This is a genomic window from Halalkalibacterium halodurans (assembly GCF_004376175.1).
Taxonomy (GTDB): Bacteria; Bacillota; Bacilli; order Bacillales; family Bacillaceae_D; genus Halalkalibacterium; species Halalkalibacterium halodurans.
On sequence record NZ_SNUY01000011.1, the window covers coordinates 20,341 to 75,525 of the forward strand.

At 42.7% G+C, this 55,185-nt stretch carries 75 protein-coding genes (1 of these 75 only partly in view); 69 read left to right on the plus strand and 6 right to left on the minus strand.

Features of this window, described 5'->3' with window-relative positions; genetic code table 11:
- Window positions 1-348: 348 nt before the first annotated feature.
- Window positions 349-957 carry a DUF3298 and DUF4163 domain-containing protein gene (locus tag E2L07_RS05470; RefSeq protein ID WP_134229041.1) on the plus strand — a complete coding sequence of 203 codons (609 nt, stop codon included), beginning with the start codon at window positions 349-351 and terminating at the stop codon, window positions 955-957.
- Window positions 958-1,020: 63 nt separating this feature from the next.
- Here the strand turns inward: E2L07_RS05470 and E2L07_RS05475 are convergent, their stop codons facing one another.
- Both E2L07_RS05475 and E2L07_RS05480 read right to left on the minus strand, forming a co-directional pair.
- On the minus strand, window positions 1,021-1,461 hold the full coding sequence (locus E2L07_RS05475) for a Dps family protein (RefSeq protein WP_010897188.1): 441 nt from the start codon (window positions 1,459-1,461) through the stop codon (window positions 1,021-1,023).
- Between the two features lie 65 nt (window positions 1,462-1,526).
- Complete coding sequence (locus E2L07_RS05480; RefSeq protein ID WP_134229042.1) at window positions 1,527-2,201, minus strand: B3/B4 domain-containing protein; 675 nt, start codon at window positions 2,199-2,201, stop codon at window positions 1,527-1,529.
- Window positions 2,202-2,297: 96 nt separating this feature from the next.
- On the opposite strand from E2L07_RS05480, the gene queG reads away from it, so the two are divergent.
- From queG to E2L07_RS05550, 15 genes are all read left to right on the plus strand, one after another.
- A complete protein-coding gene (gene queG / locus E2L07_RS05485; RefSeq protein WP_134229043.1) occupies window positions 2,298-3,473 on the plus strand; it encodes a tRNA epoxyqueuosine(34) reductase QueG in 1,176 nt (391 codons plus the stop codon).
- A gap of 33 nt (window positions 3,474-3,506) precedes the next feature.
- On the plus strand, window positions 3,507-4,034 hold the full coding sequence (locus E2L07_RS05490; RefSeq protein WP_134229044.1) for a methylated-DNA--[protein]-cysteine S-methyltransferase: 528 nt from the start codon (window positions 3,507-3,509) through the stop codon (window positions 4,032-4,034).
- A gap of 319 nt (window positions 4,035-4,353) precedes the next feature.
- On the plus strand, window positions 4,354-5,250 hold the full coding sequence (locus E2L07_RS05495; protein ID WP_010897192.1) for an amidase domain-containing protein: 897 nt from the start codon (window positions 4,354-4,356) through the stop codon (window positions 5,248-5,250).
- Between the two features lie 65 nt (window positions 5,251-5,315).
- Window positions 5,316-5,789 (plus strand): tRNA (uridine(34)/cytosine(34)/5-carboxymethylaminomethyluridine(34)-2'-O)-methyltransferase TrmL, encoded by a 474-nt coding sequence (gene trmL / locus E2L07_RS05500; RefSeq protein ID WP_134229045.1) that lies wholly within the window; start codon window positions 5,316-5,318, stop codon window positions 5,787-5,789.
- Window positions 5,790-6,222: 433 nt separating this feature from the next.
- Entirely contained in the window at window positions 6,223-7,176 is a 954-nt protein-coding gene (locus E2L07_RS05505; protein ID WP_134229046.1) for an ABC transporter permease, read from the plus strand.
- Window positions 7,166-8,113 carry an iron chelate uptake ABC transporter family permease subunit gene (locus E2L07_RS05510; protein WP_134229047.1) on the plus strand — a complete coding sequence of 316 codons (948 nt, stop codon included), beginning with the start codon at window positions 7,166-7,168 and terminating at the stop codon, window positions 8,111-8,113. The genes E2L07_RS05505 and E2L07_RS05510 overlap by 11 nt, the downstream gene beginning before the upstream one ends.
- The gene (locus E2L07_RS05515; RefSeq protein ID WP_134229048.1) at window positions 8,107-8,865 is read left to right on the plus strand and encodes an iron ABC transporter ATP-binding protein; all 759 of its coding nucleotides are present in this window, start codon (window positions 8,107-8,109) and stop codon (window positions 8,863-8,865) included. Before E2L07_RS05510 ends, E2L07_RS05515 begins: the two co-directional genes overlap by 7 nt.
- A gap of 31 nt (window positions 8,866-8,896) precedes the next feature.
- Complete coding sequence (locus E2L07_RS05520; protein ID WP_134229049.1) at window positions 8,897-9,886, plus strand: siderophore ABC transporter substrate-binding protein; 990 nt, start codon at window positions 8,897-8,899, stop codon at window positions 9,884-9,886.
- A gap of 158 nt (window positions 9,887-10,044) precedes the next feature.
- Entirely contained in the window at window positions 10,045-11,940 is a 1,896-nt protein-coding gene (locus E2L07_RS05525) for a PrkA family serine protein kinase (protein WP_010897199.1), read from the plus strand.
- A gap of 198 nt (window positions 11,941-12,138) precedes the next feature.
- The gene (gene lepB / locus E2L07_RS05530; protein ID WP_041820349.1) at window positions 12,139-12,672 is read left to right on the plus strand and encodes a signal peptidase I; all 534 of its coding nucleotides are present in this window, start codon (window positions 12,139-12,141) and stop codon (window positions 12,670-12,672) included.
- 88 nt (window positions 12,673-12,760) lie between these two features.
- Window positions 12,761-12,916 (plus strand): hypothetical protein, encoded by a 156-nt coding sequence (locus E2L07_RS20735; RefSeq protein WP_166740023.1) that lies wholly within the window; start codon window positions 12,761-12,763, stop codon window positions 12,914-12,916.
- Window positions 12,917-13,453: 537 nt separating this feature from the next.
- Window positions 13,454-14,626 (plus strand): sporulation protein YhbH, encoded by a 1,173-nt coding sequence (gene yhbH, locus E2L07_RS05535; RefSeq protein WP_134229050.1) that lies wholly within the window; start codon window positions 13,454-13,456, stop codon window positions 14,624-14,626.
- 121 nt (window positions 14,627-14,747) lie between these two features.
- Entirely contained in the window at window positions 14,748-15,044 is a 297-nt protein-coding gene (locus E2L07_RS05540; protein WP_134229051.1) for a hypothetical protein, read from the plus strand.
- Complete coding sequence (locus tag E2L07_RS05545) at window positions 15,034-15,564, plus strand: type II toxin-antitoxin system PemK/MazF family toxin (RefSeq protein WP_134229052.1); 531 nt, start codon at window positions 15,034-15,036, stop codon at window positions 15,562-15,564. The genes E2L07_RS05540 and E2L07_RS05545 overlap by 11 nt, the downstream gene beginning before the upstream one ends.
- Window positions 15,561-16,073: a hypothetical protein gene (locus E2L07_RS05550; protein ID WP_134229053.1), complete on the plus strand. Its 513-nt coding sequence runs from the start codon at window positions 15,561-15,563 to the stop codon at window positions 16,071-16,073. Before E2L07_RS05545 ends, E2L07_RS05550 begins: the two co-directional genes overlap by 4 nt.
- Window positions 16,074-16,148: 75 nt before the next feature.
- On the opposite strand, the gene E2L07_RS05555 is transcribed toward E2L07_RS05550, so the two are convergent.
- From E2L07_RS05555 to E2L07_RS05570, 4 genes are all read right to left on the minus strand, one after another.
- The gene (locus E2L07_RS05555) at window positions 16,149-17,681 is read right to left on the minus strand and encodes a recombinase family protein (protein ID WP_134229054.1); all 1,533 of its coding nucleotides are present in this window, start codon (window positions 17,679-17,681) and stop codon (window positions 16,149-16,151) included.
- 36 nt (window positions 17,682-17,717) lie between these two features.
- The gene (locus E2L07_RS05560; protein WP_134229055.1) at window positions 17,718-18,335 is read right to left on the minus strand and encodes an ImmA/IrrE family metallo-endopeptidase; all 618 of its coding nucleotides are present in this window, start codon (window positions 18,333-18,335) and stop codon (window positions 17,718-17,720) included.
- Between the two features lie 122 nt (window positions 18,336-18,457).
- On the minus strand, window positions 18,458-18,829 hold the full coding sequence (locus E2L07_RS05565; protein WP_134229056.1) for a hypothetical protein: 372 nt from the start codon (window positions 18,827-18,829) through the stop codon (window positions 18,458-18,460).
- 89 nt (window positions 18,830-18,918) lie between these two features.
- Window positions 18,919-19,281: a helix-turn-helix domain-containing protein gene (locus tag E2L07_RS05570; RefSeq protein ID WP_134229057.1), complete on the minus strand. Its 363-nt coding sequence runs from the start codon at window positions 19,279-19,281 to the stop codon at window positions 18,919-18,921.
- A gap of 162 nt (window positions 19,282-19,443) precedes the next feature.
- On the opposite strand from E2L07_RS05570, the gene E2L07_RS05575 reads away from it, so the two are divergent.
- The 53 genes from E2L07_RS05575 to E2L07_RS05825 all read left to right on the plus strand — a co-directional run.
- Window positions 19,444-19,677 carry a helix-turn-helix transcriptional regulator gene (locus E2L07_RS05575; RefSeq protein WP_134229058.1) on the plus strand — a complete coding sequence of 78 codons (234 nt, stop codon included), beginning with the start codon at window positions 19,444-19,446 and terminating at the stop codon, window positions 19,675-19,677.
- Between the two features lie 23 nt (window positions 19,678-19,700).
- A complete protein-coding gene (locus tag E2L07_RS05580; protein WP_243854915.1) occupies window positions 19,701-19,949 on the plus strand; it encodes a hypothetical protein in 249 nt (82 codons plus the stop codon).
- 103 nt (window positions 19,950-20,052) lie between these two features.
- Window positions 20,053-20,577: a helix-turn-helix domain-containing protein gene (locus tag E2L07_RS05585; RefSeq protein ID WP_134229059.1), complete on the plus strand. Its 525-nt coding sequence runs from the start codon at window positions 20,053-20,055 to the stop codon at window positions 20,575-20,577.
- Complete coding sequence (locus tag E2L07_RS05590; protein ID WP_134229060.1) at window positions 20,577-20,948, plus strand: hypothetical protein; 372 nt, start codon at window positions 20,577-20,579, stop codon at window positions 20,946-20,948. Before E2L07_RS05585 ends, E2L07_RS05590 begins: the two co-directional genes overlap by 1 nt.
- A gap of 165 nt (window positions 20,949-21,113) precedes the next feature.
- Window positions 21,114-21,395, plus strand: coding sequence for a hypothetical protein (locus E2L07_RS05595; protein ID WP_134229061.1), 282 nt, complete (start codon window positions 21,114-21,116; stop codon window positions 21,393-21,395).
- 4 nt (window positions 21,396-21,399) lie between these two features.
- Window positions 21,400-21,642 carry a hypothetical protein gene (locus E2L07_RS05600; RefSeq protein ID WP_134229062.1) on the plus strand — a complete coding sequence of 81 codons (243 nt, stop codon included), beginning with the start codon at window positions 21,400-21,402 and terminating at the stop codon, window positions 21,640-21,642.
- The gene (locus E2L07_RS05605; protein WP_134229063.1) at window positions 21,629-21,853 is read left to right on the plus strand and encodes a hypothetical protein; all 225 of its coding nucleotides are present in this window, start codon (window positions 21,629-21,631) and stop codon (window positions 21,851-21,853) included. Before E2L07_RS05600 ends, E2L07_RS05605 begins: the two co-directional genes overlap by 14 nt.
- 10 nt (window positions 21,854-21,863) lie before the next feature.
- Entirely contained in the window at window positions 21,864-22,058 is a 195-nt protein-coding gene (locus tag E2L07_RS05610) for a hypothetical protein (protein WP_134229064.1), read from the plus strand.
- A gap of 81 nt (window positions 22,059-22,139) precedes the next feature.
- Entirely contained in the window at window positions 22,140-23,081 is a 942-nt protein-coding gene (locus tag E2L07_RS05615; protein WP_134229065.1) for an AAA family ATPase, read from the plus strand.
- Window positions 23,082-23,289: 208 nt separating this feature from the next.
- Complete coding sequence (locus E2L07_RS05625; protein WP_134229067.1) at window positions 23,290-24,252, plus strand: helix-turn-helix domain-containing protein; 963 nt, start codon at window positions 23,290-23,292, stop codon at window positions 24,250-24,252.
- Window positions 24,155-24,964, plus strand: coding sequence for an ATP-binding protein (locus E2L07_RS05630; RefSeq protein ID WP_134229068.1), 810 nt, complete (start codon window positions 24,155-24,157; stop codon window positions 24,962-24,964). Before E2L07_RS05625 ends, E2L07_RS05630 begins: the two co-directional genes overlap by 98 nt.
- Window positions 24,961-25,128, plus strand: a complete 168-nt coding sequence (locus E2L07_RS20740) for a hypothetical protein (protein ID WP_166740024.1) — start codon at window positions 24,961-24,963, stop codon at window positions 25,126-25,128. Before E2L07_RS05630 ends, E2L07_RS20740 begins: the two co-directional genes overlap by 4 nt.
- Window positions 25,115-25,318, plus strand: coding sequence for a DUF6011 domain-containing protein (locus tag E2L07_RS05635; RefSeq protein WP_134229069.1), 204 nt, complete (start codon window positions 25,115-25,117; stop codon window positions 25,316-25,318). Before E2L07_RS20740 ends, E2L07_RS05635 begins: the two co-directional genes overlap by 14 nt.
- Before the next feature lie 9 nt (window positions 25,319-25,327).
- On the plus strand, window positions 25,328-25,849 hold the full coding sequence (locus E2L07_RS05640) for a Holliday junction resolvase RecU (RefSeq protein ID WP_134229070.1): 522 nt from the start codon (window positions 25,328-25,330) through the stop codon (window positions 25,847-25,849).
- A gap of 50 nt (window positions 25,850-25,899) precedes the next feature.
- Window positions 25,900-26,115, plus strand: a complete 216-nt coding sequence (locus E2L07_RS05645) for a hypothetical protein (RefSeq protein WP_134229071.1) — start codon at window positions 25,900-25,902, stop codon at window positions 26,113-26,115.
- Entirely contained in the window at window positions 26,105-26,794 is a 690-nt protein-coding gene (locus E2L07_RS05650; protein ID WP_134229072.1) for a dUTP diphosphatase, read from the plus strand. Before E2L07_RS05645 ends, E2L07_RS05650 begins: the two co-directional genes overlap by 11 nt.
- An 11-nt stretch (window positions 26,795-26,805) precedes the next feature.
- Window positions 26,806-26,946, plus strand: coding sequence for a hypothetical protein (locus E2L07_RS20745; protein ID WP_166740025.1), 141 nt, complete (start codon window positions 26,806-26,808; stop codon window positions 26,944-26,946).
- Entirely contained in the window at window positions 26,943-27,254 is a 312-nt protein-coding gene (locus E2L07_RS05655) for a hypothetical protein (protein WP_134229073.1), read from the plus strand. The genes E2L07_RS20745 and E2L07_RS05655 overlap by 4 nt, the downstream gene beginning before the upstream one ends.
- Before the next feature lie 234 nt (window positions 27,255-27,488).
- Window positions 27,489-28,256: a phage antirepressor KilAC domain-containing protein gene (locus E2L07_RS05660; RefSeq protein ID WP_134229074.1), complete on the plus strand. Its 768-nt coding sequence runs from the start codon at window positions 27,489-27,491 to the stop codon at window positions 28,254-28,256.
- A gap of 22 nt (window positions 28,257-28,278) precedes the next feature.
- On the plus strand, window positions 28,279-29,058 hold the full coding sequence (locus E2L07_RS05665; RefSeq protein WP_053431755.1) for an MmcB family DNA repair protein: 780 nt from the start codon (window positions 28,279-28,281) through the stop codon (window positions 29,056-29,058).
- Between the two features lie 608 nt (window positions 29,059-29,666).
- The gene (locus E2L07_RS20750) at window positions 29,667-29,810 is read left to right on the plus strand and encodes an XtrA/YqaO family protein (RefSeq protein ID WP_166740026.1); all 144 of its coding nucleotides are present in this window, start codon (window positions 29,667-29,669) and stop codon (window positions 29,808-29,810) included.
- Window positions 29,811-29,911: 101 nt separating this feature from the next.
- The gene (locus tag E2L07_RS05670) at window positions 29,912-30,415 is read left to right on the plus strand and encodes a sigma-70 family RNA polymerase sigma factor (protein ID WP_134229075.1); all 504 of its coding nucleotides are present in this window, start codon (window positions 29,912-29,914) and stop codon (window positions 30,413-30,415) included.
- 208 nt (window positions 30,416-30,623) lie between these two features.
- Complete coding sequence (gene terS / locus E2L07_RS05675; protein WP_134229076.1) at window positions 30,624-31,514, plus strand: phage terminase small subunit; 891 nt, start codon at window positions 30,624-30,626, stop codon at window positions 31,512-31,514.
- Window positions 31,501-33,090 (plus strand): phage terminase large subunit, encoded by a 1,590-nt coding sequence (terL, locus tag E2L07_RS05680; protein ID WP_243854916.1) that lies wholly within the window; start codon window positions 31,501-31,503, stop codon window positions 33,088-33,090. Before terS ends, terL begins: the two co-directional genes overlap by 14 nt.
- A gap of 3 nt (window positions 33,091-33,093) precedes the next feature.
- Window positions 33,094-34,662 carry a phage portal protein gene (locus tag E2L07_RS05685; protein ID WP_134229077.1) on the plus strand — a complete coding sequence of 523 codons (1,569 nt, stop codon included), beginning with the start codon at window positions 33,094-33,096 and terminating at the stop codon, window positions 34,660-34,662.
- Window positions 34,659-35,588 carry a phage minor head protein gene (locus E2L07_RS05690; protein WP_134229078.1) on the plus strand — a complete coding sequence of 310 codons (930 nt, stop codon included), beginning with the start codon at window positions 34,659-34,661 and terminating at the stop codon, window positions 35,586-35,588. Before E2L07_RS05685 ends, E2L07_RS05690 begins: the two co-directional genes overlap by 4 nt.
- 21 nt (window positions 35,589-35,609) lie before the next feature.
- Window positions 35,610-36,725 (plus strand): XkdF-like putative serine protease domain-containing protein, encoded by a 1,116-nt coding sequence (locus E2L07_RS05695; RefSeq protein ID WP_134229079.1) that lies wholly within the window; start codon window positions 35,610-35,612, stop codon window positions 36,723-36,725.
- A gap of 67 nt (window positions 36,726-36,792) precedes the next feature.
- Complete coding sequence (locus tag E2L07_RS05700) at window positions 36,793-37,716, plus strand: phage major capsid protein (protein WP_134229080.1); 924 nt, start codon at window positions 36,793-36,795, stop codon at window positions 37,714-37,716.
- A 31-nt stretch (window positions 37,717-37,747) separates the two neighbouring features.
- Window positions 37,748-38,032, plus strand: coding sequence for a hypothetical protein (locus E2L07_RS05705; RefSeq protein WP_134229081.1), 285 nt, complete (start codon window positions 37,748-37,750; stop codon window positions 38,030-38,032).
- 3 nt (window positions 38,033-38,035) lie between these two features.
- Window positions 38,036-38,422, plus strand: coding sequence for a protein YqbG (gene yqbG, locus E2L07_RS05710; RefSeq protein ID WP_134229082.1), 387 nt, complete (start codon window positions 38,036-38,038; stop codon window positions 38,420-38,422).
- On the plus strand, window positions 38,419-38,784 hold the full coding sequence (locus tag E2L07_RS05715) for a DUF3599 family protein (protein WP_134229083.1): 366 nt from the start codon (window positions 38,419-38,421) through the stop codon (window positions 38,782-38,784). The genes yqbG and E2L07_RS05715 overlap by 4 nt, the downstream gene beginning before the upstream one ends.
- The gene (locus tag E2L07_RS05720; protein WP_134229084.1) at window positions 38,781-39,302 is read left to right on the plus strand and encodes an HK97 gp10 family phage protein; all 522 of its coding nucleotides are present in this window, start codon (window positions 38,781-38,783) and stop codon (window positions 39,300-39,302) included. The genes E2L07_RS05715 and E2L07_RS05720 overlap by 4 nt, the downstream gene beginning before the upstream one ends.
- Before the next feature lie 2 nt (window positions 39,303-39,304).
- Window positions 39,305-39,772, plus strand: coding sequence for a hypothetical protein (locus E2L07_RS05725; RefSeq protein ID WP_053431741.1), 468 nt, complete (start codon window positions 39,305-39,307; stop codon window positions 39,770-39,772).
- The gene (locus E2L07_RS05730; RefSeq protein WP_134229085.1) at window positions 39,765-39,983 is read left to right on the plus strand and encodes a YqzN/YkzM domain-containing protein; all 219 of its coding nucleotides are present in this window, start codon (window positions 39,765-39,767) and stop codon (window positions 39,981-39,983) included. The genes E2L07_RS05725 and E2L07_RS05730 overlap by 8 nt, the downstream gene beginning before the upstream one ends.
- Window positions 39,983-41,326 (plus strand): phage tail sheath family protein, encoded by a 1,344-nt coding sequence (locus E2L07_RS05735; protein WP_134229086.1) that lies wholly within the window; start codon window positions 39,983-39,985, stop codon window positions 41,324-41,326. The genes E2L07_RS05730 and E2L07_RS05735 overlap by 1 nt, the downstream gene beginning before the upstream one ends.
- Window position 41,327: 1 nt before the next feature.
- Window positions 41,328-41,774, plus strand: coding sequence for a phage tail tube protein (locus E2L07_RS05740; RefSeq protein WP_134229087.1), 447 nt, complete (start codon window positions 41,328-41,330; stop codon window positions 41,772-41,774).
- Window positions 41,775-41,834: 60 nt separating this feature from the next.
- Window positions 41,835-42,314 carry a phage tail assembly chaperone gene (locus E2L07_RS05745; protein WP_053431737.1) on the plus strand — a complete coding sequence of 160 codons (480 nt, stop codon included), beginning with the start codon at window positions 41,835-41,837 and terminating at the stop codon, window positions 42,312-42,314.
- A 211-nt stretch (window positions 42,315-42,525) separates the two neighbouring features.
- Window positions 42,526-47,127, plus strand: coding sequence for a transglycosylase SLT domain-containing protein (locus tag E2L07_RS05750; protein WP_134229088.1), 4,602 nt, complete (start codon window positions 42,526-42,528; stop codon window positions 47,125-47,127).
- Window positions 47,128-47,787, plus strand: a complete 660-nt coding sequence (locus E2L07_RS05755) for a LysM peptidoglycan-binding domain-containing protein (RefSeq protein ID WP_134229089.1) — start codon at window positions 47,128-47,130, stop codon at window positions 47,785-47,787.
- 11 nt (window positions 47,788-47,798) lie between these two features.
- Window positions 47,799-48,776, plus strand: a complete 978-nt coding sequence (locus E2L07_RS05760; protein WP_134229090.1) for an XkdQ/YqbQ family protein — start codon at window positions 47,799-47,801, stop codon at window positions 48,774-48,776.
- 50 nt (window positions 48,777-48,826) lie between these two features.
- Window positions 48,827-49,042, plus strand: a complete 216-nt coding sequence (locus E2L07_RS05765; protein WP_134229091.1) for a phage portal protein — start codon at window positions 48,827-48,829, stop codon at window positions 49,040-49,042.
- Window positions 49,043-49,051: 9 nt separating this feature from the next.
- Window positions 49,052-49,480, plus strand: coding sequence for a DUF2634 domain-containing protein (locus E2L07_RS05770; RefSeq protein ID WP_134229108.1), 429 nt, complete (start codon window positions 49,052-49,054; stop codon window positions 49,478-49,480).
- Window positions 49,467-50,546: a baseplate J/gp47 family protein gene (locus tag E2L07_RS05775; protein WP_243854917.1), complete on the plus strand. Its 1,080-nt coding sequence runs from the start codon at window positions 49,467-49,469 to the stop codon at window positions 50,544-50,546. Before E2L07_RS05770 ends, E2L07_RS05775 begins: the two co-directional genes overlap by 14 nt.
- A complete protein-coding gene (locus E2L07_RS05780; RefSeq protein ID WP_134229092.1) occupies window positions 50,533-51,111 on the plus strand; it encodes a putative phage tail protein in 579 nt (192 codons plus the stop codon). Before E2L07_RS05775 ends, E2L07_RS05780 begins: the two co-directional genes overlap by 14 nt.
- The gene (locus E2L07_RS05785; RefSeq protein WP_134229093.1) at window positions 51,108-51,380 is read left to right on the plus strand and encodes a hypothetical protein; all 273 of its coding nucleotides are present in this window, start codon (window positions 51,108-51,110) and stop codon (window positions 51,378-51,380) included. The genes E2L07_RS05780 and E2L07_RS05785 overlap by 4 nt, the downstream gene beginning before the upstream one ends.
- On the plus strand, window positions 51,380-53,647 hold the full coding sequence (locus E2L07_RS05790; RefSeq protein WP_134229094.1) for a pyocin knob domain-containing protein: 2,268 nt from the start codon (window positions 51,380-51,382) through the stop codon (window positions 53,645-53,647). Before E2L07_RS05785 ends, E2L07_RS05790 begins: the two co-directional genes overlap by 1 nt.
- Complete coding sequence (locus tag E2L07_RS05795; protein WP_134229095.1) at window positions 53,647-53,934, plus strand: hypothetical protein; 288 nt, start codon at window positions 53,647-53,649, stop codon at window positions 53,932-53,934. The genes E2L07_RS05790 and E2L07_RS05795 overlap by 1 nt, the downstream gene beginning before the upstream one ends.
- On the plus strand, window positions 53,931-54,152 hold the full coding sequence (locus E2L07_RS05800; protein ID WP_134229096.1) for a hypothetical protein: 222 nt from the start codon (window positions 53,931-53,933) through the stop codon (window positions 54,150-54,152). The genes E2L07_RS05795 and E2L07_RS05800 overlap by 4 nt, the downstream gene beginning before the upstream one ends.
- A complete protein-coding gene (locus tag E2L07_RS05805; protein WP_208401984.1) occupies window positions 54,136-54,273 on the plus strand; it encodes an XkdX family protein in 138 nt (45 codons plus the stop codon). Before E2L07_RS05800 ends, E2L07_RS05805 begins: the two co-directional genes overlap by 17 nt.
- A gap of 17 nt (window positions 54,274-54,290) precedes the next feature.
- On the plus strand, window positions 54,291-54,533 hold the full coding sequence (locus E2L07_RS05810; protein ID WP_134229097.1) for a hypothetical protein: 243 nt from the start codon (window positions 54,291-54,293) through the stop codon (window positions 54,531-54,533).
- Window positions 54,534-54,577: 44 nt separating this feature from the next.
- On the plus strand, window positions 54,578-54,874 hold the full coding sequence (locus tag E2L07_RS05815) for a hypothetical protein (RefSeq protein WP_134229098.1): 297 nt from the start codon (window positions 54,578-54,580) through the stop codon (window positions 54,872-54,874).
- Between the two features lie 2 nt (window positions 54,875-54,876).
- Entirely contained in the window at window positions 54,877-55,104 is a 228-nt protein-coding gene (locus E2L07_RS05820) for a phage holin (RefSeq protein ID WP_134229099.1), read from the plus strand.
- Window positions 55,104-55,185, plus strand: the 5' end (the start) of a protein-coding gene (locus E2L07_RS05825) for a peptidoglycan-binding protein (protein WP_134229100.1). Its footprint extends 1,085 nt past the window's final position; the window shows 82 of its 1,167 coding nt (coding positions 1-82); its start codon is at window positions 55,104-55,106; the stop codon falls past the right edge of the window. The genes E2L07_RS05820 and E2L07_RS05825 overlap by 1 nt, the downstream gene beginning before the upstream one ends.

The following is a 55,185-nucleotide window of genomic DNA, read 5'->3' on the forward strand; positions in this document are numbered from 1 at the left end:
CAAAAAATTGTCTATGGTCCAAGGGAGAAGTCTACCCTTTTTTAGGTGCGATTTTGAGTGGGGCGAAGGTACATTTTTTTGTCTGAAATTATTTTACTTTCATTACCATTAATGGAAGTGTAGTCAACTGATTTTCTATTTATGATTTGATTAAAAAGGTGCTTTTTGAACAAGCTCTAGAAAAGAGCTTGTTCGCCAAAAGGACGAAACAATTATAAAAATACTATAAATATTTCGATTTGTAAATAATATTAAGAAAATTTATGCTGCGCTTACACATCGTTTGTTTGCAGGAAACGAGCTCTCCTTTGCATATGGTTATAGTAGGAAGAAGGGAGTTGAAACAAGGTGAATGAATCGATTTTACCTGTTCAAATCGGCACGAAGCATCTCATTGAAAAACAAGCAGACGTCTATGTTCCGCTCGTGACAGGTGGAACCAATGCACAGGTAAGGAAAAGGATAAATGAACGGATTGAACAGCAAGTAAGGACCCTGCTTCGAAAATCGGGGGTATCAGAGCCTAACACGGAAATAACAGGAGGATATGAAATAAAAACGAACCAACGTCATGTCCTTAGCTTAACGAATAGCCAGTATACGTATACGCAATCAGCTGCCCATGGGATGACCTACTTGCGCTCGCTTACGTTTGATACGATGACAGGAAAAGCTTATCGCTTAAACGAGCTATTTAAACCGGGGAGTCCGTATCAACAACTAATCAATGAACAGATTAAGCAGCAAATTGCCGAGCGCGACATGCCGCTGCTTGCACCTTTTGAAGGAATTGCGCCGAATCAATTTTTTTATATTGCAGATAAAGCACTTGTGATTTATTTTCAGCTCTACGATTTGATGCCGTATGCATATGGTTTTCCTTATTTTCCGATTTCCGTTTATTCACTAGCATCTATTGTGAAAGAAGATGGACCGTTAGGACGGATGATGTACTAGAAGGAGATCTTTACATGAAAACCCCCTCATACACGGGTTCCGTGAGTGAGGGGGCTTCAGACGTTACTTCAAGAACGATCGTAGCATCCAATTGTGTTTTTCTAGTGATTGATGAATGGCAAGAAGCATGTCTGCGGTCGTCTCGTCACCTAGAGAATCAGCCGCCTCCATTCCTTCTTTTAACTCATCAATAAGGGTATCAAAATCTTTACTAATTTCAGCGACCATTTCATCTGCAGTCTCTTCACCCCGGGCTTCAGTAACAGAAGAGATTTCTAGGTATTCACGCATCGTTGCAGCGGGCTGACCTCTCAGGGCGAGAAGACGTTCCGCTAACTCGTCAATATGTGTCGCTGCTTCATTGTAAAGCTCTTCAAATTTCTCATGAAGTGTGAAAAATTGAGGCCCTTTGACAAACCAATGGTAATTGTGAAGCTTGACAAAAAGGACACTCCAGTTTGCGATTTGTTTGTTCAGGATCGAGGCTACTTTTTCGTGACTCATGATTTGTTTCGTCCTCCTTTGCTGTTTTCATTTTACATTTACCCGAACGTATTCGTTTTAAACATTTATTTTTTAATCACGGTATGAGCAGACGTTCCACCGTGAATTTGGACAAACATGTGAGCGGCTGCGGTTAAAAGCTTTTCCGTGTCTTGATCGGTGAGCGACGGCCGCAAATAGGCAATTTGAATTGCAGACGTCGTTTTTTCGGTCACAGCAGTTCGCTTTGAGTCAACGATGGGGCTGCCGAACGGCCCTTCCGCATCGCACGTAACTAGCTTTCCTTCCATTGCATTGACCCGTCCATTTAACCCTTCATATTGTGCGCCAATATCTCCTAGTTTAAGCACAATATCTCCGTTAATTTTTTCCGCGTCATAAATACCAAAAGGGCACTCATATTCAAGGGAGAAGAAGTTGTTTACGTCAACAGCTGAGTGAATTTCTGGAAGTGACTTTCCTTGTTTTATTCGGCGGTATAAGGCTTCGGAGGACGGACGATACTTGGACGGATCAATCCCAAGCTGCTTAAAGGTTTGCCGCCATTCGACAATTCCTTTATAATCAGTAACGGTCTTAGTTGTATTAGTAGCGACTTTGACTTCCTCTTGGAAAAATTGCAGTCGCCCTCTGAGCATTTGCGGAGATGGTGTGACGACGATATTATGGTATGTAATCATGCCGATTTTAAAGGATGGCACTCGTTCAAAAATAGATGATTCAATCGTGAGCTTGGTCATAAACATCCCTCTTTCCTAATATGTGAATTATATTTATAGTATCATCCTTTGCGACGTTCATCGACCCTTTAGACCGAAAGAAAGGAGGAAAGGAGCATGACACCTGCCCAATTAAAAGACGAGCTTATTGCATATAGTAAAACGATCGGGATCGATAAAATCGGTTTTGCTTCTGCAGATCCGTTTTTAACATTAAAAGAGCGGTTACAAACACAACAGGCGCTCGGGTATCAATCAGGATTTGAGGAGCCAGATATTGATAAACGAGTGTACCCAGAGAAAATTTTACCGAAAGCACGCTCCATTATCTCAATTGCCTTGGCATACCCTTCCAAAATGAAAAATCCTCCAAAAAGTAAAAAAGGCGAGCGACGTGGCGTCTTTTGCCGTGCTTCCTGGGGGAAAGATTATCACGATATTTTGCGCGATCGCTTAAAAAAGCTTGAAGATTTCTTATTGGAACGCGTCCCTGATATGAAGGTGTTGTCGATGGTCGATACGGGTGCACTATCGGATCGTGCGGTTGCAGAACGAGCTGGAATCGGTTGGAGCGGTAAAAACTGTGCTGTCATTACACCAGAATTCGGGAGCTATGTGTATCTAGGGGATCTGGTGACAACGATTCCTTTTCCTCCAGATATTCCATTAACCGATCAATGTGGTACGTGTAACAAATGTGTGGATGCCTGTCCGACCGGTGCTCTAATTCAAGGGGGACAGCTCGATTCGCAAAAATGCATTGCGTTTTTGACACAAACAAAAGGATTTCTGCCGGAAAAATATCGCAAAAAATTAGGAAACCGTCTCTACGGCTGTGATACGTGCCAGCAAGTTTGTCCAGCAAATAAAGGGAAGAATTTTCACTTCCATGAGGAGATGGAGCCAGATCCAGAAATTGCAAAGCCGAAACTGATCCCATTGCTAACGATGAGCAACCGTGAATTCAAAGAGAAATTTGGCCACGTGTCTGGCTCATGGCGTGGAAAAAAGCCGATTCAACGGAATGCGATTCTCGCCCTCGCTCATTTTAAAGAGGAGGCCGCCTTACCGATTCTTGCCGATTTACTACGGCAAGATCCTAGACCTGTGATTCGTGGAACGGCAGGATGGGCATTAGGGAAAATTGGTGGTCCAGAAGTTGAAACATGGTTGAAAGATGCGCTAAAACGAGAAAAAGACGAGGATGTCCGAGCTGAAATCAGCAGAGGGCTCGAGATCCTTGCCTACGGTGATTCAGGGAATGGAAAAGAGACGGAGGATTCGATAAGATAAGAGCAAGACAGGAAGTGGAAGGAAGGGATAAAGATGGCCGAACAATCACTGTTGTACGATGAAATGGAAAGCCCGATTGGTTGCCTTTCAATCGTCTCAACAGATCAAGGTGTATGTACAATTTTATTTGGCTCCCTCGAATCCAATCAAGTGACATTAAATGTTTGGCTAAAAAAACATAGGCTTCCATGCCAACTGTTAAAAGACGAAGAGGCTATTCGTCCAGTGATTGCCCAGCTCCAGGAGTATTTTGACGGCAAGCGCCACTCTTTTGATGTGCCGCTAGACTTATATGGAACCCCGTTTCAAAAACGGGTTTGGCAAGCACTTCAAACCATTTCTTATGGCGAGACGCGCTCCTATAAAGAGATCGCCCAACACATAGGTGCACCAAAAGCAGTAAGGGCCATCGGCGGTGCTAATAACCAAAATCCGATTCCAATCATCATTCCGTGCCACCGCGTCATTGGTAGCAACGGCGCAATGGTCGGATATGGCGGGGGATTGGAGAAAAAAGAGTGGCTGCTTAGCATTGAAGGAGCTTATGAGAAAATTAGTTGAACAGTAGAAATAGAATGATTGTATTTACAAAAGATGACTTGAAAGCCAGCAGGCTGGAGAGTCATCTTTTTTGTTTGATAAAAAACGTATAACTAGAGATGTTTAACGCAGGGCGTCCCAAGAGTGCCCGCCGATAACGGATCAAAAGTGTGCCTTTATCGAAAGTTGTTTGTAAGGGCGAAAGGATAATCAAAAGCTAGGGTCATGGCGATAAGTTAAGTTTTTTCTAACATAAGTTTTAGGACGAATGTGTTCATGATCCCTCTTTTTCTTTCATAAAATTGGCTACAAGTACAACGGGAAAAGAGGAGGGAAAATCATGAGCCGAAACGCTTTGCAACAGCTACATTCACTGATTGAAAAGCGAAATGAAGGCTTTGTGAACGGGAAGGTTGACTTTCTCTGTCATGAAGATGACTTGCTCTCTCTAGAGCGACGGCGACAGCGGGATAAAAATCGAGGGGCCGAAACAGTAAAAGCGAACGTAAACGGGGCGATTGTCTCAAGGCGACAAATCGATGAAAAGCTGATAGTCGACTATTCGATTAAATATGAGTTCTTGATCAGAATGAACAAGCGCTTTTATATTGAAGAACAGCAGCAAGAACGGAGAGCGATTTTTCTTGACGATGGTCTGTTAGAAGATCGAGAAATCCCAGTGCTTGAGGAAGAATATGATCATTCCGATACTCAAACAGTGTTTCTCACATCACCTGTCGCTCAGCGTTCGAGCTACGATCGAAGGGAGGCGATCCGCTATGCTGAACGCTGGTGGAACGATTACAACCCGAACTATAAAAACTTTGAGAACAATTGTACCAATTTCATCTCTCAGTGCCTTCGAGCAGGAGGGGCTCCGACGACGGGAGCACCGAACCGATCGAAGGGATGGTGGTACCAAAACAACAATTGGAGCTACAGCTGGACGGTGGCAAATGCGATGCGCTGGCATTTAAGCGGGGCTAGAACGGGGCTGCGTGGGGAAGAGCGAAAAAGTCCCCGTGATCTCATTCCAGGTGATGTGATTTGTTATGATTTTAATGGGGATGGTAGATGGCAGCATACGACGATTGTTGTCGCTAAAGACGTAAATGGTGATCCACTCGTTAATGCACAAACCACAAATAGCCGGATGCGTTATTGGGCCTATGAGGACTCGACAGCGTATACACCGAACATTCAATATAAGTTCTTTCATATTGTTGATCGGTTTTAAACATGATCAAAGGGTGAAACTAGTGATATAATAAGGTCCGAAGTTTAAAAAAAGAGGTGCAAATCGTGGGGTTACATATCGTTCTATATCAACCAGAAATTCCAGCCAATACGGGGAATATTGCCCGGACATGTGCTGGAACAAATACAGAATTACATCTAATTCGCCCGCTCGGTTTTTCAACGGATGATCGCATGTTAAAGCGCGCAGGCTGCGACTATTGGCCTAATGTAAACATTCATTACTATGATTCGGTTGATGAGTTGTTTGCTACGTTTCCCGATGGTGAGTTTTATTTTATTGAGACTGTTGGCTCAAAAAACTATGCTGATTTTGATTATAGTGATGGTTCAAAGGATCACTTATTTGTTTTCGGAAGAGAAACGACTGGATTGCCGAATGAGCTAATCGAACAACATCTGGACCGTTGTTTCCGCATTCCACAAACAGACAATGTCCGTTCATTGAATTTATCCAATACGGCAGCGATTGTCATCTATGAGGCGATTCGCCAACAAGGTTTTGCCGGATTAACTTAAAGCATACAAAAATCCCCCCTGCAGCTACGGGGGGGATTTTTCTTAGTTTTTATGAGGATTGTCTTCATATCCTGCTGTGAAAATCGAAACAAGAAATGCAAGACAAACGCCAAGAATCAGAATCGTATTCATTGTCGTCCTCCTTTAGCCATCCTTCGCTACATTTTATTATAACGGAAAACCGTCCACAAGGGAAACGTTGATCTGAAATTCAAAGGGCATGTATTAGGCACTAAGAGAAAGTTTACAGGATTGTCACATTTTTGCCGAACTAGAGAATCTCTTCACATCTAGTCCAAATGACTGTCGTGGCACGACCTGCTTCCAAAGAATGCTTGAAATGCATGTTTGTTGACAAAATAAATGATAATGCTTATCATTTTCACTGATAATGATTATCACTTTTAGGTGTTTCTGTTGGAAGGAAGATGTCATGAAGAAACGTTATCTCTTGCCTGCTTTACTTCTTTTCTCCATCTGTTCGTTGTTTATCGGCGTGAGTGAAGTCACGCTTTCCGGCCTGCTGCGAATGGATGAGGGACAATGGCAAATTCTTTTCACAAGCAGACTACCACGGTTGATGAGCATTTTAATTGCCGGCATTGGCATGAGCGTTTGCGGTTTGATCATGCAGCAGCTTACACGAAATCGGTTTGTTTCACCAACAACAGCGGGAACACTTGATTCTGCTCGCCTAGGCATCTTAGTTTCGATGATCCTGTTTGCTTCAGCAGGACCGATCGAGAAAATTTTTGTCGCTTTTTTATTTGCCTTGGCTGGGACGTTCATTTTTATGATGTTACTTGATCGAATGAAGTTTAAGGACCCGATTTTTATTCCCCTCGTTGGCCTCATGTTTGGAAGCATCATTAGTTCAATCACGACTTTCTTTGCTTATCGCTATGATCTAATACAGAACATGTCGGCATGGCTTCAAGGAAATTTCGCCTTAATGATCAAGGGACAGTATGAACTGTTGTACATAAGTATCCCCGTTCTCATTCTAGCTTATGTGTTTGCCAATCGTTTCACTGTAGCAGGAATGGGAGAAGAGTTCGCTGTCAACTTAGGCTTAAAATATAAGCAAGTAGTGAATATCGGACTGGTCATTGTAGCTTTAGTTACATCTGTCGTCGTGTTGACTGTAGGGATGATTCCCTTTCTTGGATTAATCATTTCAAATATCGTATCGATCTACAAAGGGGATAATTTGCGAAAAAATCTACCATATACCGCCTTGTTAGGCGCATTGTTTGTTCTTTTGTGCGATATTATCGGTCGGGTCATTATTTATCCTTATGAGATAGCGATTGGGCTGACGGTTGGTGTGATCGGAAGTGCGATTTTCCTATACATGCTGTTAAGGAGACATAAATATGGGTTTTAAAGCAAAAATCATTTCCTTAACAGTCCTGAACATTGTGTTGATCGGACTCTTTTTAACGATCGGTGTGAACAACTGGGAGTATGCGTTGCCGAGAAGAGGCGCTTCTGTTGCAGCAATTGCCGTTACCGGAGCTGCCATTGCTTTCTCTACTGTTGTGTTCCAAACGATTACGAATAACCGAATTTTAACGCCGAGCATCATCGGCTTAGATTCGTTGTACATGCTGATTCAAACGTTCATTATCTTCGTGTTCGGGTCTACAAGTTTTTTGGTCATCGATCGACATGTTAACTTTTTATTGTCGGTCGGGATGATGATCTTATTTGCGGGCTTGTTCTACAAGCTTTTGTTTCGCAGAGAAGGACAGCACTTATTTTTACTTTTGCTCATTGGCTTAGTGCTCGGAACGTTGTTTTCCAGCCTGTCCACCTTCATGCAAGTACTCATTGATCCGAATGAGTTTCAAACCGTGCAAAACCGAATGTTTGCCAGCTTTAATAACATCAATACGGACCTGCTTTATTTAGCCATTGCTTTATTTATTGGAATCACGATTTATTGTTACAAATATTTCAAGTTTTTAGATGTACTTTCGCTAGGGAGAGAGCATGCGGTTAATTTAGGAATTCCGTATGATTCGGTGATCAAACGATTGTTGATCGTTGTTGCCATTTTCATTTCGATTGCAACAGCACTCGTTGGTCCGATTACATTCCTTGGATTGCTCGTTGCCAATGTCGCGTACGAGTTTATGCGGACACACAAACATCGTGAGATCATCATCGGTGCGATCTTAATCAGCACGATCGCTCTCATTGGCGGGCAGCTAATTGTCCAGCACGTCTTTACATTTTCAACGCCTCTTAGCGTCATCATTAATTTTATTGGCGGTGTGTATTTCCTCTATCTTTTATTAAAGGAGAATAAAAAATGGTAGACATTCAACAAGTGACAAAGCAATATGGAGAAAAATTAGTGATAGACGATGTGTCTGTTTGCATCCCTCAAGGAAAAATTACGTCCTTCATCGGACCGAATGGGGCAGGCAAAAGTACGTTGCTTTCCATGGTTAGTCGCTTGTTAAAAAAGGATGCAGGTCAGATTCTAATCGACCAGCATGAAGTAACCCAGTACGATAGCCGAGAGTTGGCGAAAATGCTATCCATTTTAAAACAGGCCAATATTATTAACATTCGTTTAACTGTGAAGGATCTCGTTTCGTTTGGGCGTTTCCCGTATTCTCAAGGGGCCTTAATGAAAGAAGACCATCGTCTAATTGATGAAGCGATCCGTTACATGGACCTTACTGACTTAGAAGATCGCTATTTAGATCAGCTCAGTGGTGGACAAAAGCAACGGGCGTTTATCGCGATGGTGATTGCCCAAGATACGGACTATGTCCTTTTGGATGAACCATTAAACAACCTTGATATGAAGCACTCCGTTCAAATTATGAAAGTGCTCAGACAAATGGTCGAGGAATTAGGGAAAACAGTCGTTATTGTTTTACATGACATTAACTTTGCTTCCTGTTATTCAGATTATATTGTCGCATTGAAAAATGGAAAAGTTGTGCGACAAGGTCCAAAAAACGAGATTATTGACCGTGAAGCTCTTCGGGACATTTACGATATGGACATGGAGGTTAATTGTATTAACGATCAAAAAATTTGCGTGTACTTCACGTAAAAATATAGACATAAAAAAGGAGTTGGGGAACGTGAGAAAAAAACCGTTCTATATGGCAATTGTAGTAGGGATCGTGTCACTATTAATGGTAGCATGCGGAGCTGATGATACCGCAGAGCCAGCTGATGCTGAGCAAGAGGAAGCCGCTCAAGACACAGTAGAAGAGGAAATGGTAGAAACAGAAGCAGGCGGTGAGGTAACCGTTCAACATGACCTTGGGGAGGCAGTCATACCAAAAAATCCTGAAACCGTTGTTGTGTTTGACTTTGGGACATTAGATTCTCTTGACCGTTTAGGTGTCGAAGTAGCGGGAGTCCCACAAGCCAACGTGCCAGCATACTTATCTCAGTATGAAGAGGAAACGTATGCCAACGTAGGGACGCTATTTGAACCAGATTTTGAAACGATCTATGATCTTCAACCTGATTTAATTATCATTTCTGGGCGGACATCAGAAGCGTACGACGAGTTAAGTGACATTGCCCCAACTTTATTCGTTGGCCTTGACACAGAAAACTATCTTGAATCATTCCGTTCCAACATGGAAACCTTAGGTGAAATCTTCGGTAAAGAAACTGAAGTGGAAGAAGCGTTGGCGAGTCTAGAGGCTAATATTGAGGAAGTACAGCAATTAGCAGCAGAGAAAGAAGAAACAGGGTTAATTGTGCTAGCGAATGATGGGAACGTGAGCGCTTACGGTCCAGGTTCACGCTTTGGTGTCATCCATGATGAGTTTGGTGTGACCCCAGTAGATGAAAACATTGAAGTGTCCAACCATGGACAAAGCATCTCCTTTGAGTATATTGTAGAGAAAAACCCAGATCATCTATTCGTGATCGATCGTGGAGCTGTCGTACAAGAAGGAGAAGAGACCAATATTGAAAATGAACTAGTCCAGCAAACAACGGCATATGAAGAAGGAAATATTCATTATTTAACCCCTGACTACTGGTATATTTCGGGCGGCGGACTCGTATCCGTTGAACAGATGATTGACGAAATGAAAGCCGCTTTACAGTAAACTAAAGAAATCGAAAGGTGCACGGCGATTCCGTGCGCCTTTTTTCAATTGATAAGGCTTCTATAAAAGGTGGGGAATTCGAAATTAGGGTGAATCAACAACCTTTTACGTGCATAGATTGAATTAATCGCTCTTGACCACGGATGGAGGTTGACCTGATGGATATTTTAAAAAAAGTCGAACAGTACAGAGAAGAGGAAGAACGACTTAAGTGGGAAGGGACGTTTGCGGATTATTTGGCTCTGTTAAAGGAGAAACCATGGGTTGCACAAACGGCGCATGCCCGCGTGTATAACATGATTAAAGATGCTGGTTTCGAGGAGAAAGATGGTCGAAAAACATATAGCTTTTTTAGCGATCAAATTTTTGGCTTAGAAGATTCGATTGAGAAATTAGTAGAAGAATATTTTCATTCAGCGGCTAAACGGTTGGATGTACGTAAACGGATATTACTGTTAATGGGTCCAGTCAGTGGGGGGAAATCGACGATTGTGACAATGCTCAAGCGAGGCCTGGAAAACTATTCTCGAACCGAACGGGGAGCGGTGTATGCGATTAAAGGCTGCCCGATGCATGAGGACCCTCTCCATTTAATTCCTCAGCATTTACGCCGTGATTTCTATGAAGAATACGGAATACGTATTGAAGGGAATTTATCACCGTTGAACATGATGCGTCTGCAAGAAGAGTATGGTGGACGAATTGAAGATGTGATCGTGGAGCGGATCTTTTTCTCGGAGGATAAGCGCTGCGGGATCGGTACGTTCAGTCCGTCTGATCCGAAATCTCAAGACATTGCTGACTTAACGGGTAGCATTGACTTTTCAACGATTGCCGAATATGGCTCAGAATCGGATCCGCGAGCATATCGATTTGACGGAGAGTTAAATAAAGCCAATCGTGGCTTAATGGAATTTCAGGAGATGTTAAAGTGCGATGAGAAATTTCTCTGGCATCTACTTTCCCTTACGCAGGAGGGGAATTTTAAAGCGGGAAGGTTTGCACTCATTAGCGCGGATGAAATGATCGTCGCCCACACGAATGAATCGGAATACCGTTCGTTTATTGCCAACAAAAAGAATGAGGCGCTCCATTCGCGGATCATCGTCATGAAAATTCCGTACAATTTGCGCGTGTCAGAAGAAGAACGAATTTACGAGAAAATGATTGAGGATAGCGATCTGTCTAATGTTCATATTGCGCCTCATGCGTTAAAAGTGGCGGCAATTTTTACGATTTTAACGAGACTGAAGGAGCCGAAGAAGCAAGGCGTTGATCTTCTAAAGAAAATGCGACTGTACGACGGGGAAGCGGTTGAAGGCTACAATGTGCAAGATGTGGAGGAGTTACGCAAAGAATATGAAGATGAAGGCATGAGCGGCATTGACCCCCGTTATGTGATCAACCGAATTTCATCTGCGATTATTCGTAAGCAGCTAACGTCAATTAGCGCGCTCGATGTTCTACGTTCGATCAAGGAAGGGTTAGATCAGCACGCATCGATCTCAAAAGAAGACAAAGAACGCTACATGGACTTTATCGCCATCGCGCGGCGCGAGTATGATGACATTGCGAAGAAAGAAGTACAAAAAGCGTTTGTTTATTCGTATGAAGAATCAGCGAAAACGTTAATGGATAACTATCTCGATAATGTGGAGGCATACTGCAATAAATCAAAGCTCCGCGATCCACTTACAGGAGAGGAAATGCAGCCTGATGAAAAATTAATGCGCTCCATTGAGGAGCAGATCGGTATTTCCGAAAATGCGAAAAAAGCCTTTCGTGAAGAAATTCTTATTCGAATTTCGGCATATGCCCGAAAAGGGAAGAAATTTGATTACAATTCACATGAACGGCTTCGTGAAGCCATCCAGAAAAAATTATTTGCTGACTTGAAAGATATTGTTAAGATTACAACGTCCGCAAAAACACCAGATGAGTCACAGCTAAAGAAAATCAATGAAGTCATTGCTCGTTTAATCGATGAACATGGGTACAATTCTGTGTCTGCTAATGAGTTGCTTCGCTATGTCGGCAGCCTGCTCAACCGTTAAAATTTCTTAGGTCCCTCAAATAGGGGCCTCTTTTTGTTTGTTAAAAAGCAAACATGTTAGGTTCCATAAGCACGACGTTACCAGTGAAGGTTCACTTATCCGACAAAAGGACTTAATTAAGAGATTCAGAAAAAAGAAGATTGTGTCTTCACCCTAAGAGTGGTAAATTAAAGGAAAAGACATGTGGAGGCACTGCTTGTGGATACAAAGAAAAGTGATATAAATGAATGGATAAAAGCCATCTTGATTGCTTTGCTACTTGCGGTTTTGATTCGTTCATTTGTGTTTGTAAGCTATGAGGTACGTGGGGAATCGATGGAACCAACAGCCTATGAAGGCGAAATGTTTATAGTGAATAAACTTAGCTATGAGTTTTCTGAACCGAAACGGTTTGATTTAATTGTCTTTCATGCAACGGAAACAGATGATTACATAAAGCGGATCATTGGTTTACCAGGGGACACAATTCGAATGGAAGATGACATTCTCTACATTAATGATGAGCCTTACGAGGAACCATACTTAGACGAATGGAAAGAAGGACGACCTGGAAAATACACGCAAGATTTTGTTGTGGAAGAACCCATTCCAGATGGATATGTGTTTGTTCTCGGGGATAATCGTCCAAGAAGCTCAGACAGTCGCGCCTTTGGCCCTGTCCCGTTAGAAGAAATCGTCGGGAAAGTAGGAGTGCGTTTCTGGCCTGTGACAAAAGTAGGCGTTTTAAATTAGTACGACACGCGAAACCTTCAGCGACTGCTGGAGGTTTTTTATACTCTAAGAAAGGGATATAAATCACGACTAGAGCAAGCGAAAACTAGTGTTACAAAAGTGGCGGCCAATATTATATTTTGGCAAAACGGTTCGTGCCGATGGTGGTACCATTAAGCTTCATGAGGTAGCTATGCTAGCAGCTTTACCGAAAGGATCGGAAATCTATTCCCTTAAAAATATGGAGGCGGCCATAGAGCGGTAGCCATTCGTTTTAAGTCGAATGAAGGAATATGGCAGAAATAGAGGAGCAAGAGGCGATCTCTAATGATGTGAACGCCAATCATAACAGGGGACAGAAATAACGTTTAAAATGTTGCGACCGCCTGTTGACGTGTATGTCGAAAGTGAGCGAGGGTACCTAGTTTACATTTGGCCCTTTTGAATCGATTTAATCATATTCCACTATTGGATAGGGATTTCAATCATGGGAGAGAGGCAACTTCCTAAAGAAGCAATGAGTAAAAAAAGCTAGTGAATTGGCAAATTGGCATGGACGTGTGTGTAGAAAGCCTTGACAAAATCAAGGCCTTCTTTTTTAAAAAAAAGAATAACACTGCTGCTACGGGATTTGTCAGAATTTATAAGCAACTCTTCCCTTTCTTTGCATAGGATAAAGTAAGTCACGTTCCGAAAAACGATGAGCGTGACCCACATTAGCATATGACGGTGAATCAGATTTGGTGATTTGTCCACAAAATAAAATGTCAATACCATCAAAATTGAAGGAGGGGTTGGACGCGTGAAGAAAGGGAGTCGACATAATTTCGTGGTTTCACAGGAAAATTGGACCCTCCATCGAAAAGGTTATCAAGACCAACGCCGCCATCAGGAGAAAGTAAAGGAAGCGATACGGAAAAATCTACCCGACCTTGTGAGCGAAGAAAACATCATCATGTCAAATGGGCGCGAAGTCATTAAAATCCCGATCCGCTCATTGGATGAATATAAAATTCGCTACAATTATGATAAGAATAAGCACGTCGGTCAAGGGGATGGAGACAGCCAAGTCGGGGACGTGATTGCCCGTGATCCAAGTGCTGGACAGCAAGGACCGGGCAAAGGCCAAGGAGCAGGTGATCAGCCTGGAGAAGACTATTTTGAAGCAGAAGTGTCGATTCTAGAATTGGAGGAATTGTTGTTTCGCGAGCTGGAGCTGCCGAACTTGCAGCAAAAAGAAGAGGATCATCTCGTCGTCGAACATATCGAGTTCAACGATATTCGCAAAAAAGGCTTGATGGGCAATATCGATAAACGGCGAACGATTCTATCTGCAATCAAGCGAAATGCATTAGAGGGAAGACCTGGACTTATACCAATTTACAATGATGACCTAAGATTTAAAACATGGAACGAAGTGGTCCGCCCAGAGTCAAAGGCCGTTGTCCTCGCGATGATGGATACATCAGGGAGCATGGGGCGTTGGGAAAAATATATGGCTCGCAGTTTCTTTTTTTGGATGACGCGCTTTTTGCGTACGAAATATGAAACGGTAGACATTGAATTCATCGCCCACCATACTGAAGCAAAAGTCGTATCGGAAGAAGACTTTTTCTCAAAAGGGGAGAGCGGTGGGACGATTTGTTCATCCGCTTATCGGAAAGCACTCGAGCTCATCAATGAAAAATATGATCCTGCTCGCTACAACATTTATCCGTTCCACTTCTCAGATGGTGACAATTTAACGTCTGACAACGCTCGCTGCCTTAAGCTTGTGCATGAGCTAATGGAATCGTCCAGCATGTTTGGCTACGGTGAAGTCAATCAGTACAGTTCCTCAAGGTATAAACGTTCATCTTTAATGAGTACATTTAGTCAAATCACTAACGTGCGGTTTAGAAACTTTATATTAACAAAGAAGGAAGATATATTTCATGCCCTTATATATTTTTTTAAATGGAAAGTGGACAATTAGCATGGTGAGTCCGTAATGTCTAATGAAGGCATTTATTTGGTTAGATCAGTAAGAAACTGTCAACAATACTTATTAAGTATCATAGGTTGTTATTGACAATCATCAGTTAGGAGGTGAAAATATGAGTAAGGGGGGGAAAAATGTGGCGACTCAAATTTATGATAATAAAGAATTATTAGTTAAATTAGTGTCCACGGGGATTTTAATGACTGCTGCTAAAGAAAAGGTAGATAACTACTTAAAACAACATAGTATTGTAATTCAGGAAATGATGGAAGATGAAGAATCGATGGAGTATTTTAATATGTACTATGAGGAGAATGAAGAAGAATTAAAAAATGCAGCAGAACATTCTGTAACAACCTCAGCAGAAGTAGAGAAAGTCTTGGAAAAGTGGAGAAAAGAGTATGAGTTTTAGAGGGAAAATTAAAAGGGGAGAAATATATGTTGCTGACTTAGAGCCCACTCTTGGATCTGAACAAGGTAAAGAGAGAAGGGTTCTTATTGTTTCTAATGATATCGGAAATTCGAACCCTAAGTCACCTGTAGTGATCGCTTTACCTATAACAGGTGAAGTTACGCCAAAGAAACTAAAAATGCCTATGTATGTTCAAATTAGACCAAGTAAACTAAATGGTCAAACTAAGATGGCTTTAATCGATTGTGGACAAATAAGAGTATTGGATATAGATAAGAGGCTTAAGGAATTAAAAGGAGAAGTAGAAAAGGAAGTTTTAGAAGCTGTTGATGCAGCTTTAGAAACAGTCTTACAGATTAAGACATGCCCGGCATGTTCAAAAGTATTACTGCCGAATCGAAATCATTGTGTGAGTTGTAAATACATATTGGTAAGAGTTTGTATAAACTGTAATAGTAAAATAAATAGCCAATACATATTTTGCCCTCATTGCGGGCAAAAAAGGGAGGGAGATACATGAGAGAGTATCATAAAAGCAAGTTATTGACGAAGCTAGCAGAACTACTACCTCCCTTTGCTAATTCTTTAATGCAACTTGTAGCTTATATTAATAGTGATAAGGAACTATCCATTACCAAGGAACTATTAAATAGCTTAACAACCGTAACTCGCGAGGCGGAACAAATTAGGTTGGCTTTAAATAATCAGGCAAAAGAATACGCTAGAATGCTCGAAAATACATCAAGAAAACTTACTGATAATGAAGTCAATCATATAAAAGAATTTATCGAAATACACCAAAAGTTAATGGCTGCTCATAAAGAAGTCTTACAAGGGATCAATATGCTTATATATCTTCTAGTCGAAGAAGTAGTTGCGCACAATGACCCAGAACAAACAGGGAAAAAGATGATGGATGAAATTTTAAAGAGTATAGAAGGACCACCTAGTGTTGAGGAAGCCATAAATAATTTATATTATGGTGCTAAAAAAATCACTGAAGGAATTGATAATATTATAGAAAAATAATTAGACAACACCTGCACTTTGTTTAAGCAGGTGTTGTTTAAAATTGTATTAGGGTTTGCCATTTAATTTAGGGCATTAAATTTTAAGATAAATTTTTATTTCAAAATGATCAGGTTCTACCCAATCTTTTTTGCGAGTGTACTCAATTTTTTCAATTATGCTTTTTAATAGTTTATTCTCTTCAAAAGCATTATCCGTTTCATAAAATGCCTTTAATGCATTTCTGGCTTTAGGCAAAAACTGATCATAATGTTTTTCTTTCTCTTGTTCAATATCAATCTCTTTTTTGAGTTGTGCAATTTTCTCTTGGGCGTTTTTGATCCGCTCAGTGATAGCTTGCTGGCGTTCCATGAAAACATCAATTGTGTAAATTCCTTGCTCCAAAAGGTCATGAAGATTATCTTTTTGAGTTTGAGCTTTCTTTAACACAGTTTGCTGTTCTTTAAGGGCGCGCTCTTTTTCAGGTATAAGAGAAACTTTCTTCCGTTCTAGTAGCTCACCTTCAAACTCTATCGATTCTAATATATCCGATAGAGATTCTATTACTTTGTCCATAACTAAGTGTAATCCAGCCCCCTTATGAAAAGGAGCACAAGTCCTTGTGTAACAACGAATATGATGATTAGGGCGGTCTCGATTTGGCTGGTATTTCATAACACGTCCACAAATAGAGCAACGTAGAAGCCCAGCTAATGGATTAGTGAGAGTGTTCGGCTCAACCATTGGGGGACGCCAACGAGAGGAATGGGCTTCATTAGCGCGGTCAAAGAGTTCTTTACTGACAATTGGTTCATGTGCATTTTCTTTGATTATCCAATTCTCACGAGGCATCTTTTTCCTAACCCTTTTTCCATTACGTTTATATTGTTTAGTTTTTCCCCATATGATTGTACCAGTATAAACTTCGTTTTTTACTATCGCCGTAAGAGTAGAGTGTTCCCACTGGTTTGCACGCTCAGGCGGTGGGATTTTATGCTCATCCAAATAACGAGCTAAAGCATGTCGGCCATAGCCTTCCGACATTTTTTCAAATATCAATTTTACCACCCATGCTGTTTCTGGATCTGGAACTAGTTTCATTTTTTCGTTTCGCAAGTATCCATAGGGTGGTTTTTTGCCGATGAACTTTCCTTCCGAAGCACTTGCACGTCGTCCTCGCTGTAATCGTTTGTTTATGTTTTTTAATTCCTCGCGAGAAAGGATAGATTTAACACCAAATAAAAGTTCAGCTCCTTCTTCGGTAGGGTCGATTACTTCGGTTGGTGTGATAACTAAAGTTTCACTATAGGCAAATGCTCGGTATATTAATCCCATATCGAACATATCACCGCGACCCAGCCTGTCTAGGTCCATCACCAGGACTGCATCAGCAGCACTGTTTTCTACTTCTCTTAGGAGCTCTTGAATTTTGGGACGTTCATTTATATATTCACCAGATACAACTTCTTCAAATGGAGGAGCAACCAAATTATGATTCTCTTTTTTTACAAGTTCCAAAAGTTGTTTACGGTGGCGTTCAAGTGTATCGTATTCTCCGTTTTGTTCCCTTTCTAAGTCCTTACGGCTTTTACGCAAATAAATGAACACATCCAATCCAGTGGGGCGCATAGTGATTTCTCCTTTCTAAAGCAAAAACAAAAAGTTTCAGAGCAGCTTCCTTATATCAGCATTAATGTTATCTGCACCAACTTGATCTGCTAATTGCTGTAGAATCAGTTTCGTTGATTCATAAATATGCTCAGGTTGAAGAGATTTTCTTCTTCTTTTCATTTCAGATAATTGAATGACATTTTGGAATGCCTGACACTTCACCTGATTACGTATAGTCATGAAACGTCTGATAATATACTCTCTAGGCAGCTTAAATAATTCTTCTAAGGTGTTGATAGATTGATATTGCTTTACTGCAGGAATAAAAATATGACGAGGCATTGCAGCATATAAAGCAAGACAATTTGCTTGATTCTCTTGTAATTTTGAAAAGTCTTCAGGTAAATTTTTTTGATTCCCTGGATGAGATATAACATGTGCAAACTCATGAAAAAATTTATACCGTTGCTCGTAAGGAGACAACCTGCTATCTATATATATTAATGCGTATTCATCATCTTCATGGATACAATGGCTTCTTTTAGGTCCGTAAATCACATCGAGATTAAACTTGTCGGATAAGTTTTCTATACTAAGGTCATCAGTGGTTAGAATCCCCTTGTCGATCATAAGTTGAGTTATCTTTGTTTCTCTCCATGTAGCAAAGCGCATAATGATCCCCCCTAAACTAAAAAAAGGAATGTATGTTCTGTTTTTTGTTTTAGAAAAAAGCCCTAATGGGCCTTTAATTTTATCTTTCTGTAAACCAGATTTTAGTTTATGTATACTTTGAATCAATGGCTTTCGTTTTTTTCTCTGGAAGCCATGTCATCCATCCACTCTATTGCTCCTATATGTGTTCCAGCAGAAACCAATAAGGCTATGATGGCAAATACTATCCCAGCTATTGGACCGCCTAAAGCAGCGCCTATTGCAAACCCAATGAGCGTCCAGCAAATAGAAAATATAATAGTTAATATAATTGCCCCTTTTCTAAACCATGTGGTGACGAGTAAAGCAAGTAAAACTAAACCAAACACAGCCCAATTAAAAGTTGCTAAACCTGCAATTATAGCAACCACAAAACACTCACCGAATAAAAAGTTGGCAGCACTATCGTTAAATTGAGCTTGGGTGTTTCCTTTTCTTACATCTTTGTATCCCAATTTAATCCCCACTCCCTAGTTTAGGTATTGTAACATTACTTTAGCACTTATTAAATTGAATTTACAAGAATAAAATAAGGAAAATAGACTTATTTTTTTTCGTCCTGTTGCAGACGCTTTTTCATACGTTCCTTCATTTTACGGTATTGTTCTAACTGCTCTTTCAAAAAAATCTCCTCATCCTCATCCTCCAGTTCAAGTCCGTTCCCGCCATCATAGTGAATGTTTATTGAACCTTGAGGGTTATCTGTTCTGCCAAGTAGATAATCTGTAGTAACATCAAAAAGATTTGCTATTTTAACTAACATTTCATTATCTGGTTGTCTTAGTCCATATTCCCAATTCGCATACGTTGAAACTGTTTTTATGTTCAATTTTTTTGCAACGAGAGACTTAGTCCATCCTTCTTTTTCTCGCAGCATTTGAAGTCTTTTACCAATTATATTAGCCATATTGAAAACTCCCAATTTCATTTTCTGTGTAAATTTTATCATGATTTACACTCAAAATATAAAAAGTTTCACAAAAAGAATAAAAAAGTATTGACTTACACGAAAGGAGTAATTATTATGTAATTAACAGCTACACAAAACGAGTAAAGAGAGGTGAACAAATTGAATTTATCTAAAGTAAAGCAAGTCCGTATTTCAAAAGGGATCTCTCAAACCCGAATGGCGAAGTTACTAGGATACAAATATGCAAGTGGTTACGCTAATTTAGAAAACGGACGGAATAAACCCAGTTTAGAAAAAGCAAAGCAAATAGCAGAAATTCTAGGAGCTGATGTAGAAGAACTTTTTTTTGAAGAGAAGTTACACGTAAAGGGTAAAAACACGTCCGTTTCATAAACCATGTGAAAGGAGGTTTGCTAATGAACTTAGCTAGGACCGTCCACCTCCCCCCTAAGCATACAAATGTATCAAAGGGGGATGAGCATATGGACAGCAAGACAATGAAATTAGGAAACTCAACGGTTACTGTTTATTCCAACCTTGTGAACATGTCGCCTGAAGAACGCAAAGAATGGTTTGACCGTGAGTGGGCAAACGGAAACAGCGTTCTAAAGGACATGGCAGGAGTTATATCAGAGATCGCAACAACAACTGAAACTGATCCTTGATAGGGGACCATCCCTATCCAACTGGACAAGCCTTTAATCAAAGCATAGCAACCTGCTTGCAACAAACATAGTTGTCAAATGTTACGAAAGGAGACGGAAGGTAATGGCAATCGGAACAGATATCGCAGCAGCCAGACAACGAAAAGGTCTCACGCAACATGAGTTAGCTGAAAAGTTACCGTTTTGTAGATCAAGCGTAGCGCTCCACGAAACAGGCAGAAGAGAGGTCAATAAAGAGGATTGGAAGTATTATTGCCAAGCGCTTGATGATGCAGTATTCACCTTGGAGCGACAACGCGATGCGACTGGGGGAGTCTATATCCCATATTTGGACGGGCCTATTGTAGAGCACAATCCAGCGGCACTAACATTCTTAGCTCGTAGGGAGCTAAAGCAGGCCAAGGAGCATTTGAATGAAATCGATGTGAGTAAGCCGGTGGATATGATGTCAGGTGCTGAGACTTCCCATGTTGAAAGGACAATAAATGAATTACTCGACGCAGCAGCAGCGGCTCAAACGCTTGTAATTGATTTATGTAGTCGTCTTGATATGTCCTTCAGTAAAGAGGTCAAACAGTGGCAGGGAAGCCTTATGGCTCGCCAGATGATAGCAAGGAGGAATGGATGATGATGACAAAACCGCTTAAAGATTTAAATCGCGCGGAACTGGAAGTAATTTTGTCGGCAATGAGGCTCCAAGTGAGAACGCTCAAAGGAGCAGAAAAGGATTTATTCTCTCTGGATTATCAAAAGGTTTTAAAGAAGGGGAGAGAGGTAGAGCTAGATGGCATGGGGATGAAACACATTTGCTATGCGCTAAGAAGAAAAGCACTCATGTTAACGGCTGTATATGGAAATGAGGCACGCAAGGCGCAGAAAAAAATGCTCTATAACCTAGCTTACAAAATCACAATGAAACGGATTCGGTTCCAAGAGGAACATAATCCATTAAACAAACACAAAGAAACGCCTGCCCTCCCGAAAGCAGACGTTTCATAAAACACTCGTTTCCCAATTTCATAGTAGCATAGTGATTCTAACTTGGCAAGCCTTAGCGGTTTGCCGAGAGGGACACAACCATCCCCCCGTTTCTATCTATCTCCCCTAGGTTGTGTCTCTCTCGGTGCGGCTAAGCACCAACAAAATTTGAAAGGGGAAAAATAAATGAACGCAAGTGAAGCAAACTTACTATCTCGGAGTTGTGGGGACAGGTTAGCAGAATCTCAGTTTAAGGAGATCACGAGTCACATTGAAGCTGAAATTGTTAGAGCAGCTCAAAAAGGTCAATATGAAACCGTGATAGAGGTGTTTGATACATCTGAGTTTATCAGGTATTCGTATCATCACAAAGTTTCAAAGTTGTTTATTGACAAAGGTTACAAAGTTGATATTAACCATGGGGATGTAGATTCTCCTGAGTACAAGATCAAAATCAGTTGGAAGTGAAGTCATGGGCCAAAAACAAATGTCACTTCATTCTGTGTTGGCTCAAGTTTCGATCGCCAACACAGAGCAGCAATTAAAAGAATTGGATCGGATGTTCGATAGGGCTTCTCGTCAATTGGAGCAGCTTAAAAGGACCATTCAGGAAATAGAGCAATTTCAGTTTGAAGTCAAAACAAATTTGATTTCAGAGATCTCCATTGGTGAGAAAAAGGGGAAAGGGGCGGAAAACCTTGATGACAACAACTGAACAAGTGGGGTACACCAAACGCTTGAACGAAATCCTTTGTTTTAGACCTTCGGAACAGCGTGATAGACGTCTAGCCAATTTCATGACTGACTTAGAGGTCGCTTATCAAATACCACTGGTTGGAAAGGATCGAATTGAGGATTTTGAAGTAAGGAATCCAAAAGTTATGCAACTTTATCGTATTGCTTCAAAAGCAAGGACATTTAGATAGGGGGGAGAACATGCGTAATACGAAGCTAGTCACGTTTACTGAAGGTGAGGACTTCTACCTTTACCACCATATCGAGGTGTTAGGTGAGGCGGAAGGGTGCCTACGTTGTGCACACCAAATGTCAAAAGAGCCGAGACACATATTAGATCGATATCGGCTTTTAAAGTCGCAGCAAAAAGAAAAGACCCGCCAGATTGCCGTCTGACGAGTCTCAGGGTCACCTTTACTATCCTCTTACACCTTAGTATAAGGTGGCCCTCCAAAAAATGCAAGGGAGGGATATTGAATGTTCAAACCTGCCGAGAAAGTAAAGAAGAAATTAAAGATTGTTGTGTACGGGGCATCCGGAGTCGGTAAGAGTTGGTTCGCTCTTTTAGCAAATGGTAGAAAGGCAGTCATTGATACTGAAAATGGTACAGATTTCTATGCTGACAAGTTCGAGTTTGATGTTTTCAAAACAAGAAAATATACGGATGTTATCGCGGCCATCGAACATATCGAAAATAATCCTGATAAGTATGACGTGTTGATTATTGATCCAATTACCAACATATATCAAACGCTTAAGGATGCAGCTCAAGTAGCCGCTGAAAAGCGTGCCGTTAGAAAGCGAAGAAGTATTGAAGATGTGTCTCTAACTCAACGAGATTGGGGAAGCATCAAGCAAAAATACACCTCTCTCATTTCAAGGTTATGTAATTTACCTTGCCACGTCATCATTACTGGTTGGGTGAAAGATGTTTATGAAGGTGAGGGGGAGAACCGAAAAAAGGTCGGTACTAGCATCGATGCTGACAAAAAAACCGAGTATCAACCAGATGTTATTATTCACCTTCAAACAAATGGTCAAGGGCAACGCTTTGGAGTAATTGAGAAAGATCGTACAATGACTTATCAAAAAGGACAAAGTGTGAAGGATATTTCTTTTAATGATTTTCTCGATGCTGTCACCGACGAAGGGGCCGCAGAAACACGCTTGCAAACAGAAGAAGAAGCAGCGGAACAAGAAGCCAACGGTTTTGAGTATGTAAGTTCTGAAACTATAGAAGCAGTTAAAACCAAATGGTTGGAAAAGGGCTTCGAACCAAGGAAGCTGATCGCTCAAGCTAACAGCCTGTACGGTGTTTCTGACATTTACAAATTGACCGAAAGCCAAGGGTTAGATTTGCTCACTTTGTTAACTGATATGAAGGCAAATCAAAAGAAAGGCACTGGTGATGATAAGTAATGAATTAGGTTTTTACCATGTCGAGATACCTAAACTTTATTTGTGGATGGTTGATGAGGTAGAAGACCGAAGTAAAAAAGAATTGCTCTTCAAAAGGTACGTTAAAGGTTATCTTGCAAAATCCCATCCAGAGATGCAACTGGTGAGGATTTCGCAAATGACAGCAGTTTGTACAAAACGTGAAGAGTAAAGGGGGAAAGCAAGAACAATGTCATATCCGTTCACCACTTACAGCGGGCTTCTTACAGCAGAGCACTACCGACGAATGGGGAACGCTATCTGGCTATTCCTTTGGTGTGTTAGCTCGACAACCAAAGAGGTAGAGCGAGACGGGGAAAAGTGGGGCATTGTTCTTGGGAATAAGCCCCTTAAGATCACCGAATTAGCGGAGATATTCGGTGTGAATGAAAAGACTGTAAGGCGTTGGGTGAAAGACCTTGCAGAACATGATTATATTCGTGTCACTAGAGCTCCTTACGGTTTAATTTTCAGCGTTAAAAATTCAAAACGCGGACTCAGTTCGGACAAAAAAGCCCGATCGGACATAAGTGTCCAGTCAGCTAAAGAACGGACAAAAATGTCCGAACCAGAACGGACAGAAACGTCCAATCACCCGGACAAAAATGTCCGATCTAATAAAGATATTACAGAGATAAGTAATATTACTACTACTAAATCTAATATAAGGCCGCCAGCCGAAGGAGAAGAAAGTGGCGGGGTGTCGTTCCCCGGTCCATTGCGTGACGATCGCCAAGGAGAAAACTTTGGTGCAGAAATACCACAAACTTCAGAAGGCGATGCGGTCGACATGCTTGCTAATCGCTATCTAGAGCTTAGGGCGTCGGGGTTTAATTTGAAACCAGATGATTATGCATCTATTCAGCGCACTCTCACTACTGTACCAATCAAGGCAGCTATTAAACTATTAGAGGCCTGCTTCAGAGATTACGAAAAGAGCAAGCGACCTGGATCAAAGATCAATTCATTTTCGTACTGCGAACCGTACATCATAGATCGGTATAACGAGCTTATTGCTCGCGAACAAGCAAAGAAGGGCGCGAAAGGAGGAGCGTATGCACCCGATAGGCGAGGTACTGCGAAAGTTGCAGGAAAGAGCAAAACAATCCCAATCGGTAGCGGTCGCGTCGGCAGAATCGGAAAACGAGCGTGAATACGATTGTCCGAAGTGCAAAGACCAACGAGGCTACCTCGGTAGAAATTCGGAAGGTGATGAGGTTTGGATAAGGTGCTCATGTGTGGAATGGATGAAGGTTCAGAGAATCATGAAAGCTAGTGAGATAACAGATGAATTTCGTAAGCTAGCTTTTGCCAACTTCGTCACAGAAGGAAAACACGAGTTAATCCTTGAGGCACATGACTGCGCCCTCGAATACTATCAACGCTTTGATGAGATTCATGGCAATAGACAAAACAGTCTATCCCTTCTTGGCCAACCAGGGACGGGGAAAACGCACTTAATCACGGCCGTTGCAAATAGTCTAATGCGCAAGAAGGGCGTGCCGGTGCTCTATTTTCCGTATGTCGAGGGATTTAATGACTTACGGGATGATCTCGATGAATTAGAGGTTAAGCTCGAGAAGATGAAGGGCATTGATGTTCTGTTCATCGATGATTTATTTAAACCAGTGAATAAAAAGCCGCGTGCAACAGAATGGCAGATTGAACAAATGTATGCGGTCATTAATCACCGATATATCAATCACAAACCTATTATGGTTTCGTCGGAACTAAACGTTTCTGAATTGATCATAGTTGACGAGGCACTTGGAACGAGAATCTATGAAATGTGCCGAGATTTCACGGTTGTTTTAGAAGGTGACCCGCTAGAACTGAATCATAGATTGGAGGGGCTTGAACTATGAACGGAACGGTGGAGGATATTGGATACGGTTATTATTTCAAGCCACCCAGGTTAAGTGAAAAAGAATTTGAACGCCGTTGGGAAAAGCGGAAGGAAGAACTACTGGACATCAAGCGGCGGTGGGAAATCCAAGAAAGGGAGTGGAAAAAACATGGAGTCAAATGATCTATATACTACTTGCCTTCGTTGTGGCCGTCAGCTAAAGACAGCAAGAAGTCGTCAGTTGGGGCTGGGGCCAACATGTGCCAAAAAAATGAAAGAAGAGCGAGAAAAACAGCAACAGATTAAACTCTTCGAAGTCCAGGGAGAGAACTTTCTTGACGAATTAAAGAAACGTAAATCAGCAAGCGCTTAGGAGGATCACATGGTAGTTAACTACGGTAAAAGGGGGATGGCCCTTGAACAGGGCATCATCCATACCAATAGCACATATAGGGCCCAAGGTATAGCGCTTGTCGATAAAATACCAACACCTTGGCGTGTTTATTATGACAAGCGATCGAATAGAAGTCAGGCCACCCCGATGGAAAAATCGACGGTAGATTTTAGCGGAACCATTCGGGGTGGAAGGGCAATTCATTTCGAAGCCAAAAGCACAATAAACAAGACAAGTTTCCCATTAAAAAACATAAGTGAACACCAGGTAGATTACCTAATTTCCGTTCAAAATTTGGGGTCAATAGCGTTCTTCATAATTGAGTTCGAGGCATTGAATGAACGGTACCTGGTCCCGATTGATTTCATCAAAACGTGTTGGGATCGGATGTTTAAGGGAGGGAGAAAATCAATCGCGATCAAGGAGCTGCGTGAAAATTCGTGGTTGATTCCTACCACAAACGTTTATTGTGATTACCTATCGATAGTGTTCAAGCACTTGTGGGAGTGATCAAATGACAACCCTTAAAGATTACCGCATCGATCTAAGTGAGGGACGAGGTGACAGAGTTGAAATACCAAGAAGCTCAACAGGAGCTTAGAAGGATACTTAAGGAGCAGCAAACTGTCAGTGTCCCTAAGCTGAAAAAAATCCTTAATAGCTTGAATATTTCGCTCAAAAAGCCAAGTTCACAACAGGAGATAGATTATCTGAAAAGTGAAATAAAAAAGCTTAAAAAAATGTTAAAGATAAGGAGCAGATTAAATGAAACTTAGTAGATTTTTCAGGCTTCAAGCGACACTAGATCAACATATCAAGAAGAGAAAAGGCTTGGAAGATAAAGACCTTCTTCTTGATAAGATCCAAGCCCTACAAGTGGAACTGGGTGAACTGGCTAACGAATGGCGAGGGTTTAAGTTTTGGAGTAATAAACAAACTCCGGAAGTAGAGCAAGAGGAATGCGATTATTGTGGTGAGTACGTAGACCATACAAGACCAAGTCCTTTCATGGGGGATAGTGCCTCAATGTGTAAACCATGTTGGGATATGACAAAGGAAACTTATGCATCATCAACTGGTGAACATATTCCTGAATTTGAAGATTACCCGCACTTTAGGAAAAAGGTAGCAAATAAACTTCTAGAAGAATACGTTGATTGCCTGCATTTCTTCTTATCGATCGGCAACGACCTGAACATTAACGAGAATATGATCTTTAATAAGAGTGGAATCCCAAATGCAAGAACTTTGTTTGCACTCATCAACCGCTATGTAGCTGAAATGTGGTGGGTGTATCACGATAAAAAATCAAGTGACGCTGCAGTCAAGTGGTTCCATGCATTCGAACATTATCTACAACTCGGCGAAGTCCTAGGATTCGCTTGGGAAGAAGTCGAGGAAGCCTATCTAAAAAAGAACGAGATTAATCACGAGCGTCAAGAGTCGGGCTATTGAGGTGCAGAAGCGTGGATATTAGAAAAGCAACAGATCAACAACTGCATTATATAGCAAAAGATGAGAGTGCGAGGCTTATATATCGTTATGAAGCAGCGAGGGAGCTGCAGAGGCGGAAGGAAGAGAAGAAACAGGAAAGCCGAGGTGCATGATGCAAATTTTAAACACTTATCAAGAAGCAAGCGAGTTGATCAAATTATGTGCCATATTTGGTGGAATCGCGTTAATGATATCGATCTTCATCATTGTCTACATGTTGACGGAAAAGGACTATAAAAAGTCTTTAATCGTATGGAGTCTTATCTTGTTCAGTTTGTCAGTTGGTTTGTTGTATAAGCATTTTACTCTCGAGAAAGACACGTACCATGAAGTCATTATTGAGGACAGTGACAACTTTGATTTTGAAGCATACGAGATCGTTGAAAGTCGCGGAAAAATCATTGTAGTGAAGGAACGATGAACCAGAAAGGAGCTGGTTTGATGAAGAAAAGCAGTCAAATGACTAGGGCTGATTGGATTGAATGGCAAAAGCAGGTCATTCGGGAGGAGTATCGGGATAACTCGTTACCTGATAGGAAAACAAAGGAGAACAACTGATCTGAGGTGTGATCCATAAATAAACAATTGAAAAACTCATGGGTATGGACTGAATTGGCCCAAGTAAAGAAACCGGATCGAAAGGCAGGGGAATAACATGCAGCAACTTCAAAAAGTTTTTAACTATCACGACGCAGAATTGAGAACGGTCATAATCGATGGTGAGGTTTGGTTTGTTGCAAAAGACGTCTGCGAAATCCTAGAACTCTCCAATCCTACAAGAGCAGTAAGCAGATTAGATAAAGATGAACGGTCTAACTTCAAGTTAGGGCGTCAAGGAGAAGTCAATATTATCAACGAGTTCGGGCTATACAGCTTAGTTTTATCTAGTCGGAAGCCTGAAGCGAAGAAATTTAAAAGGTGGGTCACGCATGAAATCCTCCCGTCAATCCGCAAAACAGGGGTATACCAGGTAGAAGCTGCCCCTGCCCCCTCCTATATGATTGAGGACCCGATCGAGAGGGCTAAACAATGGATAAAGGAACAAGAGAAGGTTCGGTTGCTGGAGCAACGAGCAGCCGAATATGAGGAGAAAGCGAACTACGTGGACCAGATTCTTCTGTCCAGAAAGACCATGACCACCACACAGATTGCCAAGGACTACGGGATGAGTGCTCAAAGGCTGAACCAAATCTTGAAAGAAGAAGGCATTCAGTACAAGTTGCGCGGTCAGTGGTTACTCAAGGCAGCCTATCATGATAAGGGTTATACTAAGTCGCGCACCGTCGATATTAGACGCAGCGATGGGCGGGCAGATATCGCTATAAACACGGAATGGACGCAGGAAGGACGTCTTTTTATCCACAAAGTGTTAACAAGTCGTGGGTATGTGGCTCTTATGGATCGGGAAGAACAACATGCCTAGGTAAATGAGAGGTGTAGAAAAAATGAACGTTCGAGCGGATTTGATCAAAAGAGCCTTAAGCAAAAAACACCATCAAGATTTCTTTCTCACCGAAGTGAAGAATGGACCTACTCATTTTGCTTCTGAGCTCGCAATTATAGATGCCCTAGCTATAAAAAAGAGCTGGGCCAAGCCTTGTATCACAGGGTATGAGGTCAAGGTATCACGTCAAGACTTTCTCAACGACAGCAAGTGGCCGGTATACAAAGACATGTGCCATCGCTTCAACTTTGCATGTCCCAAGGGGCTTATTTCGCCTGATGAGGTTCCAGAAGATGTCGGATTGATCTGGTTCAACCCCGAAACCGGAGCGTTATATACACGCAAGAAATCAAAATTCCGAGAAATTGAAATGCATGCTGACATGCTCTATTACATCCTTATGAGTCGAGTGCAAAGTGACCGACACCCTTTTTTTAGCGATGAAAGGGAAGAGATAGAGGCGTTTATGCAAGATAAAACCCATCGCAGATATTTGGCAAATGTTTACGAGAACAAGCTCGCTAAACAAGCTGAGCAAGCCATCAAAGAGGCTGAGCAGAAGGAAAATGAAGCAGAAAAGGTAATGGAAAACGCTCGGCGCTTCGAACGTGTAGTTGAAATCATGAAAAATAACGGCATTAAATTCCATCGTTGGACATGGGAAGAGGAATTGGACGAAGCTTTGAAACATGGTATGCCAAGGGATTTCCGGATGGTAGTTGCTCAGTTAGAAAGGGATGTCGAATCGTTAAAAAATATAGCGGGGAACGACAATAAGTAGAAGGATATTGCGAAGGAGTGAAAATTTAGAGTTACTAAAGGTAGTGATTGGGATTATGAAGACGAAGTGGAAATCAAAAGGAGAATTATGCCTAGTAGAGTCATACTGAGAAGGAGATAAGCATGAACAATCCGCGGGTTTTCTCTAACCCTTGTGCCATTTGCAGAGTTAGAGAGGCAACTAAATTATGTGATTATGTGACCGGGTATAACAACTCGCCAATTTTTGTTAACAACTATAAAAAATTCGTTGAATTAAACTCCGGTTGTAGACACGAGACTTGCGATTTGCCAATGTGCGGTGAATGCGCAAAGCAAATGGGGCTGAACGTAGACTTTTGTCCGCATCATTATAAATTGCACATACAGGCTGAGTTACCGGCAAAGTTAAAGCAAGCGCAGATCAGACAAAAATCTAAACAATATTATGAAATGGAGGAGTGACGGTTGAACATTAATTTTTTCAAAAACATTTAATTGTGTAATAAAAAAACCGCCCCTTTCGGAACGGCAAAACTCTATCGACTTTAGTATATCACATTCTGAAGGGGGAACATACATGCGCCTTGAGAAGTTAGAGATCAATCCGGAAAAATCGAAATAGATTTAATGAAACGCGAGGGACCATTCGTTGTAGTGGTATCTGATGGGCGGGCTAAAATAACGAGTTTACCACCTCATGGTGAAACCAAAGTATTAACTCACCAGGGGAAGGTGAAAAGAATTAAGTTTGACGAGGGAGAAGAATTTTAAATAGTTCTACCAGACATCTGGAGGACACTGATTGGATTACGGGATACACGTGTCTGTCGGTGTCCTTTTTTGCTTAAAAAAATTTAAGGAGGCGGTTGTCCATGCAAGAATTGATTGAAGAGTATACAGAGACTTTGCACGACGTCGAAAAAATGCGAGAGAAGGCAGCGGAAGATGACAAAATAATCTTGGGCAGCATGGCAAGCGATCTTAAATACGCCATTCAGTGGATGAAAACCGGCAGGCAACCAGGCAACCGCAGAGGGGTGGAGAGGCTGGCCGCATATCAAAAAGAAAAGAGCTTCGATCCGCTAGAAATGCAGAAATTTTTCCGTTCTACATGCGATTCATATTCATGGACAGAGGATGGTCGAGAAGAAAATGCCATCACCGAATGGGATAAAATTCGCATTGAGGATGCTCTGTCGGTGCTCACCGATCGTGAAAAAGAAATATATTTGATGTCTCGAGGGCAAATGTTGTCATACGATGATATTGCCAAGTTGCTGTGCGTTTCAAAGAGCACAATCCAGACGACGATTGAACGTGCAGAAAATAAAATACGCCAACAAATTTCTCAAAGCCTATTCTCTTTTACGGGATAGGCTTTTTTTGTCGTACGAATGCCACCTATATATAAAGAGGTTATTCAAGGTAACGGAGTGAGACGATGGAAATACGCAAAGTACCTGTTGGGGATTAATACAGGGGACGATCTAAAAAAACTCGTCGAACTTGATCTCCAACTCCAGCGTGACGAGTTTTGAAACAAACACAAACTTAAACCAATATATGGGGGTGGCGGTGATGTAGATGGCTAGACCGAGAGACCCGCGGAGGGATGAAGCAAAAGAAGCGTGGTTAAAATCCAACGGGGAAGCGAAATTGAAGGACATTGCCACCTATCTAGGTGTTTCGGCTTCAACCATCCGCAAATGGAAAGCTCAAGACCGTTGGGAAGATGAATTGAAAGGGAGCGCTCCTAAACCGAAAAGGAGCGCTCCTAAACAGGGAGCTCCTAAAGGCAACGATAACGCCAAAGGTAATAAAGGCGGTGCTGCGCCCAAAGGCAACAAAAATGCAGTAGGAAATTCGGGCGGAGCTGCACCACGAGGGAACAAGAACGCACTCACCACGGGCGAGTATGAATCCATCCTTATCGACACATTGTCCGAAGAGGAGCAGGCACTATTCGACATTGTGGACACGTCTCCTGTCTCTCAAATTGAAGAGAATATCCGTATCCTTGCAATTAGGGAAAGGCGAATGTTGCAAAGGATAAACGACATCATAGAGGGTATGACAGAGAAGGAAGTGCGGATTCTAAAACAACTAAGAAAAACGAAGGTGCCAGTTGAAAAGCCGGACTTTGAAAATGGTGGCTTTAAAGAGGTTATAGTCAATAAGGAAGAGTTAGTCGTTGTCGAAGAGGAAGAGACCACATATCGAAAGATTGACGACATACTGAAGATTGAAGACGCCCTCACACGAGTGCAAAATCAGAAGCAAAAAGCCATCAAGATGTTATTCGAGATGACCGAGGCGTATTCGCAGCGTACAGAGATTGCCTTGCGTCGCTTGAAGTTGGATGAGGAAGCTGCAAAGAAGGATGCTCAAATTGATCTTGTGAAGGACAATGTGGATCTGTCTAACCTTTCAGACGAAGAGCTAGAAAAGGAACTGAAAAAGTATGGATTATCGTAGAGCGCTATTAGAAGAGAAATTGCGACGCGCCATGCGTGAAACGATTTTGAATGCTAGGCGTAATTTCTGGGACTTCTGTAAGACCAGGGCGCCAGATTTCTACAAAGAGGATCGATGGTATCTAGAACTCTATTGTAAAACTCTCGAAGCTCTATATAGGAAGCACCTTACAAAACAATACTTTTATTCCTTGGCAAAAGAGATCGCTCCCGACTGGTTTATAGAAGAGTTTGAGTGGGAACTAATTCCCGATCGATCACAGCCTTTTGAAAAAATGATCATCAATATGCCCCCACGTCATGGGAAATCACGAACTCTCAACATGTTTTGTGAATGGCTGCTGGGTGATGATCCCGATAACAAGATCATTACGGCCAGCTACAATGAGGATATGGCCACAACCTTCTCCCGTAATACTCGTGATGGGATAGCGGAGAAAAAGGTTGCACCGCAGCACTTGGTCTATTCGGATATCTTCCCGAATATCAAAATTCGACGTGACAACTCGAGTTATCGGGAATGGGCGCTGGAAGGTAAGCACTTTAGTTACAAAGGCGCTGGTCTTGGTGGTTCTGTCACAGGTAAGGGTGGAAACATCCTGATCGTTGACGATCCGATTAAGAACGCAGAAGAGGCGTATAACGAGAATGCCTTAGACAAACAATGGCTTTGGTATACAGGGACATTTCTCTCTCGTTTGGAAGAAGAAAGCGGAAACCCGATCGAGATCGTGAATATGACTAGGTGGGCAAAGAAGGATATATGCGGTCGTATTCTTGATGGCAAAGGGAGAGAAGAATGGTTCGTTCTGAAAATCGAGGTGAAAAGCAAGACCACTGGTGAGATGTTATGTGAGCAAATCCTCTCCAAAAAGCGTTATGAGTATTTCATGTCCGAGATGGAGGAGGGTGTATTTTGGGCTAACTATCACCAGAAAACGATCGATCAACGCGGCAGATTATACAAGTACTTTAAGACATATACCGCGCTGCCTAAAGCGGAAGATGGCTCTTTGCTGTTTGAGCGAATTGTTGCATACACGGATGTGGCAGATACGGGAGACGATTACTTGTGTACTGTCGTAGCTGGAATATACCAGGGTGTTGCTTATGTCCTCGATGTTATCTACACGCAAGCTGATTTGGAGGAAACGGAGCCAGATGTTGCATTCACGTTAAATGAGAATAACGTCAACGTCGGATACTTTGAATCGAATAACGGAGGTGAAGGGGCTGCACGTAGTGTTCGTCGTATCCTTCGCCTGAACTATCCGACAGCGCCGACGATTGTCCGTTCATTCCATCAAAGCAAGAACAAACAAGCTCGAATATTGTCGAACAGCACCTTTGTGATGAAGAGGGTGCTTTTTCCTGTGGACTGGAAAGACAGATGGCCGGAATACTACCAAGCTATGTCAGAGTACCAACGGTCCGGTAAGAATGCCCACGACGACGCGCCAGACGCAACGACAGGAATTGCAGAGATTTTGCAAAATCGTATTGATGAGGAAGAAAGGGAAGAAAAACGACCGGAGCGCAAGCGACCGAGCGGACGAACTAGACGAGAAAGGAGGTAGGATATGTCGCAGCCACAAGTTAAAGCACGTGTAATAAAGGCACAAGGATTGTCGGGGTCATCAAAACAGATTTATCAGGATGACTTTAAAGAATGGTATGGACTAGATGTTATTATGCCTCCCTATAATCTCCAAGAACTCAAGGTGATTGCAGAAAAATCTACTGTACTTCAGCAGTGTATAGATGCCTATTGCACAAACCTAATTGGTTTCGGTCTAGAGCCTGAATATACGTTTGATTTTAATGCTGCCAAAGACGAGAAGGACGGGAACCGTAGATCTGCGAAACAGGTGGAAGCTGAAAAAGAGTGGGTGCAGCTCGAGGAATTCATTAAATATCTAAATCATGATGAACGGGCTGAAACCATAATCGAATACGCAATCGCAGACATGGAAAAGACGGGAAATGGGTACCTCGAAGTAATGCGAAATGTCAAAGGCGAACCGGCTGAAATCCAGTACATGGACAGCCAATACATGCGTGTCTGTACTCGCACAGTTCCAGAAAAAATTGAAGAACCTATAACCGTCCAAGGGAAGCCGAGCACATACACGAGGTGGAAAAGGTTCAGGCGGTATGCGCAGATGGTGAATGGGAAAATTGTCTACTTCAAGGAATATGGAGATCCACGAATCATGAACTCTAAAACTGGGAAATTTGATGACAACACACCCGAGAATCTTCGTGCCACCGAGGTCATTCATTTCAAAGTTGGAAGTGGAGCTTATGGCATACCGCGATGGATCGGGAACTTAATAGGGATGTATGGGGCCAGAAAAGCAGAGGAGTTAAACTACTTGTATTTCAAAAATGGTCGACACATACCTGCTGCAATTCTTGTAGAAAACGGGATGCTTAGCGAAGACTCATACGAAGAGTTACAAGAGTACATGAATCAGGCGCAAGGGGTGGACAATGCACATAAATTCCTACTGTTAGAGGTGGAAGGAATCAAGCCTACCGATGATCTGAAATTAAACGCGGACAATGTATCTAATGTTAGGGTGCAAATTAAGAGTCTTGCCGAAATGCTGCAGCAGGACGCTCTTTTTCTGGAATACGATGAAAAACACCGAGAAAAGCTGCGCTCGTCCTTTAGATTGCCGCCTATTTATGTGGGAGAAGCAAAAGATCTGAACCGAGCTACGGCGGATACAGCGCGTAAGGTAACGGAAGAACAAGTCTTTCAACCTATGAGGAATAAAATCGTAGGAAAGCTCAATTCATTGTTTTTGCCTGACCTTGGGTTGAATCTTGTTCGCATGGTCGCCAAAGGTCCAGACTTCCGTGATCCTATGGAAATTGCGAAAGTACTTATTCCTTTTGTTAATGCTCGCGCATTAGCGCCAAACGACTTGCGTGATGCTGCCGGACGTATCTTGGGTAAGACGCTAGAAGAATGGCCAGAGGAGATCTATAATCGCCCACTTGCACGAGAGCAGCAAGTTATCGATGGTGAAACGATTCAGCAAAACTCAATCCAAAAGGCGGCACCACACGATCAATCCGAACTCGTGAGCGTGCTTAAAGATTTGCGAGATTATGTGATCCGTTCGGAGGAAAAACGATGAATAAAGTGCAGGATCTGGTAGCGAATCTAAATGACTTGATCAGGAAAGAGCTAGCTTTTGATTCTAAACTGTCTGAAGTACTTGCTGACTTCCCAGGCAAAGAAAAAGTAGAGACATTCATTGAGGAGTATGAGGCCGTTATTGCTTTTTTGCTTTTAAGGATGAGGAATCACTTTATCGATGCCTTGCACTCGTTTATTGCAAAGGATGATAGCGAAACATTAGAAGCCATCTTATCCTACTTTCAGGAGCATGTTTCCTATGAAATGTTTGTCGAAGAGCTAGCTGCTGAATCGGAGCGTTTTTTACGCATGTCAGTTGAAGAGTTTTCAAAGGTGATCATGGATTCTCTTGATCCAGAAGTACCGTTTCAAGTGTTATCTAATCGGTCCATTAAGTGGATCGAGGAATGGTCCCAAGAACTGGCCGAACTGATGAATCTATCAACCCAAAATTCAGTAGAGAAGATTCTCACCACGGCCATAAATGAGGGAAAGGGAATAGACTACGTGGAACGCGAACTCATGGAACATGAGTCTTTCAGTCGTCAGCGAGCAAGGACCACAGCTATAACCGAAGTTCTCACAGCGTCGTCAGTAGCGCAGCAAGAAAGCTATTCGCAAAGTCCAGCTGTCATCGGGAAACGGTGGAAGCATTCGGGAACCAAAGGAATTGACCCAAGGGAAAACCATATGGCACTTGATGGAACGGTGGTCCCTGTTGACGAGCCGTTTGTGATCCCAGGCAGCGAGGAGGTCGCCATGTTCCCTCGCGATCCTAACCTATCTGCAAAAGAACGCGTCAATTGCCACTGTGCGCTTGGTCCAGCAGTCGACGAAAGTATCACTGGGCTGTCTCCCGAAGAAAAACAGGCGATTCGGGACGAGGCTTTAGCTGAAATGAACAGTAAGGGTGCATGGGAGTAATCCATGAAAGGAGGTGAGAACATGCCAAGAGAATTAATAAACGCACAGATAACACATGTATCACTTGTTGACAAAGGAGCCAACGGGAAGAAGTTTGCCATCGTTAAGTCTGAAAAAGACCCTGTCTTTCAGAAGACAGTCAACATCATGAAATCTGATGAGGAAAAGCAGCTTGTTACCGGTGTTGTGTACGAGCCAGAGGTAGAGGATGCTCACGGAGATTTCATGACAGCTGATGAGATTGAAAAGGCTGCCCATCAGTTTTTAAAAGATTATCGGAACATCGATAAGCAGCACGACTTTATTTCTGACGTAGGCGAAGTGGTTGAGTCCTGGATTGCAAAATCGGATATGACACTAGGTGATGAAGAGATCACCGAAGGTACTTGGGTGATGACGGTGAAAGTCACTGATAACGACAGTTGGGAAGCGATCAAGAAGGGTGACATAACAGGTTTCAGCATGGCAGGGTCAGCGGAAGTCATCGAAAAGCAAAAGGAAAAAAAGCCTGTTTCCAAAAACCAAGAAGGCGAAGAGGAAATGAAAGGCTTTTTTACTTTGCTTAAAAACTTCTTTACAAAGGGAGAAGTCCGAGACAATTACGAGGCTAACCAACAACGGCGCAACTTATGGGCAGTTTGGGATGCGCTGGAAGATGCTTTTTATTCTTCTATTTGGCACAACCCTACACCTCAAGTTGCTGATTTTGAGCGTATTAAAGCTGCGGCAATTGAGTTTGAGGAAATTGTGTCAGAAATCCAATCACCTGAGGCCGTTGAGAAAGCAATGGCATCAAAGCCTGAAAACATGAAAAAGTCAAAGGAGGATAACGAAGTGAAACCAGAGGAACTTCAACAAGCGCTTGAAAAAGCAATGGACCCATTGAACAAAAAACTGGAAGCCCTTGAAAAAGGACAAGATGCCAACATTGACCAAACGGGTGAGCAAGAGCTATCGGATGAGGAAAAGTTAGCTAAACAATTGGAGGATGTAGTTGCAGCTGCAGTTGATCCAATTGCAAAGCGCTTGGAAGCTATTGAAAAAACTCGTGCTGGATCTCAGCAGCAGTCTACAGATGATCAACAATCGCAAGCTCAACCTGTCGAAAAAAGCTATATGCAACATTTTTATCGGTAATTCAATAACCGAAGAAGAAGAAGAAGAAAAGGAGTGAATCAAATTGGATAACAACGACGTAATTGCAATGGAAAAGGGCAACTCGATTCAGCAAATCAAAAAAGATATCGAAGTCACGATGCCGAAACAACAAGCGCAACAATTTTTGATCGATACGATCGAAACAACATCAACACTACAAAAGCTAGATCCGATTTATCGTAATGACAGCAAAGGTTCCATTGACACACTTAGTGTTCAAAGTCGCCGCTTAAGAAAACATTCAAAGAACCACACTCCAAATAACACAACTGACGGTATCGATAATGGTCAGATTGAGTATAACGTTCAAAAAGTATTTTGGGATACATGGCTTAATGATGATGATGTGTGGTATAACTTACGAGTCCGTGGTGAGAACATCGAGGATACTGTCATTGGAATGATCCAGAGACAATTTGGTGTGGATTTGCAGGACTTAATTTTTAACGGGGATACAGAGATTGACCCTACAGCAGAAGATGCTGCTTTCTTAAGTATTCTTGACGGCTTCGTTAAAAAGATGAAGAAATCTCCATATGTTACAGACTTGGGAGATGAGGAACCGACGCTGCTTGACTTTATAAATCACGTGCAGATCCTCCCAGAGCGATATAAAAATGCTCATGATGATATCACTTGGTTTATGACTCGGAATACTCATGACAAACTAATGTCTCAAGCTACGCAACGTATGACAGGCTTCGGAGATGCTGTTTTACAAGACGGTAAATTAGTAAGAATTGCTGGATATCAAATTGAAATTGTTGCAACTCTACAATCTGGATTTGCAGCTTTAACACCGATGAAAAACCTCAAGCCTGTTTTCACTCGTGACTTGAGATACAATCGCACGGGTGTCGGTGCAACTGCTGTCGCAAAAGATGCAACGTACCACATCTTGTTTGCGTATTTGGATGCTGTGCTGCGTGAAGTAGATGCAGTAGCTTACCTAACAGGGTCTAAGCTATAAAACTAATAATGACAAAGGAGGGTAACTGAAAATGCCGTATCAATTGAAGAGTAAAAGCGTCCTTCATGTGCCTGGAGGACGCTTTTTTAAGAAGGATGAAGTATACAAGGACGTGCCAAAAACGCATATGAGCTACTTTGTGGAGTCGGAAAAAGGAGGACCACAAGAGCGAACTCCATACACACATAGTGAGTTGGAGAAATTGTCTGCTTCCGATCAGAAAAAAATTATTGAAGAACTTGGTGGAGACGCAGAAAGTGTGAAGAATGCTGAGCAGCGCATCGCCTTGATTTTAGAATTACAAGACGGTGAGTAAGCCATGGCGCTTATAACACCTCAAGATGTCAAAGACTATACAACGTTTCCGATCGTAAAAAACCGTCCTGACAAATTACTCGAAGATGACATCTTGGAGGCAGAGATCGAGATTGAGAGTGTGACAGGTCACAGGTTCACGGATCCGGAATTTAATCCCTTGCCACGTCCGGTTAAACTAGCGGCCATAAAACTAGCCCAGTTTTATGCCGTGCTTAACTCAGATGAGGATCGAGCCCGAGGTGTGAAGCAAGAACGCTTTGAAAATTACAGCTACACCTTTGCCGACGGTCAGAACATACAAAAGCCTGATATTGGATTTCTCCTTGCGAAGTATATTCGCAAGGATGATCCAGAGAGAGGTGTAAAGATGAGGATGAGGATCATATGAGTCTTTTAAACTTACTTGATCACCTTTGCGACATCTATCGGCTTGAAAAGGCGGGGCAACAACAAAACTATGGAGTACCCATAGAGGTACCGGGGAAGTATTCAGATGCCCCGATTGCAACAGATGTGCTCTGCCATTTTGAAGAGGTTGCCCAAGATGTGGTGCAGGGCGAACCGCAGGCAACCATTGTGCAGCGTATGCGTGTGACATTTCCTGCTGGCACCGATGTGCAGATGAACGATCTTGTGAGATGGCACGACGGGGAGAATCGGGACGACTATGTCGAGTATAGGCTGCAGAAACCTAAAAGCGTGAGGGGTCATCACATTATCGTGATGGCCTTGAGGAGTGACGATCTATGAGTAAGGGTGGTTTTGGTGGGTTAGAGGACTTTATCAAGAGTGTGGACAAGGCTGCGAAAAAAGGTGCTAAAGAGGAAATCAAGCTGTGGGGCGAAGCAATGGCTTTGGATTTTCTTGATGAGGTGCAGAATGAGATCATTCGCACGCAGACCGTTGATACTCGGCGCCTGCTAAACAGCTTTGGCAAAGGCGATTCTGACAACGTATGGCGTATTAGCAAGGGCGGCTTGTCGTTGGAAGTCGGAACAAACGTTGAATATGCGAGATACGTTAATGATGGCCATTTCACTGTCAATCCTAATTCCGGCAAGGATCGACGGTGGGTTCCGGGGTATTGGAAGGGCGACAAGTTTGTCTATGACAAAAGCGCTAAAACGGGAATGCTCTTGACCATCAAGTGGGTGGATGGAACCGGTTATTGGGATAGTGCGAAGTTTATCTTTGAAAAAATGTTTGCTAAATCCCTTGAGAAAAAGCTACAGAGCTGGATGGACCGTACATTCGAAGGGAGGGCATGACGTTGGAAGAATTGAAGCTCCACCCTGAAGTTGCAGCCATTGTTGCCTATCTGCATGAGCGACATAAAGAAGCAAAGTTGTACATTGAGGAGATGCCGCAAGATTTCGAGCTTCCTGCATTGTACATTCCTCCTACAACCTCGTTTGGGAGTAATGACACTGTTAGCACATTTGCAAAGTCTTATACTTTGAATCTGAAACTCTTTGACAAAACAAAACGGGTAGCGGTAGCGGTCGCAGAATCCCTACACGACGAGTTTCAGAGAGTGCGAATGATTTTGCCCATGCTCGACGTGGACGGGGCTCCCACGGGCGACTATGTACGAATTAGCCGCATAGATGTTCGCCCGGGTGATCTGAATACGGCCGTCATAGTCTTTCAGTGGACGAGTCGCTATTACTACGACCGTCCTCAATACTTGTCACTTGAGACAATAGAAATGAGAGGAGGGCTAAAAGAAAATGAGTGAAGAGACCAAACCAAAAGAGAATAAACGGTCAACAAAGCCACCAGAGGCAAAATTTTATCTTCACGAGCTAAGAGAGCACAGCCGAGAACTATTCGGAGTAAAACCGGAAGTTTTCGATGGTGCTCTTTTTGATTGCAAAGAAATTCAAATTACTAAGTCAGATGCTGAACGCCGCATCCGGGCGTTTCTGAATAAGGAGGCGAAACAGTAATGAATGGTGGAACATTTACACCAGGAGTAGAGAAAGCAAGAGCTGGCATCTACTTTAATTTTAAGTCAACCGCATTGCAACGAGTCGGTATTGGCGACCGGGGAACAGTCGCACTCCCAATCCAAACGAGTTGGGGAGAAGCGAAAAAATTTGTTTCTATCTCGTCAGTTGAAGATTTGAATCGAAAAGTTGGGATCAACATTGATGATCCGTCGTTGTTGCTTTATCGTGAAGCGGCGAAAAAGGCGAGAACTGTCCTGCTGTATCGATTGACAGAGGGGGAGAAAGCAGCAGCAACAATTGGAGACATGTCTGTTTTAGCGAGACATGGCGGTTCTATGGGAAACAGCATTTCTATTCGCATTCAGCCTAATGTATTGGATGCGGACAAACGCGATGTTCTGACGTTTGTTGGTACAGATGAAGTTGATCGGCAAACAGTAGGCACAATTGAAGAATTACAACCTAACCGATTTGTCGAGTTTAACGGTTCAGGAATTTTAGAGACAACGCAAGGAACCTTCTTGTTAGGCGGTGCTAACGGTACACCTAGCAACGCTGATTATACTGCATTTTTAGAGGCTGCTGAAACAGAGTACTTTGATACTATCGCTCTACCGGTACAGGGGAATGAACAGTTGAAAGCAACGTTTACGTCTTTTGTGAAACGTATTCGTGATCGCCAAGGTATTAAGGTTCAAGGGGTGCTCGCCAATTATCCAGGCGACTTTGAAGGGATTATCAACGTAACAGACGGTGTTATCTTGGAAGATGGTACAGAAATCACGCCAGAGCTAGCGACTGCATGGGTGGCTGGAGCTTCGGCAGCAGCAACATTTCGTCAATCGCTTACGTTTATGGAGTATCAAGGGGCAGTTGATGTTTTAGAGCGAAGAGATGAGGAAGAGGTTATCAAGCGACTAGAGAAGGGCGAGTTTCTATTTTCTTTCGATCCTCGAGATAAAACAGTTAGCGTTGAACGAGATATCAACTCCCTTACAAGCTTCACGTCCGAGAGAAATCAGTTGTTTCGCAAAAATAAGATCATTCGCGTTCTCGATGGGATTAACAACGACATAACAAATGAAATAAAACTGCTGATTAAAACACGGAAAGAAGCGGGGAATGATATTCCTGCCAACGATGACGGCATCCAGTTTATTCGGACTCTTTGCAGCGTGTATTTTACAACACTTGAGGAGAATGATGGGATTACAAACTTTGATTCAGAAACGGATATTGAAATTTCGTTGAATGAGGATCGTGATGGATTCTTGATTAATGCGGCTGTACAGCCTGTAGATGCAGCCGAAAAATTCTACTTCAATGTGGAGGTGAGATAGTATGAGTTTTCACGCTAAAAATACAATATCAGGTAAAGAGGGGCGTCTTTTTCTTGACGGTGAGGAAATGGCGTACATTAAGTCATTAGAAGCAAACATAGAAAAACAGAAATCTGAGGTTAACATTATGGGGCGTCGAATGACGGGCCATAAAACGACAGGTGCTAGCGGTACCGGGACGGCCACGTTTTACAAAGTGACATCGCGTTTCGCACGCATCATGTTAAATTACGTGAAAAAAGGGGAAGATCCTTATTTCACTCTACAGGCTGTGCTCGATGACAAATCGTCTGGACGTGGTACCGAGCGTGTCACGCTGTTTGATGTCAATTTTGACAGCGCGAAAATTGCCGGTTTAGATGTGGATTCAGAAGCGCTTGAAGAAGAAGTACCGTTCACGTTTGAAGACTTTGATATTCCAGAGTCGTTGTCAGATTCATTTTCTTAATACACATGGGGCGCAGCTAGCGCCCTTTCTATATTTCTAAATTAAGAGGAGCGATAATCAATGAGCGAAAAAGAAAAAAATGAACAAATCGAAGTACAAGATGTACCAGTAGAAATGCAGGATATGTCTATTTTTTTGCCTGACAATATAGAAGAGGCTAAGGAAGTTAAAGAAGTGATTTCATCACGCTTTAAAGATAAAAAGGGAAATCCAGTTCCTTTTATTTTTAAAGCGATCACAACAGAGCGCATTAATGAACTGGAAAAAGAATGCACTCGATTCGAGAAAGTACGAGGACAAGGGAAAGTCAAAAAATTTGACTCTACGCGATTTGTTGAACGGATAGCAGTAGAAACAACTGTATATCCAGACTTCAAAAGCGGTGAATTGCGACGTGTATATAAAACAGAAGATCCTATTGAAGTAGCGAAAAAAGTACTGTCAATCGGTGGGGAATTTCAGCGCTGGATTGAATTAACGCAAGAAGTCAATGGATTTGGCGATGATGAGGAAGTCCTTGAAGAAATTGCAAAAAACTAATTAAAGGCGGGAACAAACAGGCCGCCTATCTGCATTACCTTTTACACAAACGAAATATTCCACCAAGCGAATTGAAAGAATTGTTAATGGGACCTAAGGAATGGAGAATTTTTATTTTTGCATCTGTTGGACTGCAAATAGAGGAAGAAATAAAAGAAAGAGAAGAGATTGAAAGAAAAAAACATAAATAGTGAGAAGGGAGGGGGAAAAGTTGGCAAAATTCACAGCAAAATTCGATTTAGAAGATCTAATATCAAAAAAACTTAGACGTATGTTGAAAAGGCTAGAGGATACCGATAGACTTGCTAAACGCTTAGGTTTAATTGAGATGAAAGCAAAAGATGGTGTGTCCCCTACGCTTCGGCGTGTCGAAAAGCGCTTAACTAATCGAAACTTTCAAAAGCATGAAACACTGCTTCTTGCGGATGCTAAACGGTTTGAAAAAACGGTGAAATCGACAGGGATTAAGCTTAAGAGACATCTTCCAGAATCAATGGAGATATCGTTCCTAGCAGATGATCGAGTGACAATTCGGGCAAAGCGCATTCAAGATAATATTCGTCGCAAGCTAGGGAAAGGTCATGAATATACGATTCAGGCTAATGATAAAGCGACACCTGTAATGCATCGAATTGCTAACTATGCAAAAAGGCAACTATCAAAAGGTTATAATTTCTCTGTCAGAGCCATCGACATTGCATCCAAAACAGTTGGACGAATTGCTTCATACGCTGGGACGGCAATCCCAAAGTATAGAGATTTCACAATCCGTGCTATTGATACTGCTTCCGGGGTGATAGGCTCAGTAAAAAGAGCGTTGTTCTCTATACCAACTTTAATTACTGTCACCCTTGCCATGGTGGGGGTCAATAAACTGACGGACTCCACAATTGGTGCTGCTATGACCTTTGAACAATATCGAGTTTCCATGGAGCACTGGCTAGGAGGGGACAAAAAAGCAGCTGATGAATTAATCAAATGGATGGGCAAATTCGCAGACAGTACTCCTTTTAGCTCCCCTGATTTGTTCCCGGCGTTAGTTGAGGGAGTCAGTTTGTCTGGAGGCGATATTAATGGCGCACAGCGTTATTTAAAGATTGCTGCTGACATGGCGGCAATGACACCGGGACGGACTGTGGAGGAAGCAATGATGGCTTTAAGTTCTGCTAAAATGGGAAATTTTGAAATGATGAAAGGATTCAGAGTGAATGTGACACAAGAAGATTTTAAAGCCATGGGTGGATGGGACGGCTTTACTGAAATGGTTGAAGGAAAATTCTTAGATGGTGCTGAAAAGTTGTCCGAAACTGCCCATGGTGTCCTTTCAACCCTTCAAGGTTATCGCGCCTCTTTGCTACGAACCTTTGGAGATGGATTACTTGGTCCTATGAAACCTAGACTTGACGCAATTAATGAATGGTTGGATGAGAACCAAGAGACATGGGAACGGTGGAAGGATGTTGTTTGGCGTCACGGAGAAGAGGCCTCTGAGTGGATTTTTTCTCACTTGGAAAAAGGTTTTAATTGGGTAAGATCAAGATACCTAGACAATGAAGATTTTATGAGTTTGGATTTTAAAGGAAAAATAAAGTTTATCATGGATGATTTGGGTGCATGGTGGGATCGCACCGGGCGCCCTTGGCTAACTGACGTAGCTAAGGATGTAGGAAGCGCTATATTTGATGGAATTGTTTGGGGTGTAAAAGAAGGGATAAAAAGCATCGGTAGCATGTGGGTGGAGGCTTTCAAAAATCCTTCTACCGATAATTTCGCAGGCGCGGGGATTTCCACTCTGATTGCAACGTCGCTTGCTTCGTTGGTCTTAGCTCCATTGATTAAAGGTTTTGGAACTCTTTATAAAGTAGGTAAATGGATCTTTGATCGTGGCAAACAGTTAGGGGGATTATTTGGGGGTAAAAGAGGAGGTGGCCCCAAAGGAGGCTCAGCTGGTGGCCGAGGAGGAAATAGCTCACCAGCAGGATCACCACGGACTGGACGCTCACCTTTCATTCCAGGAGGTAAATTCCCGAGTTGGCTCAAAAAAGCAGGACGTAGGGTGCCATATCTAGGTCCTCTCTTAGCGGGGAGCGCTTTGATAGGAGGAGACCGAGATCGCCTTGGCGCAAATCTTGGGGGATTGCTCGGAGGCATAGGTGGAGGAGCTGCAGCTGGTGCTGCAGTCGGTAGTATTTTTCCGGGTGTAGGCACAACCATAGGCGGTATCGTCGGGGGTATCGCTGGTGCATTCGGTGGCGAAAAGATCGGCGAATGGATACAGAACAGCGGGATACTAGAAAAAATCTCGGATACCCTTTTCAACGGAGAATGGTGGCGCGAGAAATGGAATAGCGTCACTGACTACGCTAAAAACCTATATGAAGGCTCTTGGCTACAAGACACTATAACCGCTATCGACGATACTCTCTTTAGCGGTGATTGGTGGAGTCAAAAATGGGATGGTGTTACGGACTTTGTTGATAACAAACTATTAAACGCTAGTTGGTGGGCTGAACAAGCCGGCTATATGTACGGTTATCTTGAATCGACCGTGTTTAGCGGAGAATGGTGGAGTCAGAAGTGGACCGATGCCGGTGAGTGGGCTAGTAACCTATATGAAGGTTCATGGCTTGAAAAAACAGTGACATCTATCAACGAAACCATTTTCAACAAAGAGTGGTGGGGCCAGAAATGGGAGGACACCAAAGCATGGGCGCAAGAAAAATGGGATCAAGCCGTCGCAGTATGGGACTCAGTAACCCAGAAAATTGACGAAACGATATTTAACAAGGAATGGTGGAGCCAAAAATGGACAGATGCCAAAGCATGGGCTCAGCAAAAATGGGATGAAGCTCAGGCTGTATGGGAGTCCGTAACAACAAGAATTGATGAGACCATCTTTAACAAAGAATGGTGGGGTCAAAAATGGGACGATACCAAGGCGTGGGCTCAGCAAAAATGGGATGAAGCTCAGGCTGTATGGGAGTCCGTAACAACAAGAATTGATGAGATCATTTTTAACAAAGAGTGGTGGAAAGGAAAATGGAATGATGTCATTGGTTGGGGAAGGAAGCAGCTCGAAGGTCTCACTGATTGGTGGGATGGTGTAAAAAGTAGCTTCAACAGTGGTCGTCAAAGCGGGCAGACAGCTGCAAGAGGAAGCGGTAGCGGTGTTGCTCAACGAGGATCAGAAACCCCATATGCCAATGGCGGCTTTATCAACCGTCCACACCTTGGATTGGTCGGTGAGGCAGGACCAGAGGTTATCATTCCACTTTCATCGAATCGCCGAGGCCGCGCTCTCGATCTCTATCAAAAAGCAGGTGCAGCCCTCGGAGTTCGACCGTATGCTAATGGCGGCTTAGTTGGTGGCTCTGTAAAAATGCCTAAATCCCAACCGGTTCAAGCATCTGTAAGTGTTGGATCAGTATATATGCAAGGTGCAACAAAAGAAGCAAAGCAGTATGGAGAATCAATCACAGCTGCAGTTGCGTCGGGTATCAATGACACGGTCGTACCTATCAACAATTGGAGAAAGAACAACATTGAAACTCCAATGCAAGGTGTGGTCAAAGAAGCTGTCGGATTTGGCTCTAGTACGGTCAGGTCGTTTTCAACTGGTCAAAATGCAACACCGACCAAAACGGATGCTTATCTAGACAGACAGGTCCGATCTCCATTCCGCGTTATCCAAGGCGGAGCGTCTCAATGGGGTTCTGGCACAGTCACAGGATTCCGTTCTGGTCAAGATTCTACCTCTACAGGAACAAGACCTTATCTTGTGTCCAATGTCCATACGCCTTTCGATGAAACGAAAGGCAAAGGAAGAGGATGGGGCGCAGGCACCGCGAGTGAATTTGTCACTGGAATGCGTTCTCAATCTAGTCAAGTGACGGAAGCTGCAAAATACTTGGCCAAACAAGTTGAGAAGACGTTTAAAGAAGAGCTTGGTATTCACTCCCCTTCACGCGTCATGATGGAACTTGGTCGATTTGCTTCGCTAGGTATCGTAAAAGGTCTCGGAGCTGTTGACATCAAGAAATTTGCTGAGAAACAGGCAGGCTCTCTTGCAGCAGCATTCTCAGGATTAGGAGCTGTTGGTGGGAACATATCACAGTGGATTCAAGCGGCCATGATGATCACCGGTGTCCCATCTTCGTGGTTAGGACCATTAACCATAATTGCACAAAAAGAGTCGGGCGGAAACCCTAGAGCCATAAACTTGTGGGATATCAACGCCAAGCGTGGTATTCCGAGTAAGGGGTTAATGCAGACCATTGATCCTACCTTCAACGCCTACAAAATGCCGGGGATGAACGATATCTACAACCCGATTCACAATGCTGTTGCCGCGATCAGGTATATTGAATCGCGTTATGGCAATGTGTTTAATGTACCTGGTATTCGCAGCATGGCCCGAGGTGGAGCATATCGCGGCTATGCTAACGGCGGACTGATCACCAAGGATCAAATCGCTCGTGTAGGTGAAGGGAACAAGCGTGAGTGGATTATTCCAGCTGAGCGCGGCATCCGTGGCAGATACTTGCTCCATCAAGCGGCTGCCGATCTTGGCATGTCGGTTGTGGATCAAGGAGCCGGCGAGACTGTAGACACTGATACGGTTCAGGTTGCTACAAGACCGACAACTAACAGCAAAGTGGTGGTTGCGTCCGAACCGAGCGTGCAACTGATCATTCAAGGGGATCAACATTTTTATGATGACACCGATAAAGAGGCATGGTTTAGAGAAATGGAACAACGCTTAACAAATGCAATACGTGAAGCACGTCAGAATGGCGCAAGTGAGGTGTATTAGATGCCGAAAAGTGTCTATGAATTTTGGTTGTCTCAGGGTAAACAAAAACTAAGGCTCCCCGTACTACCGGAGAAAATTGAAATTGGCGGAGCCATGCAAAATGAATCCGTCAAGGTTAGCGGTCTTGGCGAGCTAATATTTATAGAGGAACCGGGCGCAAGGGAAATCTCCTTTGCGTCCTTTTTCCCGAGAAGACATACTCCACTTTGTGAATATAGGTCTATTCCTAAGCCCGAAACAGCCATAGCTACACTCATGAAATGGCGTAACAAAAAGCAACCGGTCAGATTAATCGTGACTGGTACAAAAATTAATTTCCTGTGTAGCCTTGAGGAGTTTACGTACAGTGAGGGAGCAAGCGGTGTTGGAGATCGTGACTATACTATGCAACTCAAAGAGTATAAAACAGCGTCACCGCGAAAAATCAAAGTGAAAAAGCCCGTACAGAAAAAGCGCCCTTCTAAGCCAGCACCGCGTACATGGAAAGTAAAAAAGGGAGATACGCTTTGGGCCATTGCCGGAAAGGTGTACGGTAAAAATACGGACTGGCGTAAGATCTGGAATGCAAACAAAAGCATGCTGATCAAGAGAGATAAGCGAAACAATCGACAACCGGGTCACTGGATCTATCCAGGCCAAGTCCTGAAAATACCAGCGTGAGGTGATGAGGCATGATAGAGATTTGGTGTGTTAAACCCACCGAGCGTCTGGAACTGGTTGTTGAAGGACAAGTGACATGGGAAGGGAAGAGATATCAAGCTCCAAGGAAACTCCAAGCCACCATTGTCACTAAGCAAGGGAATCAACGCTATTACACCCTGGAAGAGGGCGACACGGTTCTTTTTAAGTGGAAGGGCAAGGAGTTGTTCCGTGGAACGGTATTTAGTCGAATCCCTCGAGACAACACGCTCTTTTTTGAAGCATATGACATGTTGACCTATCTCGTAAGAAATAAGGATGTTTATGCTTTTAGCAATCAACGAGCGGATCAGATTGTACGTCGTATATGCAATGATTTTCAGATCCCAACGACCACCATTGTCAATACAGGAGTAACCTTTAAATCTCTTTTAGTGACTCAGGAGACGACGTTATACGACATTATTCTTAAAGCGCTCAAACGCACTCGTGCTAACAATGGCCGTAATTATCAACTTTACTCAACAAAGGGAAAGCTGGGATTACGAGCTTGGCCAGATCCGAGTGAGGTTTATGTCATAGAGAAAGGCGTAAACCTTATTTCGTATGAATACAGCACGAGCATCGAAGAAACGGCCACTCGAGTAAAAATGAAAATGCAGAAAAACGACAAGACCTATACTGCAACAGCTCGGGACAATGACGGTGCAAGGAAATTCGGGGTGCTGCAATATACGGAAACGGTAACGGACGACCTTAACCAAGCCCAGCTGAAACGCAGGGCTGATAACAAGCAAAAAGAACTCAAGGGTGTACAGCGCAAGTTAAACGGTGTCCAAGCGATTGGGATTCCAGATGTAACAAGTGGCTTGCCAGTGCGGGTAATCATTAAGGACGTGGGTATCAATCGTAACTATTGGGTGGACTCTGACTCCCACACTTTTCAAGGTAATACTCACAAAATGACGCTTGACTTAGTTCGTAACAATAGGATTCCGGAGGTGTCATAATGGGACTTGCGGAGGAATTACGTCTACTCGCTGCACAAACTCAGGAGGCGATGCAGCCGGTACAACTGATTGAGGGATCGATTCGATCGATTAGTCCTCTTGTCATCCGACTGGCGTCCAACAGCAAACTGGACATACCAGGTGAGCTTTTTACAATTCCCAAGCGCTTGCGACAAAGTGGCGATGATCCCTTACAAGTTGGCGATAACGTGATGGCTGCATCCTTTACGGGAGGGCAGTCTTTTTACATTATGGATAAAATCTAGGGGGTGATGATGTTGCTATCACCAGAAGTGCAATTTGAAGAAGAAGAGGACAATCTGGATGAAGAGATAGAGACCTCTAGCACATGGTTGATTGATTTCGAGAGTGGCCGAATCCTAAATCAACGTGTTGACGGTCTGAGAGCAATTGAACAGTTTGCTCATATAGCCTTGAGGACAGAACGGTACGCTTATCCTATTTATTCTCATGATGTGGGGAGCGAGCTGCAGGAGCTTCTGTCGGATCCAGAAACAACTGATGCTTACAAGGAAATGGAGATTCCAAGGTTGCTCACCGAAGCCCTTGAATATGACGATCGAATTGAAGCGGTAACTGACATTGAAATAGAAAAACAAGGAGACGCCTTTCATGTTTCATTTGTGATTGAGTCAGAGGAGGGGACTCTTGAAATGGAGGAGATGTTAAATGCCGCAACTTAGTGGATTGACCTATAACGAGGTCATGGAACTCCTGCAGTCCCAGACATTTGAAGAGATCATGGAACGTATGCTCGATCGTGTTCCTGCCGACATTGATAAAAGAGAGAACAGCGTCATTTGGAACGCGTTGGCTCCTGCAGCTGCCGAATTAGCTCAAGCCTACACGTGGCTTGAATCTAGTTTTAATCTAGTTTTCGCTGATACGGCACAAGGGGAATTTCTTGATCGTCGGGCCGCAGAGTTTGGGATTGTTCGGCATCAGGCTACCCCTGCTGTTTGGCAAGGGATTTTTAATATTCAAGTTCCTGTCGGCTCACGTTTTTACGTGGAGCCGCTTTATTTTGTTGCCCGCTCCAACAATTTATTGGAGTGCGAAACACCGGGAGAAGAAGGAAATGCCAATTTAACAGGGAGAGAGCTCCAACCACTTGATACCATACCAGGATTAACGGAGGCAAGGATGGGGGAAAGGCTCATACCAGGGCGAGATGAAGAAGATGATCAATCTTTCTACCAACGTTACCTCGTCCGTGTGCGCCGTGAAGCTGTGAGTGCTAATAAGGCACATTACAAACAGTGGGCCGAAGAAGTTCCTGGCGTAGGGAGAGCAAAGGTGTTTCCTTTATGGGCAGGAGAAGGAACTGTCAAAGTAGTTATTACGGATGCACAAATGCAGCCGGCCACGACTGAATTAATCCAAGAAGTACAAGATTACATTGATCCTACCCCTGGACAAGGCGAAGGCCAAGCCCCGATCGGTTGTACTTTAACAGTAGAGAGTGCTGTTTGGTCAGAAATTAATATTTCTGCAGATGTCACCCCTTCATCTGGCTTCACGATCGCGGACTGTGAAGAAGAGGTTAGGGGTTCGATTGAGCGATTATTTAAAGAAATTGCGTTTGAGGAGAACGTTATTAGATTGGGGCTGATTAACAATATTCTCTTTAATGCTAACTCTGTATTGGATTATTCGAATGTCCTCATCAATGGGCAACCCGAAAGCTTAGAACTTTCAGATGAAGAGCTTCCGAAGTTAGGGGCGGTGATACTCAATGAGCAAGTTTGAGGAAATGAGTGATTACTTGCCACTGTTTTTTGCTAGGTTGCGAGAAATGCAAGAAATACTCTCAACTGAAGCAAAAGAAATGGAAGACCAGCAACAACTCATTTTTGATGTAACTGATCAACTTTTTATAACAACGGCAACATGGGGACTGGAACGTTGGGAAAAACTTCTTAATGTTGAACGGGAGTCTAGTGACAATTTAGAGATGCGAAGAGCTCGACTGATTAATAAGATATCTAACATTCCCCCAGCCAATTACCGTGCACTAGAACGGGCAGTAAATAGGTTTTTGAAGAATCCATCTGCTCAAGTGCGTTTAATGGAAGGACATTACAAATTTAGCGTAGATGTTGATATTGATGACTTGCAGCATGTCCGACTTATTGTCGAGACACTTGAAAATATGAAGCCGGCACATTTGGCCTACGTTTTGCGGCCAGCGCTTAACGAGCGTATACGTATCAAGAATACCGTCACCCTTAATCTTCGTCGGTATAGACGTGTCAGGGAATTACGGGTAGGACTCTCCGTAACTCTTGATAATAACGAGGTGGTGCTGAGATGAATCAGCAATATTTAGAACGAGTCGCTCAAGATTTGCTAGAACGTATAACATCCGCAAAGTTGAATGGTCAAGAGGTGCCAATTGTATCCAAGGAGAGAGGAGGGACAATAATAACGGTGATGACAGGTAGAGTTGAGGACCAAAAAAAAGCAGAACATATTGCCCTCTACGATGAACAAGGTGGAGTGATTACAGAGCGTTTTTCCAACCTCGATGTAAGTGCAAACCGATCACTAGATTTTAGATTTGAATTTGAGGTGACAAGCTGATGGCAGACTATAATCCAAAAACAAATTGGTTGCCAGATGACCCCATAACTGAGGACGATTTAAACCGGATAGAGAAGGGTATTAAAGACGCAAACGACGATATAAATAACCACAAATTGCAAACCAATAACCCCCATAGGGTAACGAAAGCACAAGTCGGTCTTGGGAGCGTTGATAATGTAAGACAAGCATCCAAGCAAGAGTTTGATGCACATAAAAATGACAAGGCCAATCCCCATGGAGTAACAAAATCTCAAGTGGGATTGGGGAATGTAGATAACTTGAAGCAAGCGACAAAAGAGGAGTTCGACGCTCATAAAAATAACACGAATAATCCCCATGATGTGACGTCCGAACAGGTGAACTTAAAAACGATAGGTTGGGCAGCAGATACACCATATGATCAATTACCTAAAGGTATGACAGTTACACAGATTCCTACTAGTTCTGGTTATCCTCTCAGTAACGGAACATTGATAACTAATAATGTTTCAGAGTTTAGATGTAACCAAATTTTATTTTCTCATAGTAAAACCGTAGGGGTTAGGATGCTTTTCAGAGTTTATCACCACGATGCAGGTTGGTCCGAATGGAAAGAGGTTTCCGCCACAGATGGCGACTATACTAACCTTCGAGCAAGGGCAACGACTAAGGCAGATGTTGGTCTTGGTAATGTCGAGAATTACGGTATAGCAACTCAAGCAGAAGCAGAGGCGGGTACATCAAACACAAAATACATGACTCCTCAGAGGACAAAACAAGCTGTTGATAAAGGTACCGCCCCTCTAAATCAAAATATAACAACAGTAGGTACCACTTTATTAAATCATATAGATAACAAAAATAATCCACATGGGGTGACATCTCACCAAGTAAACCGTATAGCAACTGGTTGGCCAGCAAATACACCATATGATGAATTACCGACAGGAATTACGGTTACTCAGGTGCCTAGCAATTCAGGATACCCTATTAGTATCGGTACATTAATTACAAATAACGTCACGCAACATAGATGTACTCAATTGTTTTTTCACCCTAGCACACTTACTCGAATGTGGTTTCGTATCTATCATAGCGAACACGGTTGGACTAGCTGGGCAGAAATAGAAACTACGGCGGGGGCGCAAACAAAGGCAGATCAGGCCGAAACAAACGCCAAGAATGCTAGTCTACCTAGAACGGGAGGATTCGTCGATGGGCAGATTATAAGGCAAACGGATGGTGGGTTTCATACAGTGTATCAAATCGTCGGGATTCCAGACCAAGGTGGTAATCAACAGTATTTAGTGTTAGCTCCGTTAAACAACACTCCGAAAAGGCTGAACGGGGTGTTTTTCGGTCAACGCACAAATGGATCTAGTAACTATACGAGTGATATGATCATGGTTTCTTTTGGACAAGGCAACTCTGGAAGCCATAGAGCATCATATCAAGCTTTAAGGACGCAAAATGTTTATGATAACGGATCTATATATGACCTTCGTATGGTTACGCTAACTTATGATGGTCAACAGCATATTGCTTTACTGATTCCGCGAGAATTTGGAGTCTATCAAAATGTCGTTTTTCATGGGTATAGAAGAGGAGTAAACCCTTTTATTGTTGGAGATAGTGAAGTGTCAAATGTAGCTGACTATACAGAGTTCTCGCCAATAGAAGGAAACAATGGTGTTATATCAAACATATTGAGGAACAACCGATGGGGGATGGAAGTTAGTCCTAATTCTTATCCAGTTGGAGTTACTGCTTTTATGGTTTCTGGTACTGGATGGAACATGCCCAGGGTAGGTTTTGTTAGCGGTACAGTTGAAACAATAAAAACTAATAATCTAAGAGTGACTCAACATTTTTATAGGATAGGACACGCCTATAATAACAGGCAGTGTTTCACTCGACATGGGTATGACGGTACTTGGTCTCCTTGGAGTGAGAATGTTTACGTTATAGAAGTAGGAGAAAACGTAAACGGAAGCTATATTAGGTATTCAAATGGCATGCAGGAATGCTTTTTCCGCATTCCTGCAGATGGATCATTAAATACCGATGGAGTGACCCACTATCCTATGCCAGCTTCTTTTGTAGAGATTTATTTTGCTGACGGCGTAATTTCTTCTTCGGTTGCTACCGCAAGGAGAGCTTTAATGGGGAATTGGAGTGTCCATGGAGATGATTATGATAGATGGAGTGTGCGTGTTAATGCCGATGTATCCAGTTCTGCCAACCTAAACAGATGTTACTTGAGCGCATATGGGAGGTGGAGATAGTGCGCGTTAAATTAAGTCCTATACGTAGCGACAAACAAATCAATTACACATTTGGTCATGACTCGTTCGAGTTTCAGGTCACGGGAGATGGCAATACAATCGAACAACAAGGGGTGTATGATCTTTCATCTTTTACTGATGATGGTTCTCTAGAGGACCCCCCATTTCCGATTATACAAGGATACCGAGAGGACGGCACCTTGTATCTGGAGCTCATCAATTTCTATCAATCTGATGCGCCTGAGTCAGTTCTTTTCCCCAAATGGGAGGAGGTGAACAAATCTTGAGCCAGCTGAAGTGGAAGACGAAAGCGGAGAAAGAAAATGAAAGAGCAGAAGTGGCGCAAGAGAAGAATCGGAGGGAACAGCTTCCTGATACCGTTGAACAGCTTGGTCAATCACTGACAGATAGTGAGATTATTGCAATGCATCAAGGACAAACGATTACTGACTTAGAACTAAAAGTGTTAATGCTGGAGGCGAAGCTAAATGAGTCCAATGTTTGAAACCTTAAAAGAACGTTTTTTGAAAAACTGGTGCCGAAAGGATCAGTTAAAGCAATTTGTCCAGTTGGGAGCAATCACAGCTGATGAATACAAGGAAATTACCGGTGAAGATTTTAAATAGAGAAGGGAGGAGAGAAAGTGAAAGTTTGGCTCATTTATATTGATGAAAATGGAAAGGAAAAGGTTGTGAAAGAAGAACAAGAGAGAATCGCAATTCGTTTTTGTAGCAATGTCATGAGTGGCTTTCATCCAGGCGTTGTTATTAAGAATATTTTTCTTGTAGATTGTGCTCAAAAAACTTTTACAGAGTTGGAAACTCTTGTTGCTGGGCCGCCGTTGTCTGGCGAGTCATTACAATTCAAAGAAAAGGCTTCAGAATAAGTCCGGTAAGGGCTTTTTTATTTTGGTTGAAAGTAGGTGATGTTTTGTCTATCGAGATTGGTCTTTTAGTTGCTATAAGTGGTTTGGTTATAAGTTATTTGGCTTATCAGTTTAACCGCACAAAATCGATTAAAACGGATAGTAGCCAGAGTGCAAGTCAAAACGCCCAAATTAAGGCGCAACTTGACTATATCGGCAAAGGAGTGGATGAGATAAGGATTGATCAAAAGGCAACGGAAAAACACATGGTTTTATTAAATGAACGAGTCACGCGCGTTGAAGAATCGGCAAAACAAGCACATAAACGCTTGGATAAATACGAAAAAAGGGAGTTGGTTTAAAAATGATGTTTGATACAGGAAGCATTGCGCGTTTTTTCGGTTTGATTGCTGCACTATTGGCGTATTTCGGGGTAAATGTGCCAGAGGATTTAACAGAGGCGGTTACTAGTTTTGTTGTTGCCGCTCTAGCAGTTTACGCTGCATGGAAAAACAACTATATCAGCAAAAAAGGGCATGAACAAAAGAAAGTTTTAGAGGAAGCTGGTCTAAAGAAAGGGGAGATCGAGTAATGGGATATAGATTCGAGAAACTTTCACAGTTATCCGATCAACGGAACCGATTAAGAAAAAAGGGGAATTATTCAAAACGTA

Bases quoted from the DNA above. Each gene is read 5' to 3' on its own strand.
- E2L07_RS05475 (WP_010897188.1), bottom strand. From the start codon at position 1,461: ATGAGTCACGAAAAAGTAGCCTCGATCCTGAACAAACAAATCGCAAAC.
- E2L07_RS05480 (WP_134229042.1), bottom strand. From the start codon at position 2,201: ATGACCAAGCTCACGATTGAATCATCTATTTTTGAACGAGTGCCATCC.
- queG (WP_134229043.1), top strand. From the start codon at position 2,298: ATGACACCTGCCCAATTAAAAGACGAGCTTATTGCATATAGTAAAACG.
- E2L07_RS05490 (WP_134229044.1), top strand. From the start codon at position 3,507: ATGGCCGAACAATCACTGTTGTACGATGAAATGGAAAGCCCGATTGGT.
- E2L07_RS05495 (WP_010897192.1), top strand. From the start codon at position 4,354: ATGAGCCGAAACGCTTTGCAACAGCTACATTCACTGATTGAAAAGCGA.
- E2L07_RS05505 (WP_134229046.1), top strand. From the start codon at position 6,223: ATGAAGAAACGTTATCTCTTGCCTGCTTTACTTCTTTTCTCCATCTGT.
- E2L07_RS05510 (WP_134229047.1), top strand. From the start codon at position 7,166: ATGGGTTTTAAAGCAAAAATCATTTCCTTAACAGTCCTGAACATTGTG.
- E2L07_RS05515 (WP_134229048.1), top strand. From the start codon at position 8,107: ATGGTAGACATTCAACAAGTGACAAAGCAATATGGAGAAAAATTAGTG.
- E2L07_RS05525 (WP_010897199.1), top strand. From the start codon at position 10,045: ATGGATATTTTAAAAAAAGTCGAACAGTACAGAGAAGAGGAAGAACGA.
- E2L07_RS05540 (WP_134229051.1), top strand. From the start codon at position 14,748: ATGAGTAAGGGGGGGAAAAATGTGGCGACTCAAATTTATGATAATAAA.
- E2L07_RS05545 (WP_134229052.1), top strand. From the start codon at position 15,034: ATGAGTTTTAGAGGGAAAATTAAAAGGGGAGAAATATATGTTGCTGAC.
- E2L07_RS05550 (WP_134229053.1), top strand. From the start codon at position 15,561: ATGAGAGAGTATCATAAAAGCAAGTTATTGACGAAGCTAGCAGAACTA.
- E2L07_RS05555 (WP_134229054.1), bottom strand. From the start codon at position 17,681: ATGCGCCCCACTGGATTGGATGTGTTCATTTATTTGCGTAAAAGCCGT.
- E2L07_RS05560 (WP_134229055.1), bottom strand. From the start codon at position 18,335: ATGCGCTTTGCTACATGGAGAGAAACAAAGATAACTCAACTTATGATC.
- E2L07_RS05570 (WP_134229057.1), bottom strand. From the start codon at position 19,281: ATGGCTAATATAATTGGTAAAAGACTTCAAATGCTGCGAGAAAAAGAA.
- E2L07_RS05580 (WP_243854915.1), top strand. From the start codon at position 19,701: ATGAACTTAGCTAGGACCGTCCACCTCCCCCCTAAGCATACAAATGTA.
- E2L07_RS05585 (WP_134229059.1), top strand. From the start codon at position 20,053: ATGGCAATCGGAACAGATATCGCAGCAGCCAGACAACGAAAAGGTCTC.
- E2L07_RS05590 (WP_134229060.1), top strand. From the start codon at position 20,577: ATGATGACAAAACCGCTTAAAGATTTAAATCGCGCGGAACTGGAAGTA.
- E2L07_RS05595 (WP_134229061.1), top strand. From the start codon at position 21,114: ATGAACGCAAGTGAAGCAAACTTACTATCTCGGAGTTGTGGGGACAGG.
- E2L07_RS05600 (WP_134229062.1), top strand. From the start codon at position 21,400: ATGGGCCAAAAACAAATGTCACTTCATTCTGTGTTGGCTCAAGTTTCG.
- E2L07_RS05605 (WP_134229063.1), top strand. From the start codon at position 21,629: ATGACAACAACTGAACAAGTGGGGTACACCAAACGCTTGAACGAAATC.
- E2L07_RS05610 (WP_134229064.1), top strand. From the start codon at position 21,864: ATGCGTAATACGAAGCTAGTCACGTTTACTGAAGGTGAGGACTTCTAC.
- E2L07_RS05615 (WP_134229065.1), top strand. From the start codon at position 22,140: ATGTTCAAACCTGCCGAGAAAGTAAAGAAGAAATTAAAGATTGTTGTG.
- E2L07_RS05625 (WP_134229067.1), top strand. From the start codon at position 23,290: ATGTCATATCCGTTCACCACTTACAGCGGGCTTCTTACAGCAGAGCAC.
- E2L07_RS05630 (WP_134229068.1), top strand. From the start codon at position 24,155: ATGCACCCGATAGGCGAGGTACTGCGAAAGTTGCAGGAAAGAGCAAAA.
- E2L07_RS20740 (WP_166740024.1), top strand. From the start codon at position 24,961: ATGAACGGAACGGTGGAGGATATTGGATACGGTTATTATTTCAAGCCA.
- E2L07_RS05635 (WP_134229069.1), top strand. From the start codon at position 25,115: ATGGAGTCAAATGATCTATATACTACTTGCCTTCGTTGTGGCCGTCAG.
- E2L07_RS05640 (WP_134229070.1), top strand. From the start codon at position 25,328: ATGGTAGTTAACTACGGTAAAAGGGGGATGGCCCTTGAACAGGGCATC.
- E2L07_RS05650 (WP_134229072.1), top strand. From the start codon at position 26,105: ATGAAACTTAGTAGATTTTTCAGGCTTCAAGCGACACTAGATCAACAT.
- E2L07_RS05655 (WP_134229073.1), top strand. From the start codon at position 26,943: ATGATGCAAATTTTAAACACTTATCAAGAAGCAAGCGAGTTGATCAAA.
- E2L07_RS05660 (WP_134229074.1), top strand. From the start codon at position 27,489: ATGCAGCAACTTCAAAAAGTTTTTAACTATCACGACGCAGAATTGAGA.
- E2L07_RS05665 (WP_053431755.1), top strand. From the start codon at position 28,279: ATGAACGTTCGAGCGGATTTGATCAAAAGAGCCTTAAGCAAAAAACAC.
- E2L07_RS20750 (WP_166740026.1), top strand. From the start codon at position 29,667: ATGAAACGCGAGGGACCATTCGTTGTAGTGGTATCTGATGGGCGGGCT.
- E2L07_RS05670 (WP_134229075.1), top strand. From the start codon at position 29,912: ATGCAAGAATTGATTGAAGAGTATACAGAGACTTTGCACGACGTCGAA.
- terS (WP_134229076.1), top strand. From the start codon at position 30,624: ATGGCTAGACCGAGAGACCCGCGGAGGGATGAAGCAAAAGAAGCGTGG.
- terL (WP_243854916.1), top strand. From the start codon at position 31,501: ATGGATTATCGTAGAGCGCTATTAGAAGAGAAATTGCGACGCGCCATG.
- E2L07_RS05685 (WP_134229077.1), top strand. From the start codon at position 33,094: ATGTCGCAGCCACAAGTTAAAGCACGTGTAATAAAGGCACAAGGATTG.
- E2L07_RS05690 (WP_134229078.1), top strand. From the start codon at position 34,659: ATGAATAAAGTGCAGGATCTGGTAGCGAATCTAAATGACTTGATCAGG.
- E2L07_RS05695 (WP_134229079.1), top strand. From the start codon at position 35,610: ATGCCAAGAGAATTAATAAACGCACAGATAACACATGTATCACTTGTT.
- E2L07_RS05700 (WP_134229080.1), top strand. From the start codon at position 36,793: ATGGAAAAGGGCAACTCGATTCAGCAAATCAAAAAAGATATCGAAGTC.
- E2L07_RS05705 (WP_134229081.1), top strand. From the start codon at position 37,748: ATGCCGTATCAATTGAAGAGTAAAAGCGTCCTTCATGTGCCTGGAGGA.
- yqbG (WP_134229082.1), top strand. From the start codon at position 38,036: ATGGCGCTTATAACACCTCAAGATGTCAAAGACTATACAACGTTTCCG.
- E2L07_RS05715 (WP_134229083.1), top strand. From the start codon at position 38,419: ATGAGTCTTTTAAACTTACTTGATCACCTTTGCGACATCTATCGGCTT.
- E2L07_RS05720 (WP_134229084.1), top strand. From the start codon at position 38,781: ATGAGTAAGGGTGGTTTTGGTGGGTTAGAGGACTTTATCAAGAGTGTG.
- E2L07_RS05730 (WP_134229085.1), top strand. From the start codon at position 39,765: ATGAGTGAAGAGACCAAACCAAAAGAGAATAAACGGTCAACAAAGCCA.
- E2L07_RS05735 (WP_134229086.1), top strand. From the start codon at position 39,983: ATGAATGGTGGAACATTTACACCAGGAGTAGAGAAAGCAAGAGCTGGC.
- E2L07_RS05740 (WP_134229087.1), top strand. From the start codon at position 41,328: ATGAGTTTTCACGCTAAAAATACAATATCAGGTAAAGAGGGGCGTCTT.
- E2L07_RS05745 (WP_053431737.1), top strand. From the start codon at position 41,835: ATGAGCGAAAAAGAAAAAAATGAACAAATCGAAGTACAAGATGTACCA.
- E2L07_RS05755 (WP_134229089.1), top strand. From the start codon at position 47,128: ATGCCGAAAAGTGTCTATGAATTTTGGTTGTCTCAGGGTAAACAAAAA.
- E2L07_RS05760 (WP_134229090.1), top strand. From the start codon at position 47,799: ATGATAGAGATTTGGTGTGTTAAACCCACCGAGCGTCTGGAACTGGTT.
- E2L07_RS05765 (WP_134229091.1), top strand. From the start codon at position 48,827: ATGCAGCCGGTACAACTGATTGAGGGATCGATTCGATCGATTAGTCCT.
- E2L07_RS05770 (WP_134229108.1), top strand. From the start codon at position 49,052: ATGTTGCTATCACCAGAAGTGCAATTTGAAGAAGAAGAGGACAATCTG.
- E2L07_RS05775 (WP_243854917.1), top strand. From the start codon at position 49,467: ATGCCGCAACTTAGTGGATTGACCTATAACGAGGTCATGGAACTCCTG.
- E2L07_RS05780 (WP_134229092.1), top strand. From the start codon at position 50,533: ATGAGCAAGTTTGAGGAAATGAGTGATTACTTGCCACTGTTTTTTGCT.
- E2L07_RS05785 (WP_134229093.1), top strand. From the start codon at position 51,108: ATGAATCAGCAATATTTAGAACGAGTCGCTCAAGATTTGCTAGAACGT.
- E2L07_RS05790 (WP_134229094.1), top strand. From the start codon at position 51,380: ATGGCAGACTATAATCCAAAAACAAATTGGTTGCCAGATGACCCCATA.
- E2L07_RS05805 (WP_208401984.1), top strand. From the start codon at position 54,136: ATGAGTCCAATGTTTGAAACCTTAAAAGAACGTTTTTTGAAAAACTGG.
- E2L07_RS05820 (WP_134229099.1), top strand. From the start codon at position 54,877: ATGATGTTTGATACAGGAAGCATTGCGCGTTTTTTCGGTTTGATTGCT.